We start from the raw sequence: 57,671 nt of genomic DNA, 5'->3' as shown, positions 1-57,671 counted from the left end.
AGTTCACACTGCCGCACATGGGCCTCATGCAGTTGTCGCTGCCGCTCGTCGGCCGTGTCGCTGCAGGCAGCCCGATCCTGGCGCAGGAACATATCGAACGCAACTTCCAGTGCGATCCGAACATGTTTGCGCGTCAGCCCGATTACCTGCTGAAGGTGCGCGGAATGTCGATGCGCGACGCGGGCATTCTCGACGGCGACCTGCTTGCCGTGCAGAAGGCGGCCGACGCGCGCGAAGGTCAGATCGTCGTCGCACGCATCGGCGACGACGTGACCGTCAAGCGTTTTCACCGCGTGAAGGGCGGCGTCGAACTGATTGCCGAGAACCCCGATTTCGAAAACATCAATGTCGACGAAGGCAGCGGTGATTTCGCGCTGGAAGGGATTGCGGTCGGTCTGATTCGCAACAACGATCTATGAACGATCAATGAGCGGCCGCTGACGGTCGCTCATCGCGAACCGGGGTAGCGCGACACTGCGGCTCGCCCCACTCCCTGAAGATTTGCATTTGATTGCGCCGGGCTGGGTCCGGCGCCCGTGCCCTGCTGCGCCTACGATTCGTGAGACGAGCGCCATTCGCAGCGAGACACGTCCCTCTGACCCGCTTTGAAAGAAGGATCGCATCATGGCTCGACTCTTTGGTTTGCTGCGTACGTCTCTCGGTCAATCGCCTGTGCGCGTGTCGTCGCAAACGCGACTCTCTGCGGTGTACGGTCTCTCCGCGCTGTCCGGACCGTTTGCGTCGGCGCCTGCCATCGCCCGCTCCTATACCGTACCCACGCGCACGCGCACCACCACGCTGCCGCGCACCATTGCCGCCGCCGTCGCGTCGGCCACCCGCCGGGGTTGCCCCGCCGGGAAAGCCGTGAAGGCATTGCGCAATGTTCGGGAACAGCAGGCGCGTCGTGAGGTGCAAGACACGCAGGAAGGTCACGATGTGCGCGTTTATCGGGACAGGTCGCACATCGTGATGGTCGGCACGTTCGCCGACATCTGTCGCAAACTCGATCAGGCCGTTGGCGAACAGTTCTGCCAGGCGGCGGTTTGACGATTTGCACCGGCCCTTCAGCTCATTGGCTCGTTAGCTCGTTAGCGCGTTGCGCGAAGACGAGTTGAAGCCAGCACGGCACTCCGGTGCGTGCGGCTTATTCGCGACGACTCGCAGTCAAGCTCGCTTGCGTTGTGAAACGCACTTACCGGGGTCACTGCCCCAGCGTAAGCAACGGATGATCGGCACCGCAGCGCTCGCCGTCGAAGAATCGCGCGACGTCTTCCGGCGTCACCGCTTCGATGCTCGCGTGTTGCCAACGCGGCTTGTGGTCCTTGTCGATCACCATCGCGCGAATGCCCTCGACGCCTTCGGCCCCGGTGCGGCCGTCGAGATTGAAGACGCTGCGCATCATCAACCACTCTTCACGCAGTTCGTCCGCGAGCGACAACTTGCGGGCACGACGCACCTGCTCAAGCGCCACGCACGTCATCAACGGCGAACGCCTGGTGCGCAGCAGGTCTTCCGTCTCCTCCGCCCAGCCCGAGTATTCGCAACGTGCTTCGAGTTTGAGGCCCTTCAGAATCGCAGGCATGTCTGCCAGACCGAAGTGCTCGTCGATCACGCTGCGTAACGGCGCGAGCTTACCGGGTGCGAGACCGGCAGGTGGCAGACTTTCGCGCGCGAACGTGCGCGCCGCGTCCAGCACTGCATCGCTATCCTGCCAGTCGCCATTGGCCAGCCGGTCGCACAACTCGGGCAGCGACGCGCGCGGCACGACCACGTCCGCCAAACCGATTTCACACGCATCGACTGCGCCGAACACGATCCCTGTGGTGCCAAGGTACTCACCGAGGTGCCCCGCGAGATTCGCAAGGAAGAACCCGCCGCCGACATCCGGGAACAGACCGATGGCGGTCTCGGGCATCGCCATGCGCGTCGCCTCCGTGACGATGCGCAACGTCGCCCCTTGCGAGATGCCCATGCCACCGCCCATGACCACGCCGTCCATCAGCGCGATGTACGGCTTCGGATACGACGCGATCGTATAGTTGAGCCGATACTCGTCGGTGAAGAAATCCATGATGTCGGTGCGACCCGCGCTGATAGCCTCATGGAAGTAGCGAATGTCACCGCCCGCGCACAACCCCTTCTCGCCCTCGCCTCGCAGTACGACACCCAGCACCGTGGGATCGTCGCGCCACTGATCGAGCGCGAGAGCCATCGCACGAATCATGTCATGCGACAACGCATTGAGTGCCTTCGGGCGCGTCAGCGTGACGAAGCCGATACGGCCACGGATTTCGGTTCGAACAAAATCGGTCATGTCAGACAAGGACTCCGGAAACGTCAACGGATGGGGGGATGAAAGTTCTGGGCCAACAAAAGCAAAAAAGCCGGCGCATGGCACCGGCTTTTCTTCCAACGGACGGATCCCGCAGCGCGACGGACTTGCCATCCGTTGCACCGCGCTGCCATCGCCGGCTTTACTTCTCTTCGCGCGAGGCGCGCTTGCGCTCGTGTTCGATCAGGTGACGCTTGCGCAGGCGAATCGTCTGCGGCGTGACTTCGACCAGTTCGTCGTCGTCGATGAATTCCACGGCGTATTCGAGGCTCATCGCGATCGGCGGCACCAAGCGCACAGCTTCGTCGGTACCCGACGCACGCACGTTCGTGAGCTGCTTGCCCTTGATCGGGTTGACCACGAGGTCGTTATCGCGGCTGTGAATACCGATGATCATGCCTTCGTAGAGGGCGTCACCCGGCTTCACGAACATGCGACCACGATCCTGCAACTTCCACAGTGCGTAGGCCACGGCATCGCCGTTGTCCTGCGAGATCAACACGCCGTTACGACGCTCGCCCAGCGAACCATCCTTGACCGGTGCGTAGGCATCGAAGATGTGGCTCATCAGGCCCGTACCACGCGTCATCGACAGGAAATCGCCCTGGAAGCCAATCAGGCCACGCGCGGGAATGCGGTACTCAAGACGCGTACGGCCACGACCGTCCGACACCATGTCCAGCATTTCACCCTTGCGACGACCGATTTCCTCCATGACGCCGCCCTGGTGTTCGTCTTCCAGGTCGATGGTCAGCATTTCGTACGGCTCGTGCCTCACGCCGTCGATTTCCTTGATCACCACGCGCGGACGCGACACGGCCAGTTCATAGCCTTCGCGACGCATGTTCTCGATCAGAATCGTCAGGTGCAGTTCGCCACGGCCCGACACTTCAAAGACCGAGTCGCTGTCGGTGTCCTTCACACGCAGCGCCACGTTGTGATTGAGTTCCTTGTCCAGACGGTCGCGGATCTGACGGCTCGTCACGAACTTGCCTTCACGGCCGGCGAGCGGCGACGTGTTCACGCAGAAGTTCATCGTGAGCGTCGGCTCGTCGACGGTCAGCAGCGGCAGCGCTTCCGGCGTATCCACGTCGCAGATGGTCACGCCGATACCCACGTCTTCAATACCGTTGATCAGCACGATGTCGCCGGCTTCGGCGCCTTCGTCCGACATCACGCGCTCCAGACCCTTGAAGGTCAGCACCTGATTGATCTTGCGCTTGAGAATTTCACCGTCCGGGCCCGAACGCATCACCACTTGCTGGCCCGGCTTGACGCGGCCACGCGTGATACGGCCAATACCGATACGGCCGACGAACGTCGAGTAGTCGAGCGAGCTGATTTGCAACTGGAGCGGCGCGTCCGGATCGGCATCGCGAACCGGCACGTGTTCGAGGATCGCGTCGAACAGCGGCTTCATGGTGCCTTCGCGAACGTTCGAATCGAGGCTTGCGAAGCCGTTCAGGGCCGAAGCGTAGACGACCGGGAAGTCGAGCTGTTCGTTGGTGGCGCCGAGCTTGTCCATCAGATCGAACGTCTGGTCGATGACCCAGTCCGGACGTGCGCCCGGGCGATCGATCTTGTTGACCACGACGATCGGCTTCAGACCGAGGCCCAGGGCCTTGCGGGTCACGAAGCGCGTTTGCGGCATCGGGCCTTCGACGGCGTCGACGACCAGCAGCACGCTGTCGACCATCGAGAGCACACGCTCCACTTCACCGCCGAAGTCCGCGTGTCCCGGGGTATCGACGATGTTGATGTGCGTGCCTTCGTACTCGACGGCGCAGTTTTTGGCGAGGATCGTGATGCCGCGCTCTTTTTCGATGTCGTTCGAGTCCATCACGCGTTCAGCGACTTGCTGGTTTTCGCGGAAGGTGCCCGACTGGCGCAGCAACTGGTCGACGAGCGTGGTTTTGCCGTGGTCGACGTGCGCGATGATGGCGATATTACGGAGAGCGCGGGTCATGAAAGGGGTGCTCGAAAAAGCCTTTGAGGAATCCGCGATTCTACCACTTGCGCATGTCTCGCGTCATGGCCTTTCTGCATTGCAACAACGGCATGCACCATCGATGCACCGATTGCCTCACATTCGTCACGAAACCTACCGAGGATTCGTCTCCCTCCGCGTGCCCGCATTCTCGATGCAACGCATCCATTTAGAGCGTTCCATCTAATTTCGACCGCAATATTTGCCTAGACAACTATTGCATCGACTTGAAATTAATTAAGTAACCGCTATAATCGTGACAAGTCAACTATTGCAGCTGCACGAAAATGTCCGACCCTTCCGTCACTTTCTCCGCGACCGCGCCGACGTCTCAGCCGGACGCACCGCAAGCCGATCCCCCGCGTAACGGTTACGACATCGACGATTCCCTCGGGTATCTCGTGGCACGTGTGCGTCAGTTGATCATGGCGGAACTGACGAAGGAAACCTCGCAGTACGGCCTCACCAGCACGCAGGCGACCATGCTTTACAAGGTGGCGTCCGGCAAGAGCAAGACGGCAGCGGATCTCGCCCGTGACTACTGCATCGATGCAAGCGCGGTCACCCGCCTGCTCGACCGGCTCGAAGCGCACGGATTGCTCGTTCGCGAGCGCAGCAAGACGGACCGCCGCACCGTGAACCTGAGTGCAACGGAGGCGGGCAATGCGATGGCCGACCGGATGCCCGACATCTTCACGCGTGCGGCCGACCATCTGATGCGCGGTTTCAGCATCGAGGAAATCGGGTTTCTGAAGAGTCTGCTGCGACGGGTGATCGCCAACGGCGAGAGTGGATGACGGCGCGAACGCCTGCCCTCCGAATTGCCCCGATTCCCGTTCAGAAAAGTTTGCCGAGTCCACTATTGCAAGTCCTCGTCAGCCCCTGATTCCCGATTACTGTCAATACAAGACTTCACTCGTAAAGGTTTTGCGATGAAAGCGGCCTCACCGTTCCTCCCGCATCTGCGGGCCCGCTCAGCGATTTCCGCCCTCTGTCTGGCGGCTATGACGCTGGGTTTTGCCGGTTGTGCGAACTTCGCCGGCATTCATAGCGACAAGCAGATCACCACGCCTGAGCACTATCAGACCAAACGCAGCCTGCCCTCCGAGGGTGGCCAGTGGCCGGGCACCGATTGGGCCCAACGCTTCGGCGACCCGCAACTGGTCTCCCTGATCGACGAAGCCCTCGCGGGCAACCCCGATCTCGCCATGGCCGCCGCCCGTCTGAAGGCGGCGCAGGCGCAGACGGAAGGCGCCGCAGCCGCGCTCCTGCCGTCGGTCAATTTCAATGGCGACGTGTATCGCGAGAAGTTCACCGAAAACACCATCTACCCGCCGGGCTATGGCGGCACGTGGTTCACGCAGGGCGATCTGAATGCGTCGCTGTCGTGGGAACTCGATCTGTGGGGCAAGAACCGTTCGGCACGGGCGCAAGCCACGTCGGCCGAGCGCGCCGAAGAAGCCGAAGACCAGGAAGTGCGTCTCGCGCTGTCGACGGCCGTCGCCCGCTCCTATAACCAGCTCGCGCAGCAATACGCCCTGCACGACGTGCTTGAGCGCATCAGCAAGCAGCGCCAGAACCTTGGCAAGCTCACGGCCGATCGCGTGCGCGCCGGTCTCGACACGCAAGTCGAACAGAAGCAGGCCGACAGCAACAGCGCCGACATCCAGACGCAAATCGCACAGCTCGACGGCCAGATTCTGCTCACGCGTCACCAACTCGGCGTGCTGCTGGGCAAAGGCCCGGATCGCGGTCTGGAGATCGCGCCGCCGAAGCTCGCGCAGCTCGCCACGCCGGCCCTGCCGGACAACCTGCCGCTCGCCCTGCTCGGTCGCCGACCGGACATCGTCTCGGCCCGCTGGAGCGTGGAATCGCAACTGCAAGGCGTGGACGTTGCAAAGGCCCGGTTCTATCCGGACGTCAACCTGAACGCCGCGTTCGGCTTCTCCACCTTCGGGCTGGGCAAGCTGATCGATCCGAGCAGCCAGACCATTCAGGCCGGTCCGGTGATTACGCTGCCGATCTTCGACGGCGGACGCCTTCGTGCCAACCTCAAGGGTCAGTACGCCGCATACGAAAGCGCCGTGGCGAACTACGACTCGACGCTCAACAAGGCGCTCGGCGACATCGCCGACCGCATGTCGTCGATCCGTTCGGCCGACAAGCAGATGGTGTCGCAACGCGTAGCACAGGAAGCCGCACAACGCGCCTACGACCTCGCCGTCGACCGCTACAAGGCGGGGCTGACACCGCAACTGACCGTGCTGACGGCCGAATCGTCGCTGCTGGCGCAGGAACAGGCGCGCGTGAACATCGACAGCGCACGTCGCGACCAGCAAATCGGCCTGATCAAGGCACTGGGCGGCGGTTTCGAGGCGCAGTCGGCGGGACTCGTCCTGGGGCAGGAGCGCCCGACAAAGTCCGGCGGTACAGAAGCAGATGCGGCCAACGCACAAACGCACTGAACGTCACGCAAAACAAGACAAACGTCAAAAGCACATTGAGAGATTAGTACGGAGCAAATGATGAGCGAGAACCAACAACAAGCGCCTGCCCAACCGGCACAGAACAATGGCAAGCGCCGCCGCATGATGCTGACGCTCACGGCCGTGATCGCGATTGCGGCCATCGGCTACGGCGCTTATTACGGGCTGTATGCCCGTTACTACGAAGACACCGACGACGCGTATGTCGCAGGCAACGTCGTGCAGATCACGCCGCAGGTGGCCGGCACCGTCACCGGCGTGAAGGTCGACGACACCCAGATGGTCAAGGCTGGCCAGCCGCTGGTCACGCTGGATCAGACGGATGCCCGCGTCGCCCTGCTGCAAGCCGAAGCCAACCTCGCGCAGACCGTACGTCAGGTCCGTACGTACTTCGTGAACAACGATGCATACGCCGCCACGGTCGCCATGCGCCAGTCGGAACTCGCGAAGGCGCAGGCCGACGTGAAGCGCCGTGAAATGGCCATCGCCACCGGCGCCGTGTCGCGCGAAGAACTGGCCCACGCGCAAGACGCCGTGAAGTCGGCACAAGCCGCGCTCGAACAGGCACGCGCACAACTCGTATCGAATAAGGCGCTCACCGACAAGACATCGGTGACCACCCATCCGAACGTGCAACAGGCGGCCGCGAAGGTGCGCGCGTCGTATCTCGACTACGCCCGTACGTCCATCCCTGCCCCGGTCGACGGCTACGTCGCCAAGCGCTCGGTGCAGGTCGGCCAGCGTGTCGCCACGGGCGCACCGCTCATGGCGCTCGTGCCGCTCAACGAAGTGTGGGTCGACGCCAACTTCAAGGAAGTGCAGATCTCGCACATGCGCGTTGGCCAGCCGGTCACGCTCACGGCAGACGTGTATGGCTCGTCGGTGGAGTACAAGGGCACGGTCGCCGGCTTCTCGGCCGGTACAGGCAGCGCCTTCTCGCTGCTGCCGGCACAGAACGCCACGGGCAACTGGATCAAGGTGGTGCAACGTCTGCCGGTGCGTATCGCGCTCGACCCGAAGCAGTTGCAGCAGCATCCGCTGCGCGTGGGTCTGTCGATGCAGGTCAAGGTGAACGTGCGTAATACCGACGGCAAGGAACTGGGCGAAGCGCCGACCCTGCCGGTGTATTCGACCGACGTGTACGACAAAGTCGGCCACGACGCCGACGACATCGTCGCCAAGATCATCACCGAGAACGCCGGTGCTGCGGCTGCCAATGCAGGCGCGAGCGCAGGCGATGCCAACAACACGCGTAACCAGCCGGCCCGGGCTCGTCCCCTGTAAATCGGAGGGGGGTGCCCCCCACCCCCTTTGACAACTCATGGCAACTCAAAACGCTCCTGCCCCGCTCTCGGGAGGGCAGCTGGTACTCGGCACCATCGCGTTGTCGCTCGCCACGTTCATGAACGTGCTCGACACTTCGATTGCCAACGTATCGATTCCCGCCATCTCCGGCGACCTCGGTGTCTCGTCGAGCCAGGGAACGTGGGTGATTACGTCGTTCGCCGTCGCCAACGCCATTTCGGTGCCGCTCACGGGCTGGCTCACCGAGCGTTTCGGTGCAGTGCGACTGTTCATCACATCGATCCTGCTCTTCGTGCTGGCCTCGTGGCTGTGCGGCATGGCGCCCACGCTCGAAATTCTGCTGGCCGCCCGCGTGCTGCAAGGTGCCGTGGCCGGGCCGATGATTCCACTGTCTCAGTCGCTGCTGCTCTCGAGCTATCCGCCCGCGAAGAGTTCGATGGCCCTCGCCTTATGGGGGATGACGACACTCGTCGCCCCGGTGATGGGCCCGATTCTCGGCGGCTGGATCTCGGACAACTACCACTGGCCGTGGATCTTCTACATCAATATTCCGGTGGGTATCGCGGCCGCTTACGTCACGTGGATGATCTACAAAAAGCGTGAGACGCCGACACAGCGCAAGCCTATCGACACCGTCGGCCTGGCCTTGCTCGTGTTGTGGGTCGGCTCGCTCCAGGTGATGCTCGACAAGGGCAAGGAACTCGACTGGTTCAATTCGTCGACGATCGTCGTCCTCGCGCTCGTTGCGCTGGTGTCGTTCTGCTTCTTCGTCGTCTGGGAAATCACCGAGAAGCACCCGGTGGTCGATCTCACGCTGTTCAAGCGGGTCAACTTCACCGGCGGCGTGGTCGCTATCTCGGTCGGTTACGGGTTGTTCTTCGGCAACCTCGTGATCCTGCCGCAGTGGTTGCAAATCTATCTCGGCTACACGGCAACGGAAGCGGGTCTGGTGATGGCGCCCGTGGGGTTGTTCGCGATCATCCTGTCGCCGATCATCGGCAAATTCCTGCCCAAGCTCGATGCGCGCTGGGTCGTGACCGTCTCGTTCCTGTTGTTCGCGCTCGTGTTCCTGATGCGCTCGCACTTCAACACGCTCGTCGACACGCGCACGCTGATGATCCCGACGTTCCTGCAAGGCGTGCCGATGTCGATGTTCTTCATCCCGCTGACAGCGATCATTCTGTCGGGCCTGCCGGGGCATCGCATTCCGGCGGCGGCGGGGTTGTCGAACTTCGTGCGGATTACATGCGGTGCGGTCGGTACCTCGATTGCGACGACCGTGTGGGACAACCGCATTTCGCTGCACCACGCGCAGCTGACGGAGAATCTGACGCCCTACGACGCCACGTTCAACGGCTCGGTCGAGTCGCTCAATCAGCTCGGCATGTCGACGCCGCAGGCCCACGGTTACATCGACCGACTGGTCACGCAACAGTCGGCGATGCTCGGTGCGAACGATATTTTCTGGATCTCGGCGGTGCTGTTCGTGCTGATGATCGCGATGGTGTGGATTACACGACCGATTCGAGGTGGCGGTGGTGGCGGCGCAGATGCCGCCGCCGGTGCCCACTGAAGCCAAGGCTTCCCCCCGAGTGCCCGGCCCTGCTCTGTACTACCGGGCACTTCTTGAACCCCGCTGAAGTTGGCGGGGTTTTTTTATTCGCGCTGAAAAATGAGCAAGTGTGCAGTTCACACGGGAGAAGGCAGATTGACGCCTAGCCGACGAGATAGCGCAATGCCCCCGTCGCCACAATGCTGATGACCACCGTAGGCAATAGCGAAAAGCGCAACGCGACGAGCAGCGTCACAGCCAGCGCCAGCAGATCCGCTGGCCGGTCCGATACGAAGGACGGCGCAATGACCGAGATCAGCACGCAACCCGGCAGGCATTCCATCACCGAACGGGTACGCGGACTCAGCACGCGATCGCGCAACAACAGGAAGCCGACGATACGCGTGGCATACGTCGTGGCCGCCATCAGCGCCACCGTCGCAATGGGCAGAAACACTGCGGCGTCAACCATGGCGCGGCTCCATCAGTACGGCGGCCAGCAAACCCGCGAGCGCACCGGCGGCCACGTACCACGCCCCCGGCACATACAGATACGTCAGCACGGCGGCGACGAGACTCACCAGCCACGGCAGACTCTTGCGCATGCCGCGCCACATCCCACGAAGCAGCACGAGGAAGATGGCGCGGCGTTTGGGTTCGTCACTGATCGGGGAGATCAGGTGCGACGACGTGGACACTCTGAAGCGCCGCCGGGTCGATCTCGTCACCGTTGCCCGCGTCTACGTCGTCACCACCGCTGGCCTCTGCCTGCCCAGACTTCACGAGCGACTCGGCGCTGGCCGCTGCCAGTTTCGTCGCCGCCCCTGCCTTCTCCAGCCACGTGTAGAAGTCCAGCAACCCGGCAGGCAGCGACGCCGTGTCGTCGCTGAAGGGCAAACGCGCAATCAGAATCACGAATGCCGCAGCAGACGCCTGGCGAATTTGGCTGGCGACAGCCTTCTGCCACGCCGGATCGTCGTGATGTGCCAGCGTGTTGCGAAGCTTATCGAAAAGCCCCGATACCGCGCGTTTGGGTAACGAGCCCTTGACGGGCGAATCGTCGCCCGTGCTTTCATGTGGCCCCTGCCCCAACACATCCAGCACCTTCGCAAACCCGCCGCGCGAATTGATCCACGCGATCAGATTCGCCAGACTGTCGCCCTGGAACGGCTGACTGCCGGGGTTCCGGAATTCCTTCCCCCAACAGACCAGGTCGCCCAACGCGAGCACAGCAAAGTATGGCGCCACCATCATCCCCGGGGTGAAAACCGCGTTACCGACGAGCAGCACTTTGCAACTCGCCGCCCGGGTCACGCGCGGCTTTCCCGGTCGCACCAGTTCACACACCATGACGTTCGCCCATCGGGCGAAGAGATCGGGGGCAATATACGGTGACAGGCAACTCAGCAGTTGACTCGCCAGATTGGCAACGTGGGTCGCCACCACCGTGATTCCGAGCAGCGTGGGATAGCGGGTCGGCGTTGCAACGGCAGCGGGTTCCGATGGCTCGGCGGGTGCGAGAGCGTCTGTGGGCGGTGACAGCGACTGCAGGGACGCGCCCGGTGCCGTCAATGAATGAGATGCGCCAGAACCCGCGTCTTCGACTTTCGAATTGTTGAGGCTGTCCTTGGAATGCAAGGCGTTCGCGGCGAATTGCCGCGACATCACGTCGCGCAGCATTACCTCCATCCCCGCTTCGATCTCTGCCATCGAACAATTGTCGCCAAACCGCGCATTTGACGGCGCGGGCACGCTCGTATTGCGTGCATGATCGAAGTCCTTGAGCAGGGGAACCGTCGACGCTTCGTGCTCGTGCGTCTGAGCCTCGCGCAGCGCTGCCTGCCGACACTCGATCGGAATGCAAACGTGTGGCGAACCACCTGAAGTTTGGATCATGACACACCGCCCTGCTCGTCGGATTCGGCCCTGACGAGCTTCGCCACGACCGAGGCCCGCGCTGGCACAACCGTGTCACTGTGCGCCGCGCGCCGCACCGCACGCTTGCGGAATTCGCTCCCAGGCGCCGGGGCGGGAAAAGGTGGATCGGGCCGGGCATCGGCAGGTGTCACGCAATCGCAGTATCATTGCGCATCCCCCGGCCCGACGCCCCCACGGTCAGACACCGTTCGACGGTCGGGCAAGTACTATCCGTCAGCAAAAACACAACACCATGAATACCCCGCAGAACCCGATCGAACGCTCCGAAGTCACTTTCCGCTTTCTGGCCGAACCGGCTGCCGTCAACTTCGGCGGCAAGGTGCACGGGGGCTCACTGATGAAGTGGATCGACGAAGTGGCCTACGCTTGCGCTGCGACGTGGTCGGGCCGCTATTGCGTGACGGTCAGCGTCGGCAATATCCGCTTCCGTCGTCCGATTCTGGTGGGTAATCTGGTGGAACTGCGCGCACGTATCGTGGCCACGGGCCGCACGAGCATGCACATCCATGTGTCGGTGCATGCGGGCGATCCCAAGTGGGGCGAACTGCGTCAGACGACCGACTGCCTGATGGTGTTCGTCGCGGTCGACGAGAGCAACCACCCCGTCGGTGTGCCGTCCTTCGAGCCGAAAACCGACGAGCAGAAGGCATTGGCCAAGTACGCCATGGATGTGAAAGCCGCGCTCGACGCCATCGTCGAACTTAAACCGGAAAACGTCGCGAGCTGACGCGTCCGATCGGGTTATGCGGACGCCCTTCGTCCGCACAGCAGGTAGGCCGCCGGTGGTGCGGCCATGGCAGATTCAGGCATCGGGTTTCGATTTGTCGTTTCGAAGGAGAGCAAATCATGCCGCGCGGAACCGTCAAGGATTACTACCCGGAAAAGGGGTACGGGTTCATCACGCCGCATGGGGGCGGTGAAATCGTTTTCGTCCATGAAAGCGAGATTTGCACGCCGGGCTGCCCCCTGCTTCAGACGGGTCAGGTCGTCGAGTATGAGACCACCCGTGGAGACGCCTACTTGCTTGCGACGAACGTTCGCAACGCGCCGGACTAAAGTCTCCGAATCGCCTCCCTGTCAACGTTGACAGTGACCACCAGCATTCTCCAGTGATCGAATACCGGTGAGCGTACGGCTCACCCGGCACACGGCATTTCCCCGCACGGCGACGATACGCGCCGCCCCTTTCGGAAGATCCATTTCGCGCTTTCCAATGTCGGGCTACCTTGCGCATGCCCAGCGGCGGCGGTACCTGTCAACGTTGACAGTTACCGGCGCTTCGATGAGGTGCTGGAATGGCGGCGTGCAACCGATTCGTTTCCCCCACCCGTCTTACGCGCTGAAGCGTTCGGCAAATCCCGGTCGATCCGCAATTCCGCCAGGGAGATCACTCTGTCAGGCGGAGCAATTGAGTCGTTCAACAAGGAAAGGGCTCGGGCCACATCACACCGGGAGGCGGAGGCGGAGGCGGAAGCGGTGCCGCCCAAAGCATCGACGCACTTCCGTGATCGAGGGGTGCCAATCCCCGCGAGCCGACCGTCGACCATACGGCCGACTACCAAACGGTGAAGAACAAGAGAAGACGCGTGATCGCGTCCAATGGTCGTGTGGTGGAGAGTGACTGCCCGGATGCTTCTGTGAAGCAACCATCCTGATGGGAGCCGAATCATGCAAGCGATCAAGCACTTCAGCAGCAATGACCAGTTGGCTTTTGAAACCTATGCCGCGTTGAAGCGGAATGTCCTCATCAGCCCCCAAAGCGGTGAAGGCATGCTGCGAATTCCGATTGCGGGGCTGTTTGCGGATGCCGGCGCTTCTCCGTCGTTCAATCTCAGTTTCTCGTGCAAGTTGCATACCGGCGATTTGAATATCATTCGTTGCGGGTTCATTACGCCAAGTGAACTGGTCCCAGTTCCAAAGGCAAAGGATCGCTTTGAGCGCCTTCCGCTTTGCGACGGACGTTCCCTCGATTTCGAAATGAACCCGGGAGCGACCTTCAACGGCGGGGACTTCCTGGTAAAGCGCGACGGCATTAATGTCGTCGTGTATCACAAGAACGGTGCGTGCGAGACATTTGGCACGACCACGATTTACCGTGAGCTGCCTCTTCAGAACACGGGCTGGATTTATCCCATACGCTATGTTTCACCTTCCGGCAGGTCGCTCACATTTGAGTGGCAGGAATTCGGAAGCGGTCCGCGCATCACTGCCATCAACGACGACGACGGGCGGATATTGGACGTTGAATGGATCGAGACGGAGCGCAGAAATATGGTTTTTGGCACTTCCTCTCCGGCCTTGCAGAAAGCCGTCTTATTCCCTAAAAGCGACCAGGAAGTCACCTATGCGGCGACAGGCGACGCCAAAGACCTCGGGGTCGTCCAAACGATTGAAATGGCAGGCGTCACCGGATCCGCCAAAACGATTTACCGCGTTTTCCATGACTATCGAAGCGTCGTTAAATTCGAAGTTTGCCGGGAATCATCGGTTCCCGCAGACAAGCCCGACGATCCGAATGTCGTAGAAACTTCTACGCACACCGAATCCATGGAATTCAATGGCAACCGAATCGTAAAACACACCATATCGCCGGGCGGCGGCATCACCCCTCTTATCGAAAGCTACAAGTTCGAAACAAGCAAAACCACGGTAACCTGCACGCAGAGGGACAAGACTGCGCTCACACGCGTGTACACCTTCGCAGACAATTGTCAGACCGAGGCCGTCACCGCCGCCGATGTCACCGTACTCACGGAACAGAGCGTCAGCATCGACGAGAAACTCGGCATCGCGACACAGAAGACCACCAGGAAGATTGGTAACGTGGTCGTCGACGAGCTTGCGCTCGAATACGACGCGGCTGGCAACCTCGTCAGGTCGACCAAAGATGACACCGTGACGGAATGGACATACTTCAACAACTACAACGCCTACACCGTTGAAGAGAAAGCAAGCGTTTATCAGGACACGAGTTTCTTCGGTCTTCTGCTGAAACTGGTCGATTACGTCAATCCTGTTGGCCTGGGATTCGTGGCGTTTGGTTCAGGCGGCATCACGTGGGGCACCAAAATCGACACGATCGTCGAGATGGCCGTCACCGACAATGACTATGCGCAGGCCGCCTTTCAACTCCCCTACGCAATGAATTATCCCGGTGACCCCAGTGGGTTTACGTCGCACGTGGAGTCGGAAATTGTCTACCGGAAGGACGGCGACAAGCGATACGCGCGGCGCCTCGCCTATTTCAGCTACCTCAAGTTCATCCCAAAAGCAGTCCCCAATGTCGACCGCCCGCATGTCCCGCTTCCTCATAGAAAGCTAACAGTATTCCAACCGTCTTATGAAGAAGTCGACGTCAGCGCGGAACAATTGATCGTCGCCAAAAACGCAGCAAAAGCGCTCCTGGACAGCTTCACGAAGCAGTACAACAGCACCAAAGACAAAGATGAAAAAGCAAAGGTTCAATCCCTGATCGACGATCTGAACAAGAGCCTCAGCGTGCAGAGCAAGACCAACGCCCGCGGGTTCCGGCTCAACAATACAACCGGCAAGTGGCCCGAAGGGTCGATGCACCTCGAGGAAAACGAGTATCAGACAAAGATTGACGACCCCGGTTTCGGTCAACTCAGCGCCAACACTACCTGGCTGCTCGGTGAGTTTGGCAACAAGTTACCCGGCTCGGAAATCAGAGCCACATTCGTCTATGAAAAGGATGCGAAAGACAAACGCAAAGTCACCGTCCGAACCACGACCACAGCCGCGCAGGGAATTACGGTCACCACGAGTCGGACCCGCTCTGCGCTGACGAGCCGCGTGTATGAAACCATCGATGGCGAAAATCTCAGGACCCAATTCACCTATGACACATCCGGCTTGCTCACGAGTGCGAAATCCATGCGGGGCGACGTCACACTTGGACAGCGCGATTACTCGCTAACGCCCCTCAAGGGCCAGCTATGGCAGTATCAAACAACCGAATCCGCTTGCAAACAATATGCCCGCGTCATCAGGGACGAACTCTCGCGCGAGCGCGAAGCGTGGATAAGTCCGGATGGAAAAAGATGGCTGCAAATGCTCAGGAGCGACTACGACCCGCAAGGCCGTCTGTCGCGCACCGATGAATTCGACTACGACCCTACGAACACGAAATGCAGCACGCTGACGACGACGTGGACTTTTGACGATGACGCCAACAAGTGCGCCGTCACAAAGACGCTCAAGGATGCAAGCGACAAGGTTTTGGATACCAAGACGCTGACCCTCACCAGCAAAGCCATGAGCGAGACCATGCTCATGGGGACCGCCGAGACGGTGCGCAGCTACGATGCCGCCAAGCGAATGCTTATCGAAACCTCCGGCGCACCGAACGCCCCCGCGTTCCGAAAACGCAGCACATTCGACGTTGGCGGCAATCTGACGTCCGTCAGCATCGAAACCATTGATGCCAACGGGGAAGTCTTCGCTGGCGACAAGACGACGTTGTCTTATGACAACTACGGTCGTCTTGAGACGCTAACGCCGAAAATCGGCGCGGCCACAGCCTTTACTTATGACCGGTTCGACCGTCTGATCACGTCGACAACCAATGACATCGAAATCGGCAACGCCTATTCCGCTGCAAGCCTGGCGAACGTTGCGACCCGCAGTTACGTAAAGGACAGTTTTGCAGACCTCACATCGGCAAAAATCCTGGGCACGCAAACGATTGACGGACTTGGTCGTCCCACAACGGAAACGGTCAACGGCAACACCGTCAAGTTCAGTTACGAAGGGTCATCGCGCTGGAGCCGACGCGACGATCTGGGCGCTCGTCCCGAAACGCTTAAGGGTTACAAGAGCGAATTGGACAGCAGCAGACTCCAATACACCGAAACCATTACCGACGATTCCGCCACACGCATTTCGAAAACCACGTCCGGTCGGCGAGGCCTGATGCTCGAATTCGATGACGTGACGGGCACCAATACGAAGTATCAATACGACGCCTTCGGCCGCCTGATCGGCATGAAAAGCGACGTTTGCGAAAGCAAATTCTTCTATTACGACAACGGTCTGCTAAAGCAAGAAAACATCAAGGCCGTGAAGAGCGGCCTCACCATCAGGGTGCTCTACACCTATAACCGATCAGGTATCGAAACTTGCCGGGACTTCCTGTGCACGGAACTGAAGACGCACTCCATCGAAAGTCGACGCATGGACGACGGTCGAATCGACCGCGTTTTGCTCAAGGTCGACGACACGATTGTGAGCGGCGACTATTTCGAGTATGACGATTCGCATCGCCTGTCCGCCTGGTATTGCTCACATGAAGGTGCGGAGGGCGATAGCGGCAAGAAGTTCGTCAAACAGGTTTTCAGCTACGACAGGTTCGGCAACGTACGTTCGAGCGCCAACGAGTTCTACACCGGCAATAGCCGTCCACAAACACTGTCGACATCGACGACCCGGCGGGACTACGACTCGGCGAAACCCGGCGTACTCACCGCTCTCGACGGCGTAACGATGGGAAACGACGCCGCAGGCCGACTGACCAAACGCGCCAACAGGAGCCTCACCTACCACGCAAACGGTCAATTGAAGAGCTGCTCTGCGACCGCCGACAGCAAAGACGGGGACTACGTCTTCAGCTACGACGATTTGGGGCGTGTGCGCGGTGGTTCCGCCGGAAAGGGAAAATGGACGGACACCTACCACTATCGTGGAGCAAAGGCGTATGCCGTCGTGCAGCAGGACGACGAAAAGAAGCAGGGCTTTCAGCACCGCATCCTGGCATTGAAAAACGACAGTCCATCGTGCCTTCTGCAACAGGCGTTGACGAGCGTCGGCGACACGACCACCGAGTCGTATTCGTTCGAGCTGCGCGATCAGGCGGGCACGGTATTCGCGAGCGTCGATGTGGCAACCAAGGCCATCACCTACTATCGCTATTCGCCCTATGGCTATCGGAACGTCAAACCCAGCGCCGTGACGTGGCTGGGTTTCAAAGGCGAAGCCTTGAATTACGTCGGCTTCTACCATCTTGGGAACGGCTACCGACATTACGATCCGGAAGCTTGCCGCTTCCAGACACCGGACAACATGAGTCCATTCGATGTGGGCGGTTATGCGGCCTATGCCTATTGCGGCGGCGACCCCGTGAACTATCACGATCCGAGTGGGCATCAACCCGTGGCGCAATACAGCCGTCTGGACACGATGCCCGCCATGTACACGAAGGAGTTCCGTATCGTCGCAGGCGTTGTCGAAATATTGGCAGCGCCCTTCACTGCCGGTGCCTCCCTCGCGATGGCCATTGCCTTGACTGGCTTAGCCATCGTTTCCGGTGCGTTCAGCATTGCATCGACGCTGTTGGAGGACAGCGATCCGAAGCTGTCCGACATTCTGGGCTATCTTGGGATGGGGCTCGGCGTAGTCGCTCCCAATGCGCTGCAGTCGCGACTTATGAGCCGTGCGGCGAGGTTGGCGGCGCGCAGGAGTTCAGGTTTTGGCAGCAATGTTTTGCGTGGACGCGTCGCAGCACTGGCGAGTGAGTGCACGACCCGGATACGGCTCGGCAAGAACATATTGGCCCTGGACTCGATCTCCGACCCATTCCAGCTGCAGGCAGTCGGACCGCACCTGGAAAGGCTCGGCGTTTTCTCGCCCGGGTCTGCCGAGGATGCCTTCGACATGGGCGGCGCCCCGGTACCGGAGTACTTTTCGGCCAGCGTCATGCAAAGGGCTGGCATCTCCACTGAACAGATGTTCAATGTCAGCACAACGGGGCGCGGCGATGGAGATCTGATCGGCAGCGGAGGTTCCCCCAAGAACTACTACGAGTCCTCGACGAATGTGACGAACCACTTGCGATCCCAACCCGAGGCAGTCAGCTACCTCAAGGACATCCCCGCCCTTGCCAAGCTTCCCGCATTCGATGCTGCTGAAGTGTTCACCCGGCTGTCCCACCAATATGGCGTGGACGTTTCACGATCATTGAACCCCATGTCGCTTGAGCAGGCGATGAACATCTTGCGCAACGCCAACTACGTGTACAAGGATGTCGACGGCGGGTTCTGTCGCCCCACTCTGAGCACCACCGCCCCCGGTTTTGCCAAGGCCGGGATCAACAACCTACTTGACGGTATCGACTGGTGGCAAGGCGCACGCATGCTGCCGTGATTTTTCGGTGGCGTGGCGCCGTGTTTCAACGCTCGTCAGGCAATCAACGAAGGAGAAAGAAATGGCTCAAGGCAAAGTCAAATGGTTCGATAGCGGCAAGGGCTACGGCTATATCATCCTGGAGAATAGCGGTGAGGACGTCTTCTTTCACTTTTCCGCAGTGACGGACGGTGGTGAGGGAACGCTTTCACCAGACACGCCCGTCGAATTCGACGTGACGAAAAGTCCGAAGGGATTACAGGCGATGAACGTCAAAGCGCTTCGCTCGTCGTGACACCTGTCGGGTCGTGTCGAGCCGGGAGGGAGCGTCAGTGGCACGCTGTGTAGCGCCCACTGACGCTTCCGAAGCGGCACCCATTACTGAGTCTTCAGCAACCGTTGCGGGGTGAGCAGCGCTTCGCCATCGAGACGAGCGACACCGAGCAGACGCGCGGTGACATCGCCAGACGCTTCCGCATAGACCTTGACCTCAATACCGTCATGCGTCGACGCACAGGTGCGCAGCGATTGCGGACAACGCACCTCATCGAGACGTAACCGCTGACCGTGGTTGAAGCGCTTGGCCAGCGTGTCGTCGAGCCAGATCGTCGGGAGTGTCTTGAGCAACGCATCGACCGGCGCGAGTTTCTCCACGCGCTGCGCGTGATCGAGCGCGTTCAGATCTTCGAGCGTCACCGCGCCATCGAGCGTCAGCGGGCCGACCGCCGTGCGACGCAACGCGCGCAAATGCGCGCCACATCCCAACGCTTCGCCGATGTCTTCTGCCAACGTGCGCACGTAAGTGCCCTTGCTGCACGTCACCCGGAAGGTGAATTCGTTTTCGTCGGGCAATGCGCACGCCGTCATCTCCAGCAGATGGATGGTGACGTTGCGGGCTTCACGTTCGAGTGTCTGCCCTGCACGCGCATATTCATACAGCGGCTTGCCGTCGCGCTTGAGCGCGGAATACATCGGCGGGACCTGCGAAATCGGACCCGTGAAGCGCGGCAGTACGGCGCGAATCGCCGCTTCGTCCACCGTCACCGGACGCGTTTGCAGCACCTCCCCTTCCGCGTCTCCCGTCGTCGTCGTCTCGCCGAGACGCACGCGTGCCTCGTAGGTCTTGTCGGCTTCGAGCAAGTCCTGCGAGAACTTCGTCGCCTCGCCGAAACACAACGGCAGCAAGCCCGTCGCGAGCGGGTCGAGCGTGCCGGTATGACCGGCCTTCAATGCCTGAAGCAGACGTTTGGCCTTGATCAGGGCATCGTTGGACGACAGGCCCAGCGGCTTGTCGAGCAACAACACGCCGTCGAGCGGGAAACGAGGGAGTTTTTGGCGGGGTGCCTGCGAACGCGGGTCCGTCATGTGCGGGATTACGTGAGAAATTCTGGTGGGATGTTGCCAGGCCTGCGTCGCGCAGGCACAGGCATCGCAAGACTACCGGGCGCGCTTCGCGTTGGCCCGGTCGGTCCGGCAGGCGACATCGTCGACGAGCGGCTTATTTGCCTTCGTCCTTGTTGACGCTGCCATCGTCGCTGTCGACGTCGTCACCGTCTTCGCCCTCGGCCGCTTCCGAATCTTCCTTCGCGCGGGTAGCGTTGGCCGTGTCGATCAGACGCGACATCTCGATCGCACGCTCGATCGACTGATCGAAGTGGAAGTGCAACGTCGGCACCGTATGGATGTGCAACCGCTTGAACAGCAGATTGCGCAGATAGCCCGCCGCTTCGTTGAGCGCTTCGCCGGTCGCCTTCGGATCGCCGGTGAGCGTCGTGTAAAACACTTTCGCATGCGCGTAGTCGGGCGTCACTTCCACGCTTTGCAGCGTGACCAGACCAATGCGCGGGTCCTTCACTTCGCGCTGAATCAACTCCGAGAGATCCCGCTGGATCTGATCGTTGATGCGAAGGTTTCGACCGGGAACGCCACGTTTCTTTGCCATAACAAACTCGCTAGTAATGCAATGGCCCACGCCACCGGTTTCCCGGCTTGGTGGGCCATTCCACTTCTGTTGTGCAAATCGCGTTACAGCGAGCGCGCAACTTCCGTGATTTCAAACGCTTCCAGTTGGTCGCCTTCCGTAATGTCGTTGAAGTTCTTCACCGACAGACCGCACTCGAAGCCTGACTTGACTTCCTTGACGTCATCCTTGAAGCGCTTGAGCGAATCGAGTTCACCCGTGAAGATGACCACGTTGTCGCGCAGCACGCGCACGTGCGACGAACGCTTGACGAAGCCGTCGAGCACCATACAGCCGGCCACCGTACCGACCTTCGGCACCTTGAACGTCTGACGCACTTCGACCATACCCGTGATTTGTTCCTTCTTCTCCGGCGCCAGCATGCCCGACATTGCCGCCTTCACCTCATCCACTGCGTCATAGATGATGTTGTAGTAGCGAATGTCGATACCGTTCGACTCGGCCAGCTTGCGGGCCAGTGCATCGGCACGCGTGTTGAAGCCGATGATGACCGCCTTCGAAGCCGTTGCCAGGTTGACGTCGCTTTCGCTGATGCCGCCGACCGCAGCGTGCACGATCTGCACACGCACTTCCGGCGTCGAGAGCTTGTTGAGCGACTGAGCCAGTGCTTCCTGCGAACCCTGAACGTCTGCCTTGATGATGAGGGGCAGCGTCTTGACTTCGCCTTCGGCCATCTGCTCGAACATGTTCTCGAGCTTCGCGGCCTGTTGCTTGGCCAGCTTCACGTCACGGAACTTGCCCTGACGGAACAGCGCGATTTCACGTGCCTTGCGTTCGTCCTGCACCACCAGCACTTCTTCACCGGCGCCCGGCACTTCCGACAGACCCTGGATTTCCACCGGGATCGACGGACCTGCGTCCTTCGTGTTCTTGCCGGTCTCATCGAGCATGGCGCGAACGCGACCGTAAGCCTGACCTGCCAGCACCATGTCGCCGCGCTTGAGCGTGCCCGACTGCACCAGAATGGTCGCGACCGGGCCCTTACCCTTGTCCAGCTTCGCTTCGATCACGATACCCTTGGCCGGCGCATCCACCGGCGCCTTCAACTCCAGCACTTCGGCTTGCAGCAACACGTTCTCGAGCAGATCGTCGATCCCCGTACCCGTCTTGGCCGAAACCTCGACGAACGGCGAATCGCCACCGTACTCTTCCGGCACCACGCTCTCGGCCACGAGTTCCTGCTTCACGCGGTCCGGGTTCGCATCCGGCTTATCGATCTTGTTGATCGCCACCACGATCGGCACACCTGCCGACTTCGCGTGAGCAATCGCTTCCTTCGTCTGCGGCATCACACCGTCGTCCGCCGCGACCACGAGAATCACGATGTCCGTTGCCTGTGCACCGCGAGCACGCATGGCCGTAAAGGCCTCGTGACCCGGCGTGTCGAGGAACGTCACCGTACCGCGCGGCGTGTCGACGTGATATGCACCGATGTGCTGCGTAATGCCACCGGCTTCGCCCGACGCCACCTTGGCGCGACGGATGTAGTCCAGCAGCGAGGTCTTGCCGTGATCGACGTGACCCATCACCGTCACCACCGGCGGACGCGGCAGCGCTTCGGCTTCCGTCACGTCGTTGCCGAGGTCGAGCAGCGTTTCCGGATCGTCCAGCTTGGCGGCGATTGCGCGGTGGCCGAGTTCCTCCACCACGATCATCGCCGTTTCCTGATCGAGCACCTGGTTGATGGTCACCATCTGGCCCATCTTCATCATCAGCTTGATGACTTCAGCGGCCTTGACCGACATCTTGTGTGCCAGATCGGCAACACTGACCGTTTCCGGCACGTGCACGTCGCGCACCACCGGTTCGGTCGGTGCCTGGAATGCATTGCGATCGTCCTGCGAATGACGGTCGCCACGACGGCCGCCACGGCCACCGCCACGCCAGCCATCCGAACCGCCGCTCGCGTCGCCGCGGGTCTTCATGCCGCCACGCTTGTTACGGTTGTCCGTATCCTTCTGCCACGCGCCCGGCTTCTTGTCCTTCTTGTCCGCTGCGCCAGCCGTCGTCGACGCCGGTGCGGCGGCCGGCTTCTTGTCTGCCGGCTTGGCCGCGGCACCTTCCGGCTTGGCCGGCTTGTGCAGCGTGCCCTTGGCGGCGTCCGCCTTGGCCGGTGCGGCCGCAGCAGGCGCCGGCTCCGGTGCCTTGAGCACGCGGCGCGGGGCGTTCATCATTTCGCGAATGGCGCGCGCTTCGGCTTCCGCCGCCGCACGACGCTTGCGAATCGCTTCCTCTTCGGCACGGGCCTTGTCGGCAGCAGCGCTCGCCTTTTCAGCGGCAGCGCGGGCTTCTTCGCTGGCCTTGCGGGCTTGCTCGCGCTCAGCGTCAGCCTTGGCAGCCGCAGCCTTCTCTGCTTCTGCTGCCTTTTCGGCGTCGGCCTTGGCAACCTTGTCGGCTTCCTCGCGGGATTGCTGCGCCTGCTTTTCGGCGTCGGCGTCGGCCTTGGCTTCCGCCTTGGCCTTCTGCTCTTCGGCCGCCTTCGCAGCGGCAGCAACGCGCTCAGCTTCCTCACGCACACGGCGCTCGGCAGCTTCCTTCTCTTCGCGCTCGCGACGCTCGGCTTCTTCGCGTTCCAGTTGTTCCTGGCGACGCTTCAGCTCGGCCGCTTCTGCAGCCAGACGCTCCGCTTCGCGGCGTGCATCTTCTTCACGCAAACGAAGCGCCTCGTCTTCCGCAGCAGCGGCCGCGTTGTCCACGCCTTCGGCGACGTCGTCACGCTTGACGAAGGTGCGCTTCTTGCGCACTTCGACCTGGATCGTACGCGCCTTACCGGTCGCGTCGGCCTGCTTGATTTCCGAGGTCTGGCGACGCGTCAGAGTAATCTTCTTTTTGTCGCCGTCGCCAGCGCCGTGCGAACGGCGCAGGTGCTCCAGCAGACGGGCCTTGTCGGCTTCCGTCACGGAATCGTCGGCGCTGAGTTTGTCCACGCCGGCGGCTTTGAGTTGCTCCAGCAACACGCCGGCCGGCATTTTCAGTTCTTCAGCAAATTGGGCTACGTTGATGCTCGCCATTCAAACCTCTTCAAGCAAGGCCAGGCGCCTTGCGGTTAACTTCAAAGTTCACTGTTCCATATGCATGCCGGGGCAGGTCATCATTGGAACCAGTGCTCTCGCGCTTTCATGATCAGGGCCTTTGCGGCTTCCTCGTCGACGCCGGTCATCTCGGTCAGTTCGTCGACGGCCAGCTCGGCCAGATCATCGCGCGTCTGAATTTCATGCTCGGCCAGCTTGGCCAGCAACTCGGGCGTCATGCCGTCGAGGCTCTTCAGATCGAGCGCAACGCCCTCAACCTTCTCCTCGGTGGCAATTGCCTGTGTCAGCAGGGCGTCGCGTGCACGATTGCGCAGCTCATGGACCGTGTCCTCGTCGAACGCTTCGATTTCAAGCATTTCGTTCAGGGGCACGTAGGCGATCTCTTCCAGGCTCGAGAAACCTTCCTCGATCAGGATGTCCGCCACTTCTTCGTCCACATCGAGACGCTGCATGAACAACGTGCGCAGCGTGCCGCGCTCTTCGTTCTGCTTCTCGGCCGATTCGTCCGGCGTCATGATGTTGATCTGCCAGCCGGTCAGTTCCGACGCCAGACGCACGTTCTGACCGCTGCGACCGATCGCCACCGCCAGTTCGTTCTCGTCGACGACGACGTCCATGCTGTGCTTCTCTTCGTCCACGACGATCGACTGCACCGCCGCAGGCGCCAGCGCACCGATCACGAACTGCGCGGGGTCTTCCGACCACAGCACGATGTCCACGTTCTCACCGCCGAGTTCGTTACGCACAGCCTGCACGCGCGTGCCGCGAATGCCCACGCACGTGCCGATCGGATCGATACGCTTGTCGTAAGCCACCACGGCAATCTTGGCGCGCATGCCCGGGTCACGAGCCGCAGACTTGATCTCCAGCAGGCCCTGCTCGATTTCCGGCACTTCCATGCCGAACAACTCGATCAGGAATTCCGGCGCCGTGCGCGAGAGTTCGATCTGCGGGCCACGTGCAGTGCGGTCCACCTTCACGATGTACGCACGAACGCGGTCACCGATACGCAGGTTTTCCTTCGGGATGAGTTGATCGCGACGCAGCAGTGCTTCCACACGGCCGGACTCGACGATCAGGTTGCCCTTGTCGAGACGCTTGACCGTGCCGGTCATGATCTTCTCGCCGCGCTCCAGGAAGTCGGAGAGGATCTGCTCGCGCTCGGCATCGCGAATGCGTTGCAGAATCACTTGCTTGGCCGCCTGCGCGCCGATACGGCCGAATTCGACCGATTCCACCGCCTCTTCGACGAAGTCGCCGACTTCGAGAGACGGATCGTCTTCCTTGGCTTCGAACGACAGAATCTGCTTGTCCGGATCCTGCAGACCCGCTTCGTCCGGCACTACCAACCAGCGACGAAAGCTCTCGTGCTCGCCCGACTCGCGGTCGATGTGCACGCGAATGTCGACGTCTTCGCTGTAGCGCTTCTTCGTGGCCGAAGCCAATGCTGCTTCAAGCGCGCCGAACACGACATCCTTGTCGACGTTCTTTTCGCGCGCGAGCGCATCGACCAACAGCAATACTTCGCGACTCATCGTTTGCGACTCCTAAAATCAATCTGCGGCACAAGGCGCGCACGGTCAATATCCGCGAGGGTGAATTCGAGCAGCGCCGGGCCGCCCTTGCCTTCGAACTCAAGGCTCAAGTTTTCGCCTTGCGTTGCCTGCAAAATGCCGCGGAACTGCTTGCGGCCTTCGAGCGGCACACGCAACGTGAGACTTATTTCGACGCCGGCAAAACGCTCGAAGTCACGCAGCTTGCGCAGCGGACGGTCCAGCCCCGGCGACGACACTTCAAGTCGGTCGTAATTGACGTTCTCGACCATCAGGACGTGCGAGAGCTGACGGCTCACCGTCTCGCAGTCATCGATAGAGATGCCTTCCGGCTTATCGATATATACGCGCAGCAGTCCGCCGCCCGCGCGCTCAAGATCGACCAGCTCGTAACCCAGGCCTTCGACCGTGGTCTCGATCAGTTCTGGCAATTGCAACTTTGCTCACCCTAGAAAAACTCGCGCGCATCAGCAGCGCCCGACATGTCTGCGCGCCCCGCATGGGACGTCGCACGATACCTGCCTCGACCGTCCGGGCCGGTGTGCCTGAGTCGACACACCCACTCCCCGACGTGGCGGCATCGGCCGCGCTAAACGCTCGCGGCAAAAAAAAAATGGGCGAAACGCCCATTTCTTACAGCCTCATTGCGCATGAGGTGCGCATCGCAGCAGAACGCCCGACACGCAAACCAGCTTATTCTTTGATTTTATATGGTTTTGGGCCGATTTGCAACGCTTGACGCCCGAAATGCCCGAGGAACAGGCCACAGTGTCACATTGCCGCAATGCAAGATCGGCGCCCTTCAGCGCGACCGGTTGCCGCCGCGATTGCCACGGTTGCCCTGGCCTCCGCCGCCGCCCGTCCGGTTGCCGCCACGGCTGCGATTGCCGTTGGCGTTGCCGCCGCCATAGCCACCGTTTCCTCCATTACCGCCGTTGCCGCTGCCGTTACCGCTGCGCGACTGCCCGCCGAAGCCACCCGCGCTGTTGCCACCGCCGAAGCGGCGACCTTCGCCGCGCGGCGAAGACGTCTGCCCCGGATAGCCACCGCTCGGACCGACAAACGCGGTCAACGGATTGGCGCGCGGGCGACGCGACTGCCCCGGCTCACGAGCAAAGACGCCCAGCGCCGTTTGCATCGGATCGGGCTGACGGCGTGGCTCCTTCGCGGCGCCGGGCTTTCCGCCGCGGCCACCGTTTGCACCATTGCGCGCGCCCTTTTCGTCCGAGGCTGCCCCGGGCATCTTCATACCGACGGCGGCGAACAGCGAACGCACCTGCGCTTCGTCCATCTCTTCATAGCGACCGCGCTTGAGACCGCGAGGCAACGTCAACGGGCCGTAACGCGTACGGATCAGCCGGCTCACCATCAACCCGGCCGCATCGAACATACGACGCACTTCGCGGTTGCGCCCTTCGGCCAGCGCGACGTGATACCAGTGGTTCGAGCCTTCGCCGCCGCCATCTTTCAGGCGCAGAAAGTTGGCTTCACCGTCGTCCAGCTTGATGCCGTGCAACAGTTGCTGACGCGACGCTTCGTTCAGTTGCCCCACGGTGCGCACGGCGTATTCACGCTCGATTTCGTAACGCGGGTGCATGAAACGGTTGGCCAGATCGCCCGACGTCGTCAGGATCAGCAGACCTTCCGTATTGAAGTCCAGACGCCCGACCGCGAGCCACTTGGCTGTCTTCATCGGCGGCAGACGGTCGAACACCGAGGTGCGGCCTTCCGGATCGGCATGGCTGACGATTTCGCCAGCAGGCTTGTGATACAGCAGCACGCGCGGCGGCTTGCTGGTGATACGACGCTTGACGAGCTTGCCGTTGATGCGGACCTGGTCGGTCGGCAAAATGCGCTGCCCGATGTGCGCCGGCTCTGAATTCACCGACACGCGACCGGCGAGAATCAGCTCCTCCATCTCGCGACGCGAGCCCATACCGGCCTCGGCCAACACCTTGTGCAGCTTCGGCGCTTCGTCGTCGGGCGAGAGCACGCGACGATCGGCCGGACGGCGACCGCGCTTGGCGGCTGCGTTGTCGCCCTCGGCGTCATCACCATCGAAACCGCCGGACGTCACGAAGGCGAACAGATCGCTGTCGCCAGCATGGCCTGCACCGCCCTTACCACCTGCACCGCTGCGCGGCCCGCCCGCCGAGCCCTTGCGGCCACGGCCCTGCGTCTTGCTTGCGGCACCCTGGCCGCCCTGGCCACCTTGAGCACCTTGACTTTGAGCCCCCTGAGCGCCGCGCTTCTGACGGCCACCCGCCGCTACACCGCCAGCCTGTGCCGGTTGCGTAGCTTGCTGGGCGTCGTCACGCCTGCCGCCACGCGGCTTGCGCGTGTTGGCGCGGCCTCGCGTCTGCGCAGCAGACGGCGTACCTTCAGCGCCGGACGCCGGGCCTTGCTGAGCCTCGGGAGAGGGTTGGCCTGACGTGGCGTCCGAACCGGCGAATTCGCCGGCATCGTCGCCTTCGCGCTTGGCTTGCTGAGCCGCACGGCGGCGAGCGATCAGACTGCGCGGGCCACGGCGCAAACCACGGCGCGCCTTTTCATCGCCACCCTCGCCTTCCGGCGAACGCGCTTCGGCACCGGCATCGCGTGCGTGCAGGTCCTGGGATTCTTCGTTTTGTTTCAACACAACCTCATTGGAAAACGGGATCGTCGTGGGCAGGCTTGGGTCGCTGTCCTGATCCGTGTTCGCACCATGAATGCGCGGCAAAAGCCTGCCGCGACTTCGTTCTTATCGCTAAACGGCCCTGAAGGTATGCGCGGCGCAGAGCGCCGCCGCCTCAGGTACCGGTGACGAGATTCTTGTCGTCCCCGTCGTTCTCGTCGTCTATCGCACCGGGCATGGGCTGCCCGGCGGCGGCTTCGTTCGCTGCCGGGTCGACAGCGTGCGGGGAAACCTCTTGCGCCAACGACGCCGCGGGATCTTCCGCCTGCGTCGCACCTTCTTGCGCGCCTTCTTCTATATCGACGCTCTGCACATCTTGCGGCGAATCGTCGCCGACAGGAACCGCAGATTCCGATACTTCGGAAAATTCCTCGTGTTGCGCATCAGATGCCAATACCGATCCGCTGTCGATGTCGTCGTCGCCCGGCACTTCGGCAGTCCCGGCATCAAGGGCGGCCAACGACGTATCGTCCTTCCCGTCTGCCCCGTCTGCCCTTTTGCCAGCCGCCTCATCGGCATCGTCCTGCTCACTGACGTGTGCTGCGTCCGCGAGTTCCGCCACATCGGACGAAATCTCTGCCGATGTATCGACGTCGAGCACCGCGACATCGGCAGGTGCCTGCGCTTCGCCTTCGGCCATCATGGCGTCGAGTAGTGCCTCATCCGACAGCGCCTCGTCGCCGACCGCTGGCGGGCGCTGACCTTCCGGCACCCCCTGTGCGAGCGGCAGATCGTCGGCACGCGTTTGCGCCAGACGGGCCAGCGCCTCGGCATCGGCCACCGGCGCGTCGTCCGTGGCTTCCGCCTCGCCTTCTTCGCCCTCGGCACGCTCACCGAATTCGATGTTCTGTTGCGCCAGCAGATCGATCTGCGCCTGCGCGGCCGGGTCTTCCAACGGCGGCAACGCATCGAGCGCACGCAGGCCGAGGTCGTCCAGGAAGTCCTTGGTCGTCGCATACAGACCGGGGCGTCCCGGCACGTCGCGATGTCCGATCACTTCGATCCAGCCACGATCTTCGAGCTGCTTGATGATCTGCGTATTGACCGTCACGCCGCGAATCTCTTCGATATCGCCGCGCGTAACCGGTTGCCGGTAAGCAATGATCGCCAGCGTCTCCATCACAGCGCGCGAGTACTTCGGCGGCTTCTCCGGATTGAGGCGGTCAAGGTATTCACGCATGCGCGGACGGCTTTGGAAACGCCAGCCGGTGGCCAGCGCCACCAATTCCACACCTCGGCCGTCCCATTGCACGCGGATTTCCTCGAGCAGCGCGCGCACCGTGTCACCGGACACGGCGTCATTGAAGAGCTTACGCAGATCGCCGACCTTGAGCGGCTCCTGCGCGCAAATCAACGCGGTCTCGAGGACGAGTTTCGCCTCTTGGGTATTCATGTGCGACTAAGCAGACCGGGGGCTTGGCAACCCGGTATCAGGAATAAATGGATGCTTGGAACCAGAAAACGGTCGTCGATGGAAGACTACCGTTTCGCATAAGCGCGCGCCCTATTGTGTTCGGTCGTAGTGACGGCGGCGCGACCAGAATGCTTCGAAACGACCTGCCGGGAAAACGCCCAAGCCGATAGTGCGGCAAGACGGACGTCCGGTATGTGCGCAATTATTACTGAAACATCCACGCCCGTAAAGCGTCGTCACAAACCTTGGCGTGCCGAGCGCCGAAACGACGGGTCGACGCCTCATGGTAAACTCGCAAAATAACTTCAGGGGCCTCCATGACCACCGACATCGGTCGCACTCCCGGCAACCCCATTCCGGTTGCCCAGCCTCGTTGTTCCACGTGCTCGCTGGGGCAGTTCTGCCTGCCCGTCGGCATCCCTGAGCCGGAGCTGGAACGACTGGACGCACTCGTGAGCGAACGCCGCCGCCTCAAGAAGGGCGAAGTGCTCTATCACGCCAACGATGACCTCACCGCCGTCTACGGCATTCGTTTCGGGTCGCTCAAAAGCTGCGTCACCGCCCCCGACGGCCGTGAGCAGGTCGTCGGCTTCCACCTTCAGGGTGAGCTGATCGGCCTCGATGCCGTGGCCGACAACCATCACCCGAGCACCGCCGTGGCGCTCGAAGACAGCGAACTGTGCATCGCGCGCTTCGGCGAGCTTGAGACGCTTTCGCGTCAGGTACCGTCGTTGCAACGCCAGTTGCATCGTCTGATGAGCCAGGAAATCCGCAACGAGCACCAGCAACTGCTCGCCCTGGGGACGATGCGCGCCGAGGAGCGCCTGGCCGTCTTCCTGCTCAATCTCTCCGAGCGCCTGTCTGCGCGGGGTTACGCTGCCAACGAGTTCGTGCTGCGCATGAGCCGTGAGGAAATCGGCAGCTTCCTGGGCCTCAAACTGGAGACGGTCAGCCGCCTGTTCTCGCGTTTCGCACAGAATGGGATGATCGAAATCCGTCAACGCCACGTCAAGATCATAGACGGTGTTGCCCTGCGCGAACTCGCCGGCGTCGGCGTGCATCACTGCTGATGCGGCTGCCGGGGGCGCGGAGCGCCCCCGCTCACACGCCCCCGCGCCGACTCGCTCGCACTTCCCCACAGAACCCTGCCGCTGCCCACCGCGACTCTCTCGCGTTGCCGATCAGTCGCCAATCCGCGACTAACCCGTTACCGATACGCTAACGGCCTGACCATCCCGGCGCTTTGCGCCAGATCAAAAGGACCGATGTTCGACAAGCCTCGGCAAACGCTCCATAATCGGCGCGTTCGCCGCCCCGACTGTGGGTCGAGGGCGACCACGCTTACGACACGCATGCGACACGCGTTTGTCTCCGACGGAGGACGCCGTTATGCCCGCTGCCATATTTCTGAGTCCGGAAGACGCCGAACACGCCTTCTACGAAGCGCTGCGCGCCGGTGATACGGACTTGCTGATGGAGGTCTGGTCCGAAGACGAGGAAGTGGTATGCATTCACCCTGCGGGGCCACGGCACGTCGGCCCGGCGGCGGTCAGAGCGAGCTGGCATGAGGTCCTCGCCAAGGGCGGCATGCAGGTCATCGCGAATCAACTTCAAGTAGCCCACAACCCGTTGTGCGCCGTTCACAATGTCCTTGAGCAGATTCAGGTCGAGCGGCAGCCGGAAGCGCGCTTCGCTTTCGTGCTCGCCACGAACGTCTATCTGAAAGAAGCCGACGGCTGGCGTCTGGTGCTGCATCACGCCAGCCCGGCCATCGGCCACGAGGACACCGGCTCGCAGTTGCCGAGGAAGCACCGTCTGCATTGAGCAAGTACGTGCAGCCCTGAACGCCGCTCGCACTTTCCCGCTTTCGCTCACTCGTTCACTGGCTCGTGCGCCCTCTCGCTGTTACCCGCGCCGCACAGCGTTCCGGGCCAACGTTGCGCCGAGCCTCCTGACGCGTCCTATTCGTCGCGCCCGACGGCTTTCGTCGGCCACTGCGCCTCCCAGTACGGCACCGGGCCGAAGCGCGCCTGCAGAAACTCGATCATCGCCTGCGTCTTGGGCGGCACGAACACCCGGCTCGGATAGACGGCCCAGATGGCGACCTCCTCCGCGAGCGGATACGCCGGTAATACCGGCACGAGTTCTCCCCGCTGCAAGTAAGCCGCGACGTCCCACGTCGACTTCAGCGCAATGCCTAACCCCGCCAGCACCGCGTCACGCAGCACCTCACCGTTATCCGACACCAGTCGCCCGGATACGCGCACGCTCATCGGGCCGCCCGGGGTCACAAAGCGCCAGTCGCGCTGGTCGCCGAGCGTCAGGCACTCATGCTGCGCGAGATCGCCGGGATGCTTCGGCGCGCCATGCGCCGCGAGATACGCGGGCGACGCACACAGCGTGCGCCGATTGGCCGCGAGCTTCCGGGCGATCAGGGTGGAATCGCGCAATGCCCCGACCCGAATCGCCATGTCGACGCCCTCTTCCAGCAGATCGACGACACGGTCCGTCAACCGGAAATCCAGCGAAATACCGGGATAGCGGGCGAGAAACTCGGGCAATGTGGGCGAAATATGCTGACGTGCGAACGACGACGAACACGACACCCGCAACAGGCCCTGCGGCGCGGCGAACCCCTGCCCGACGCTCGCCAGCGCCTGCGCCTCCGCCGCGAGCAACGTCTGCGCCTGCGTGAGGAACACCTCTCCCTCCTGCGTCAACGCCACGCGCCGTGTCGTACGGTGCAACAGCCGGGCCCCCAGCACGCCTTCGAGTTGCACGAGCCGTGTGCTTGCCGTCGCCGGGGACAGCCCCCGCTCGCGCCCCGCCGCCGACACATTGCCCAGCGCGGCGACCCGAACGAACAACGCTACGGTATCGAGGTCCAATGCCATTTGATGGATTTCCCAAAAAATCTTTTCCGCATTATCCGAATTATCAAAGCAATCGACTAGCCGTAGTCTTTCGCTATCGCATCCGGTGCGCCGCCAAAACACCCCACGCAGGCGTTGCACCCCACTTTCAGGAGAAAACGATGAAAGCCATTGCACTGACCCGATATCTGCCGATCGACGACCCGAAGTCGCTCGAAGACGTTGAACTGCCCACGCCGACCCCGGCCGGGCGCGATCTGCTGATCAAAGTCGAAGCTATTTCCGTGAATCCGGTCGACACCAAGGTGCGCGCCCCGAAGGACAAGGTCGAAGCAAGTCCGCGCGTGCTCGGCTGGGACGCCGCAGGCACCGTCGCGGCCGTCGGCCCCGACGTCACGCTCTTCAAGGTGGGCGACCCCGTGTACTACGCGGGTAGCATCACGCGCCCCGGTGCGAACAGCGAGTTCCATCTGGTGGACGAACGGATCACCGGCCATATGCCCGTGTCGCTTGACTTCGCGAACGCCGCTGCCCTGCCGCTCACGACGATCACGGCGTGGGAAGCCCTGTTCGACCGCCTCGGCGTGGCCCCCGATGGCGGCGATGAAGGCAAGTCGATCCTGATCGTCGGCGGCGCAGGCGGCGTGGGGTCCATCGCGATTCAGCTCGCGCGACGTCTGGCCAAGCTCACCGTCGTCGCCACGGCCTCGCGTCCGGAGTCGGCTGACTGGTGCCGTCAGCTCGGCGCGCAACACGTCATCGACCACTATCAGGACATGCCGACGCAGCTCAAAGCGATCGGCCTGCCGCAAGTCGAGTTCGTACTGTGCCTGAACGACACCGACACGCACTTCCCGGCGATGGCCGAAGCCGTCGCACCGCAAGGAAAGATCTGCTCGATTGTGGAGAACGCCGGGCCGCTGGAAATCGGTTTGCTCAAGAGCAAGAGCGCCACGTTCGTCTGGGAGTTCATGTTCACGCGCGCCATGTACGAGACGCCGGACATGATTGCGCAGCACAAGCTGCTGACCGAAGTGGCCCGTCTGGTGGACGCAGGCACGCTGCGCACGACGGTCGGTCAGGTCATTGGCCCGATCAACGCCACGAATCTGCGTCGCGCCCACGCGCAACTCGAAGGCGGACGCACCATCGGCAAGCTGGTGCTCGCCGGATTCTGACGCGAGCGCCGGGCGTCAGGTCACGCGACGGACCGCGCAGCTTCCGCGCCTGCCCCTTCCCGTCGCGACACCCCGCAAACGAAAACGGCGCTTGCCCGCGAAGGCAAGCGCCGTTTTGGCGTTTATGAGACGCTTTTCCTACGTCGGTCAGACGGCCTCAGCGCACGCCATCACTCTGCTGGCGGCACCGTGCCCTCCGGCAACGCCACTGCCTCGGCGGGGTGGACGATCTCGCCACCGAGCGCCTCCACGCCGGCGATCAGACGCTCGAAAGCCGCACCGACCAGCGACGGATCGCCCTTCACCCCGAGATCGATGTGGCGACGCGCATAGACCGCGCCGCGCTCGGCATCGCCCACGCTCGGCAGGCTGAACACCTTGATGCCGTCGTACTCGGCCTCGATGGCTTCCATGAGCGGCGTGAGCGTCGATTCGGCCAGACCGAAGACCAGCACCGAACGCTCGGTGTGTTTCGTCAGATGATGCAGATCAGCGTAGTACGTGTCGAGCGCCCATGCCATCATCGGCCACGCCATCACCGGAAACCCGGGCATGAAGTGGTGTTGCTCGACGGAGAACCCCGGAATCTTGTTATACGGATTGGGCAGCACGCGCGCGCCGACCGGAAATTCGCCCATCTTCAGACGATGGCGATTGTCGGCCTGCGTCATGTCTGCGCGGCCGTCCGGGCTCGTGTCGGCGATGCGCTCCATGATCAGCGCCTCGGCTTCCGGCGTGAGCACCAGCGGCACATTGAGCGCCGCCGCGGCGCATTGGCGCGTGTGATCGTCCGGCGTGGCGCCGATGCCGCCCGTCACGAAGACGATGTCGTCGCTCGCGAACGTACGGCGCAGCGTGGCGGTGATACGCGCCGGATCGTCGCCCACATACTCCGCCCAGCCGAGCTGCATGCCGCGCTCGGCAAGCAATTCGATGAACTTGGGCAGATGCTTGTCGTGACGGCGTCCCGAGAGAATCTCGTCGCCGATGATGATGATGCCGACCGCCATGATGCTTCCTTTTCTCTTGTCGTCAGACCGTGGGCGCCCCGGGTGCCCCGGGTGATATTGCGGCGCTGCCCGGCGGCAGCGCGCAGTGTGACGATTGTGCCACTTTCAGGGAGAACCGTTCGGCGAACCCGACGACTCGGAGGGCCCCGGCAGCAGCGGCGGCAAATCCTCGCTCTCCGGCTGCGGCACACCCGCCTCGGGCAGCACCGTCGCGGCGAAGGTCGGCTCCCGATGCGCGTCCTCGGCGCGCATGCGCGACAGCGCGCGCAGGCAATAGTGGGCGAACCACAGCGCGGAGAACACGAAGATCACCACGTACAGCCAGATCGCGAGCAGCGCAATGACCGGGAACAGCACGATCATGACGACGGACGAGACCCACAGCAGGGTCGGCAACGAGCCGAGCAATCCGGTCGCCACCCCGATCACAAGCAATGGCAGCCGCTTCTCGCGAACCAGTCGACGGCGCTCCTCCGGACTCGCGTGATACGCCAGCGCGTCGTACGTCATCACGCGGTACGTCAGCCAGCCCCACAGCAGTGGCGGCACGATGGCGAAGAACGGCGGCACGAGCCACAGCGGCAGCGTAACGAGGGCCGCAATCAGAAACACGAGCGTCGCGCCGAGCGATTGCCCGAGGCTGCCCCAGAACGAGCCGCCCTGACGCGCCTCGAGATGAATGAAATGCCGCCGCGAGAGATGGCGTAACACCGCGGGCATCGACCACCCCGCAATGAGCAGCAATGCGGTGACGACAATCAGCGGGACGAGCAGCGCCACGAGAATGAACGGTGCGAGCGCCATGCGCACGCTGTCGACGCCGAAATAGCCGAAAAACCGGTAAATCCACTGCGTGAATTCCCACTGTTCGAGCCAGACGCGAAGGAAATCGGTGAACGGTTCCCATCCGAACCAGATCACAGCGCCCCAGAGAAGACCGGAGACGATGAAGGGCATTGCGGTGAGCCACAGCATGCGGGGATGCAGCAGACTCACGAGCGCGCGGCCAAGCGCGCGAAGTATATCGTTCATGCAGGTGCGGTACGACCGGTCCGGGTGTCTGCGCGACGCCCGGACGGTCAGGCCTTGGAAAGTAAGGCCTCGATGTTACAGCACCGGCGCGCGGTCGTAGAAATAGATCCCGTGAGGGGAGCGACCGACCGGAATGGTGTTGATCAGCTTGCGCGACGCCAGATCGATGATGCCGACCTTGCGCGCCCAGCGGAACGTCACCCACAGTTGCTTCTTGTCGGCGGTCAGTTCCATGTCGTCCGGTCCCGGCAGCAGCCCGGTGATGTTGCCGACGTTGGTCAGCGCGTCCTGATCGATGATGCTGATCGTGCTCGACACGCGGTTCGAGATCAGCACGTGCTTGCCGTCGGCGAGCGACCGGAAGTTGTGCGCGCCCTTGCCCGTCGGAATCGTCTTCACGACCTTCTGGTTGCGCCAGTCGACCACGGCGGCGTAGTCCGCACCGGTCATGCCAACGAGCAGGTACTTGTCGTTCGGCGTGAGCCACACACCGGCCGGACTGTCGCCGACCTTCATCTTCCAGATCACCTTCTGGGTCGCCAGATCGATGGCGGCGACTTCGTTCGATTCCTGCAACGAAATGAAGACGAGCTTGCTGTCCTGCGTGAACACCAGGTGGCTCGGCATCTTCTTGATGGGAATGCGCTGCGCCACGCTCAGGTTCTTGCCGTCGAAGCGATAGACGTCCACGCGGTCCAGACGCAACGCGTTCGCCACGAACCACTTCTTGTCCGGCGAGAAGCCGATCTGATACGGATCTTCGATGTTCTCGATCTTGCGCTGAATCTGCCCCGTCTTCGGATCGAGGAAGACGAGATTGTTGCCAACCGAGTTGGCGACGATGAGCGACTGGTTGTCCGGCGTGGCCATCAGGTGATGCGGCTCTTTGCCGACCGGAAACGTCTGAATGACCTTCTGCGTGGCCTTGTCGATCAGGCTGACGCTCGCGTCGGCCGAATTGAGCACGACCACGACGCTGTCGGGCGTCGGCGTTGCAGCCCGCACGGGGCCGACCAGCGCCGCCAGACCGAAGGAAGCCGCCAGACTGGCGGCGATCAGAAGTTTGCGCATTACGGAGTCTCTCGAAAATCGCTCGGAAAAAGTCCCGCTATTGTAGGCCGGGAACGCTCTGCCAACCCGCATCCTGCGGACTTTTTTGATCAGACGAAACACAATTCCAACACTTCATGACACAACGCAAACTACCGCAAAACTCAGAGACGAATCGGATACAAAAATAGCGTCCGGCAAGACTGCCGGACGCCATCGAACGACTCGTCACACCGCCCTTAGCGCTGCAACGCCTCCCAGACCTTGTGCAGACGTTTGACCGACACCGGCATGGGCGTGCGCAACTCCTGCGCGAAGAGCGACACCCGCAGCTCTTCGAGCAGCCAGCGGAACTCGTCGAGCCGCGCGTCGTGCGAGTCACGACGTTGCGACGTCGCCCGTTGCCAGTTCTGAAGCAGCGGCCCAAGTTCGCTCATGGCGCGGGCGTCGCGCGCCGGATCGGCCTTGAGCTTGTCGATGCGCCCCGCCATCGCCTTCAGATAACGCGGGAAGTGCGCCAACTGTGCATACGGCGTGTCGATGAGAAAACGCTTGCCGATCAGACGTTGCAGCTGCGCTGTCATATCGGCGTGCGCTTGCGCGAACGGCTTGGCCTGCGTCAGTTTCTTCTGGAGCGCGGCGTACTCGGTAAGGATCTGCCCCGCGAGCCGGGCGATTTCCTGGGCGAGCAACGTCAGACGACCCCGCCCTTCGTCCTTGCGCGCGACGAACGACGCGTTATCGCCCGGCCAAGGCAGTTGCAGGCACGCCCGCTCGAGCGACAGATCGACGATCTGGTCGCGCAGTTCTTCCTGCGTACCGAGCCCCATGTACTGCATCGCCATCTGCTGCAAGCCGGGGATGTTTTTCTCGAGATACTTCACCTGCTCGCGCAACTGAATGGCGAACAGACGTCGCAGCCCGGCGCGATGCTGGCGTTGTGCCTCGTCCGGATCGTCGAACACTTCGAGATCGCAATGATCGCCACGGTCGACCAGCGCCGGGTAGCCGAACAGCGTCTGCCCGCCCCGACGAATCTCCAGCATCTCCGGCAACTCGCCGAAGCTCCAGGTCGTGAGATTGTCGTAGCGCCCGGGTTCGACGGCGGCGGCCGGTGCAGCACCTGGCACCGGCGATTTGCCACCGACCTTGCCGGTCTTGCCCGCATCGGACACCTGCCCGCCCTTCGACACCCCGCCCGCTTGCGGCTCGGCGGCGACGCTGCCCGTGGGCGTCGCGCCGCTCCTGGCTGCGATTTGCTGAAACGTGCGCTGCGCCTGCTGTCCGAGTTCGGCTCGCAGTTGCGCCAGATTGCGTCCCATGCCGAGCTGACGGCCGTGCTCGTCGATCACCTTGAAGTTCATCGACAAGTGCGCCGGGAGCATTTCAAGCTTGAAGTCGCTCGACTTGAGCATGACGCCGGTCAGCTCGCGCGCGTCGGCCATCAGCGCATCGAGCAGCGCCCCCTGACCGAACGTCGCCCGGTCGAGGAAGCCCGCCGCGTACTCCGGCAACGGTACGAAGTGCCGACGCAGCTTCTGCGGCAGCGACTTCATCAGCAGATGCGCCTTCTCCTTGAGCATGCCCGGCACGAGCCACTCGCAGCGGCGCGCATCGACCTGATTGAGCGCGTAGAGCGGCACGGCGAGCGTCACGCCGTCACGCGGCGAGCCGGGCTCGAAGTGGTACGTGAGCGCCATTTCAACGCCCGCGATGACGGTCTTCTTCGGGAACAGGTCGGTCGTGACCCCCGCAGCCTCGTGGCGCATGAGATCGTCGCGCACGAGGTAGAGCAGCCTGGGCGAACCCTTGGCCGTCTCCCGATACCAATGCTCGAAGCTCGCGCCGTCGTACAAGTCGGCGGGCACGTGAGCGTCGTAGAACGCGTAGATCAGTTCGTCGTCGACGAGTACGTCCTGCCGACGCGACTTGTGTTCGAGCTGCTCGATATCCGCGATGAGCTTGCGGTTGTGGGCGAAGAACGGGAGTTTCGTCTCCCATTCGCCTTCCACCAGCGCGCTTCGCAGGAAGATTTCCCGCGCGCGACGCGGATCGCGTGGACCGAAGTTCATGCGTCGGCGCGCGTAAATCGTCAGGCCGTACAACGTGCCGCGCTCATAGGCGGTGACCTGCGCGGGCTTCTTCTCCCAGTGTGCGTCGGACAGCGACGTTTTCACCAGATGCTTGCCCACGCGCTCGATCCACTCGGGCTCGATGCGGGCAATGCAGCGCGCGTAGAGACGACTCGTCTCCACCAGTTCACCCGCCATCACCCACCGTCCGGCCTTCTTCACCAGCGACGAACCCGGCCAGATGTGGAACTTGATGCCGTGCGCGCCGAGGAAATGCGGATCGTCGTCGGCCTTGCAGCCGATGTTGCCGAGCAGACCTGCGAGCAGCGCCAGATGCACCTGCTCATAGGTCGCTTCCGATTCGTTCAGACGCCAGCCCTGCTCGCGCACCACGGTGAGCAACTGGCTATGGACGTCGCGCCATTCGCGCAGACGCAACTGCGACAGGAAGTTCTCCCGGCAGGCTTGCGCCAGCAGCCGGTTGGACTTCTTGTGCGCAATGGCCTCTTCGAACCACTTCCAGATCTTGATCCACGACAGGAATTCGGACTTTTCGTCGGCGAACTTCTTGTGCGCGTTGTCGGCGGCGTCCTGCGCTTCGATGGGGCGCTCGCGCGGATCCTGCACCGCCAGACCGCTGGCGATGATCAGCACCTCGCGCAGCGACTGCTGATCGCGCGCGGCAAGGATCATGCGCCCCACGCGCGGGTCGAGCGGCAAACGCGCCAGTTCGCGCCCGAGCGGCGTCAACTGATTGGTGTCGTCGACGGCGCCCAGCTCGCCCAGCAGTTGGTAGCCGTCGGCAATGGCGCGCCCCGGCGGCGGTTCGATGAACGGGAATTCCTCGACCTTGGCCAGTCGCAGCGACTGCATGCGCAGAATGACGGCAGCCAGCGACGAGCGCAGGATTTCCGGGTCGGTGAAGCGCGCGCGCGACTGGAAGTCGGTTTCGTCGTAGAGACGAATGCAGATACCGTCGGCGACACGACCGCATCGTCCGGCCCGCTGGTTGGCCGCCGCCTGCGAGATCGACTCGATCTGCAGTTGCTCGACCTTGTTGCGGTACGAGTAGCGCTTCACGCGCGCCGTACCGGCATCGACTACATAACGGATGCCGGGCACGGTCAGCGACGTTTCCGCAACGTTGGTCGCGAGCACGATGCGTCGCGCGTTGGACGGCTTGAACACGCGTTCCTGATCGGCCGCGGACAGGCGCGCGAACAGCGGCAGGATTTCGGTGTGCGGCGGATGGTGCTTGCGCAGCGACTCGGCCGCTTCGCGAATCTCGCGCTCGCCGGGCAGGAAGACGAGCACGTCGCCCGAGCCCTCGCGGCAAAGCTCGTCGACCGCGTCGACGATGCCGTCCATCAGATCGCGCTCACGGTCCCGCGCGCTGGCACGGCTGCCCTCACGGCCTTCGGCATTGGCAATGCGCGCATCGTCCTGAATCGGGCGGTAACGCACTTCCACCGGATACAGACGTCCACTCACTTCGATGACCGGTGCGGGACGCAGCGTCTCGCCCTCGCCCGTGCCGAAGTGCCGGGCAAAGCGGTCCGCGTCAATGGTCGCCGAGGTAATGATGACCTTCAGATCCGGGCGACGCGGCAGCAGTTGCTTGAGGTAGCCGAGCAGGAAGTCGATGTTCAGACTGCGTTCGTGCGCCTCGTCGATGATGAGGGTGTCGTACGCACGCAACAGCGGGTCGGTCTGCGTCTCCGCGAGCAGAATCCCGTCCGTCATCAATTTGACGGATGCGCCATTGGAGAGCGTGTCGTTGAACCGCACCTTGAAGCCGACGATTTCGCCCAGCGGCGTGTTCAATTCGTCGGCAATGCGACGCGCGGTGGCCGACGCGGCAATCCGTCGCGGCTGGGTATGACCGATGAGGCCAGTGCCGCCTGCGCCCAGACCGCGCCCGAGTTCGAGGCAGATCTTGGGCAACTGGGTCGTTTTCCCCGAGCCGGTTTCGCCGCTGACGATCACGACCTGATGGCCAGCGATGGCGCGCGCGATTTCCTCGCGTCGGCCGGAGACCGGCAGCGCTTCGGGAAACTGGATCTCGGGCACGCGGTTGGCGGCGGCCTGACGGGCTGCGAGCCGCTCGGCTTCACGCGCCGCGCGCTCTGGTGGCGACACGCGCGGCCCGGCCGTTTTGCCCGAATTTTTGGGGTTATGAGTTTGCGTGGTGCCCGTTGTTTGGGCACGCGTCTGCCCCGGCGCCGTCACTTTCGGCTTCGGGGGCTTAGATTGTCGATTTCGTTCATCACTTGCCATGGGCGCGCATTATATAATCTGCGCATGTTTGCGCACGTACACCCATGCTGACCGAACCCGACCCCGCCCTCCAAGACGAAGAGACCGCCCATCAAGCCCAGTTCGTGGACTGGCTGCGCTCGGTCGCTCCTTATATCCATGCCTTCCGTGACAAGACCTTTGTGGTCGCCTTTGGCGGCGAACTGGTCGCGGCCGGTGGACTCGACTCCCTGATTCAGGACGTCGCGCTGCTGTGCGCCATGGGCATGCACATCGTGCTGGTGCACGGCTCGCGACCCCAGGTCGAGGAGCAGATGCGCTTGCGACATATCGAATCGCACTTCGCTCAGCAGTTGCGCATCACGGATGCCGCCGCGCTCGAGGCCGTGAAGGAAGCGGCTGGCGAACTGCGTCTGGATATCGAGGCATCGATCAGCCAGGGGCTGCCGAACACGCCGATGGGCAACGCGCGCATCAGCGTCGTATCGGGCAACTTCGTGACCGGTCGCCCGGTCGGCATCGTCGACGGTGTGGACTTCCAGCACACGGGCGTGGTCCGCAAGGTCGACGCCGAGTCGATCCGCCTGTCGCTCGCGAACGGCAAGATCGTGCTGCTCTCGCCGCTCGGCTTCTCGCCGACCGGCCAGTCGTTCAATCTGACGATGGAAGACGTGGCGTCGTCCGCCGCCATCGCATTGCGCGCGGACAAGCTGATCTTCATCACCGAGACGCCTGGCGTTCTCAACGAATACAACGAGTTGCAGCGTGAACTGACGTTGGAAGACGCCCAGCGCATGCAGTCTCAGGGCACCATCGACCGTGACTCGGCCTTCTACCTGAAGTACGCCACGCGCGCCTGCCGCGCCGGCGTAGGCCGTGCGCACATCGTGCCGTTCTCGCTCGACGGCAGCATGCTGCTCGAACTCTTCTCGCACGATGGCGTGGGCACGATGATCTCGTACGAGAATCTGGAAAGCCTGCGCGAAGCGACCATCGACGACGTCGGCGGTATTCTGCAACTCATCGAACCGCTGGAATCGGACGGCACGCTGGTCCGCCGCGGCCGCCACCAGCTCGAACGCGACATCGACCACTTCTCGGTCATCGAGCACGATGGACGCCTCTTCGGTTGCGCAGCGCTCTATCCGTACCCCTCCGAGCGCATCGGCGAGATGGCCTGCCTGACGGTCGATCCGGAAGCGCAGGGCTCAGGCGACGGCGAACGTCTGCTCAAACACATCGAGCAACGCGCCCGCGCCCGAGGTCTGGAGCGCCTGTTCGTGCTCACGACCCGCACGGAACACTGGTTCCTCAAACGCGGCTTCGTCAAAGCAGGCGTCGACGATCTGCCCGCCGACCGCCGCCGCCTCTACAACTGGCAGCGCCGCTCGTTGGTGCTCATCAAGAAACTGTAAGCAGGGCGGGCAGGTCCCGCGTGACGCTCGGTCCCATCCCTTGCATCCCGCGCCCCTGCCCCCATATCCGATCATCGGCCGCCGCAGTTGGCCCTCGGGACGTGACTTTTGCGAGCTTCCCCTCGCGCCCCTCCCGTCACCAACGCGCGGCCCCCATTCACACTACACTCGACGATCACGAAGGAGTTCCCTCATGGCCCGCATGGTTCAATGCATCAAACTCGGCACCGAAGCCGAAGGTCTCGATTTTCCGCCCATGCCCGGTGAACTCGGCAAACGCCTCTGGGAAAGCGTCTCGAAAGAAGCCTGGGCCGGATGGCTCAAGCAACAAACTATGCTCATCAACGAGAACCGCCTGAACATGGCCGATCCCCGCGCCCGACAGTACCTCGTGAAGCAAACCGAGAAGTACTTCTTCGGCGACGGTGCCGACGTCGCACAAGGCTACGTGCCGCCGCCTTCCGAGTGAGCTTTTTTTAGGTTTTTTGTTGACCTGAACCTAAAACCTTGAAACCTCCCTCCGGGCAGATCGGCACCCTATTCCGGCGCTCAGACATAAACCCAACTCGCTCCAGAACAGGGCGCCGATCCGCCCCGCATACGCTCTCAGTGCTTCCCCTCGGGACGTATGCTCGACGATTAAGGGCACATGCCATCAACCAGCATGTGCCCTTTTTCTATTTCGGATCCCCGGATGGCGTCGTTGCCAGACGCATCACTACCGGTGCGCACAACACATACATCCCCGCCCCCATTAGCCACGCACATCCCGGCCACGACGTTCTCGCCCCAGTAAAACCAAACCACCGCGTGCGCTCGGCAGGCGCCATCAAGTCGGCTACCGTCGATGCCGCCACCGCCCCGGTCACGCCGGGGATGCTTCGCCCCACGTAGAGCATCCACAGGACCGGTGCTGCGGCCATGATCGCGTAATCGAGCGTCGCGCCCGCCAACGACGACATCAACACGGGTCGTCGACCATACCCGTCCGATAACCGCCCCAATATCGGCGCGAAGAACACCTGCATCAACGCAGGCACCCGCCCGTCAGCCCCTCAGTTCGCGAAGGTCGAGGCGCAAATCCGCTTGCTCTGCACAGCCGGATTTGCGCCGGCCGACGCTGCACGCGCGCTGATCGCCATCAGCCATTACACAGTGGGCAGCGCGATGGAGCAACAAGGTAGCGAAGCCGAAGCCGATGTGCGTCGGGAAGCGGCGTCCATCGATGCGAAATGCCCGTCGGCATTCCTTGCGCAGATCTTCGATGAAGTGCAGACGGAAGGTCCGGACGTCGCGTTCGAATTCGGTCTGAACGCGCTTATCGAGGGATTGGCCGCCCGGCTCGCAGGTTAAGCGAAGGCCGCAACGGCCGGACGCGTAGGTTCGCGCGATTCACGTGAGCAGAGAACCGGCGAACGAACGCTTTGGACTACGCAGGGTTGGCCTGCGATTGGGGATCGGCATTCACGCCGGTAGACCGCGCACCGCAGTGATGGCAGAAATGCGCAAACGCATTTTTCCGCGTCTTGCATGTGCCGCAATGATCGAACAGACAGATGCCGCAGTGCACGCAATAGTCCCGCGTCGGATCGTCCAGCTTCACCGCTCGCTCACACCCCGGACACACCGACTTCGCCAGTCTTGCCTGCGCCAGATCGTATGACAGTGTCTTGCGCCGCTGCTCGTCCGGCAATTGCTCTTCCGCTTTTTGTCGCGCGAGATAACGCTGCAACGACACGATCGCGTACCGGCCAATCAGCACCGTCAACACAATGCCGACGAGATACCGCACATAGCCGCCGTAATCCGGCAGGTACGGCACCAACTCGACGAAGAACGCGAACAGCGCGAAGAAGATGAAGCCCCAGACGAACGGCCACCATGTACTCTTGCGCTGACGCACAAACAACCAGCCGCCAATCGCCAGCAATGGCAGCGTCAGCGCCAACCGGATGCCGAAGACTTTTAGCTCCTGCGAGCGCTGGATCGCCGCCAGTTGCTCCCCCGCCGTGACGTCGAGTGCGACGCGCGCTGTACGGGCCGCCTGCACGGCACGCTGGGCATCCAACTGCTTCGTTTCAAGCGTGTCGACCTGCGTTTGCGCATCGCGCTCCGCAGCCTTTAGCGTGTCGAGGGCACGGGTGCGGGAGACGAGTTCGGCGTCCTGACTGGCCTGCGCCGTCGCGGTTCGCGTCGCCACCCAGTCGTTGAACGACTCGCGCGCATTGCGGTATGCCGTACTGCGCGCCTTGAGCTGCAAACGCGCGGTCTCCAACTGGGCACCGACGTCTTCCTCCTGCGTCTGCGCCTGCTTGATCGCGGCGTCGGCACGCTCAGCCTGCGCCCGGTCAAGGAAGGCGTCGAGCGTCGGCGCGGGTGCTACGCCCGGCAATCTGTCGACGACAAGACCGCCCAGCCCGATGAGGAACGCCGCGAACAACACGGCGATCAGCCACAGGCCACGACGGAACCAGGTTTCGGGGAGACGACGCGATCCAGCCATCCTGCCCTCCCGGGATCAGTTTTTATAGTCGATGGCGCGTACGCCTTCGGACGTACCCATGAGCGTAATGTCCGCGCCGCGCTGTGCAAACAGGCCCACTGTCACCACACCGGGAATCTGGTTGATCCTGGTCTCGAACGCCACCGGGTCGAGAATCTGCAATCCATGCACATCCAGAATAGCGCAACCGTTGTCGGTCATGTACGGGCTGCCGTCGGCACGCACGCGCGCCTGCGGCTTGCCACCCAACGCTTCGAGCGCGCGAGCGACACTTGCCTGTGCCATCGGGATCACTTCGACCGGCAGCGGGAAGACGCCCAGCACGGCCACTTCCTTGGAGGCATCCACCACGCAGACGAATTCCTTTGCCACCGACGCGACGATCTTCTCGCGCGTGAGCGCCCCGCCGCCGCCCTTGACCATGTGGCCTAGCGCATTGATTTCGTCCGCACCGTCTACGTACACGGGCAGGCTGTCGATCTGGTTGAGATCGAACACTTCGATGCCGTGCTTGCGCAGACGCTCGGTGCTCGCTTCGGAACTGGAGACCGCGCCGCGATACCGGCCCTTGTGGGCGGCGAGCGCATCGATGAAGCAGTTGGCGGTGGACCCGGTGCCCACGCCGATCACGCTGCCCTCGGGCACGTGTTGGTTCACATAGTCGGCAGCAGCCTGGCCGACCAGGCGTTTGAGTTCGTCCTGGGTCATGGGGAATTCCGGCAAAGTTTGGTAAAGTCGGAAGTTTACCGGAGTCGGGCGTGACGCGCCGTTTTTCGTCATCCCGTCGCCGTCCTGCTGTTCCGGCGCCGCGCCGGATGTCATGTCACGCAGTGCTTCTCTCGCAAGGCCGCTCTCATGAATCTGCTCGATCAACTCAAGCGTCACACCATCGTCGTTGCCGACACCGGCGACTTTCAGGCGATGGATGCCTACAAGCCGCAAGACGCCACCACCAATCCCTCGCTGATCCTCGGCGCCGTCCAGAAAGACGCCTACCGCCCGATCCTCGCGCGTGTGGTCGGCGAGCATCGCGCCGCGTCGACGGACGAGATCATCGACCGTCTGCTGATCGCCTTCGGTAAAGAGATTCTGGATATCGTGCCGGGCCGCGTTTCCACGGAAGTGGACGCCCGCCTGTCGTTCGATACGGCAGGCACGGTCGCGCGCGCCCGCAAGCTCATCGCCATGTACGAAGCCGAAGGCATCGAGCGCGATCGCGTGCTGATCAAGATCGCCTCGACGTGGGAAGGCATTCGCGCCGCCGAAATTCTGGAGCGCGACAAGATTCGCTGCAATATGACGCTGCTGTTTTCGCTGGTGCAGGCTGCTGCCTGCGCTGAAGCGGGCGCCCGGCTGATTTCACCGTTCGTCGGACGCATTTACGACTGGTACAAGAAGTCGGCCGGTGCCAACTGGGACGAAGCGGCGAACGCTGGCGTCAACGATCCGGGGGTTCGCTCGGTATCGGCCATCTACCGCTACTACAAGCACTTCGGCCACGACACGGAAGTGATGGGCGCGAGCTTCCGCTCCACCGGCCAGATTCTGGCGCTCTCCGGCTGCGATCTGCTGACGATCAGTCCCGTCCTGCTCGAACAACTACGCACGACCGAAGGCGAGGTCAAACGCCAGCTCGACGTGAAGGACGCGCGCTCGGCCGACATCGCACGCGTCAAAACGGACGAACCGTCGTTCCGGTTCGCCCTCAACGACGACGCGATGGCCACCGAGAAACTCGCGGAAGGCATTCGCGCATTTGCGGCCGATGCCATCAAGCTCGAAGGGCTGATCGACGCCGCACGCTAAGGTCCGGCGGGCCACGGCCGACAAACGACCGAGGCCCGTCATCAGCGACGGTTCACGTCAGGGGGCAAGTAGACGCGTGCGTCCCGATGACGTGGCAGAACTGCCGGGTTGCGGGGCGCGTAAATTCGCAAATCTGTCCTTAAGTTCGCTGCTCGTCGGCAACCCTCTTAGTGCATCCAGTCTTTCCTGCAACGCCACATCTCTCGGATCTGCCCTCAAGGCTTCCAGCCGGGCGTGCAGGCTTTTGATGTCTCTATCGCGCTCAGCGGCGGCCTCCTTCTTGAAGTATTTTCTCGCAAACTCCTGGGCAGATTGCTTCGTTTGCTTCGCCGCCGAATGTCGGGCGTAGGCCGCTGCGTCGATTCGAACCTGCGCCGCCACTTGCTGCTTCGACGCTTTACTCGCTTCGTTATAAGCCTGAAGCGATGCCACTCTTGCTGCGTCCAGCGCCATGTATTTTGCCTCCCGTTGGGCAGCGATTTTCGCCGCGTTGCCCGATGCCTGTTCGGCCTGAGATTTGGCGCTTGCGGCTGCCTCGCTTCGCGCCGCTTGCGCCGCATCCTCGACGTGTTGTCGAACCTTCTGTTTGGCCAGGGTGGTTTTCACGCTTTGCACCGCCTGACTTGCCGACGTCGTGAAGTTTTCCGACGCGGTATCGCTTGCGCCGGAAAGCACCGCCCGATACTCCTTGCGTGCCTCCCTGATCTGCGCATCGAACACATCCTGAAGCGCTTTCTGACTGGCAGAAGGATTACGCTGCTGGAATTCGGCATAAGCCGCAGTTCGCCGCGCGATGATCTCGTCAACGGCGGCTTTACGACCACCCACGAGGGCACGGCCATACGACGGCCCCAGGTCCTCGATCAGGGTTGTGGCGATGTGCGACGGTGGCTCGGTGTCGGGGATGACCTTGTGCCACTCTTCCTTCAGCGTGTCGTGAATCATCGCGCGAAACGCCCGCTGTTCCTCGATCGTTATCGTGGGCATGGCCTCTCGCAGTCGATTGGCCAGTCGCTGGTTGTCTGCGGCGTCAAGTGCGGATAGGGAGAGCACTTCGCGCGCCTGGCTGAGGACCTCCTTGAGCGTGACATGGTTGAACTCAAGACATTGCGCCGACTGAATCTGAACGAACAGACGCGTTGCCAATGTCAGCGTCCGGCGCAAGCTGACATAGTGTGGCAACTCCCTGATGCCGGGCACCAATTCGGCCTCTTCGAGCCACGCGACCAGCGAGTCGCGCCCATCGCGCGGAAAATGCGGGGCGCGCAGCAGTTCAACATAGAAGCAGCGTGCACTGCCGCTCGGCTTGCTTAACAAGACTTCGAGCAGCGTGTCGCGAGGCATCCCGGCTTCCTTGAGCTCATGCAAGAGACTTGCCCATGCTCGGGCAAGCATGGGATGGGCAGCCACGCACCTTCCGAGCATCGACACGTAGGCGCGGCCTTCGGGGGACAGCAGCGCATCGGCGACGTTCTCAGAGCGCACCACTTCCGTGCGAGTCAAAACCCCTAACAAGCGCAGGTAGTAACTGTTGCCGAAGATCCCCAATTGCGCAGTGTTCGTGTAGCTGCCATTGGCCTCAAGAAGACTATCCGTCAATGCACCCAGCATCTCCGGTGTCGGCAGGCGACGGCCGATCTTGTACATCTGCGCAAAATTCCCCGTGATGAGATGTCCATGAAGCTCGTTGATGGCGGCACTGAATTCCTGCAGGGCGCGTACTGCCGGATTCCGACTGTTTGCCGTCGTGACACCATAATCGCGGTGATAAACGACGCCGACCGGTTGCTTCGTCTGCGTTTGCAACATCCCCAGCGCACCGGCGCACGAATCGCAGGTATCGAGCAGCGTGTTGAAGTGGATGCTACCGGTGACAGGATGCTCGCGCGCCTCGTAAGCGATGACCGCAGCGAGAATCTGTTCGGCGTCGTATCGGCGGTCGATGTTCGTGTTGCATTCGGGGTCCAGCACCGGCAAGTTCATCTGCACACCGGATCGATTCAATGCGTGCTGGGCTTCACGTGTGTACTTTGCCAAACGCCGCTTGGCATCGACAAACGTGAGATGGTCGATACCGATCTCGTCGCCATCGCCCATCGAATCGTGTATCGCAAGCTTCAGACCGTCTGCGCGAGCGCCTCCGGATAGTGAGAAATAGACTTTGCGCCCTGCGGTGGTATCGACTGCAGCAAATGCAAAGTTGCTCTCGCGCAAACTCGCTTTCAGATCCGCAACCCCTGCGGGGTTCCCAATATTCCACTCGCCGTCGGTTTCAAACACGAGGTCCGATCCGAGCACCGTTCGATAAACGGCCAGATCGAATTCGTCGCGCTCGGCGTTGAATATGTCACGGCGCGACATGCTGGCCTTGCTGCCCTCGACGAATTTTCGCTGTGCGTGCTCCGAGGTAAAAATCCGGTAGGCTGCGTCGCTGGCAGCAGGTGACGGCTTCGTTTTGCCTGAGCGAATTTGTTCAGCCTCAAGCTGATGAACCAGGTTGCAAAAGCTCTCTGTGCGATGAAGTTCGGTGGTATCGGTTTTGATTTGATGCTTGATCTCCCGAAACTGGGTGATCAGACGGCCGTCTTCCGGGACGCGAGGATCCAGCCATTCGAAGGTCACCTGCCCGCAATGGTCATGCCGCATGCGTGAGGCGTGAAAGCGATTCGGCTCCACCTGGACGACCACTGTCGACGCCGTGCCGGGAATACGCGCCCCAAAAATTTCTTTTTCGAACGGCACGCCTTGCACGATGTCGGAAAGCACCAGCGGCACCAACGAGGGTACAGGGCGCGACGCGCCCTCCTCTCCCATCGGGCCGACACCGGGGGAACCCGGCGCGGGTAATTCGCCTGAAATCCTCCCCTTGATCGAATCGTTGAAAGCCGGTGTCGGCGGCAGCCCCTGCGCTTGGGCATCCACCGCAGAGAACGCACTCACGCGAGAGCCTGCGGGATTCACTCTGACGTACTGCTGATTGTGGACGAACAGACCTATCGAATTCACATGCCTGTCGCCGCTCACTGCCACGCCATGCGACGTGCCCGGCGCTATCTCCGATGCTGGCGACGGGACAGATGCCGGGCAGACGCGGAAACTCGACAATGCCGACGTGATGTTGGTCGAGGCAGGCGGCGCAAAGCACTGACGCGTTGCTTTGGAGAGATGGGGCTCTTTGGGTGCCTTGGGCGGGAGGCCAAAATCGCTGATCTTTCGCGGAGACTTACTCGTGATCAGTTTCGGCCACTCGGGCAGGCGGTTGGGCGACGCTGCATCGGTGGGTGGACGGACAAACTCTCTCCGATCCCGGGTCCCGGCCGACGGCCGTGCGGCGGCTTCTCGGGGGAGATTGTCGAGCGTGTCGGTTGTCGCGTGCTGCGCCGAGGGTGAGGCCACTGCGGAAGTTCGATTGATGGAAAGCAAAATGTCAGCGCCGCTTTTCGGCTCGTCGGTGGAGGGACTTGTGACACTAGTGTCGCGCCGGGCCGGAGCCTTCCATAAATCGCTGTGCGAACTGGAACGAGCGAAGATTTGAAGCCTTCCGGTGCGCACTCTCCAGCCGCTAGCGCTGATCGTGAGCCAATCGCAGCGAGGCGTCCGGACAAATTTTGGAAGTCACCGCTCGGACCGGGCCACACATTGGCGTTGTTCTCAACTCATCGAGCGCCTCGGAACTGCCCGATGGCAGCAAGTGGCTTTCGAGCAAGACTCGAAGTCAGCCTATCGCGGGCGCTACGCGCTAAGCCATTCATGCGACCAGGTTCTATCAACAACCCGCCGCCGGTACCCTTGCGCGGATCGCCTTCCAATGAAGTTGCCGCCACTCGGACTCGCCCGAGCAGCGACTTCATTGCCTCCGGTGAGACGCGGGACAGCGTATCCGCCTCAACACGAACCTGGCCGCGCTTGACGGCAAGTAACTCGCACCCTCGTCTCACCGACCTTCTCCACGCTTGCGAAGCCCCCGATGAGCCCGATGTGGCCACCAGCACCGACGATCTTCCCGAGCGACTTTTCCGTACGCGCTCGTCGATCTCGGAAGTCAGTGTTGTCCCGGTCTCGTTACCCGGGCGCAGACGTCAGGTGTCGGAGAGCGCGATTGGGACAAACAAAAGTCACACGGCGCGCGCCTTCTTTGCCATCGAGGGACTGTTCGCCACGGTATCCGAGGAGGACTTACAGCCGAGCGCCTTATCCGCACGCAGTGCGCGACGTTTCGGATTGCCCCCCAAACCCCATTACCGCCCCTACATCACCGGTGTGGTCCCGGCGAGAAACGCCGCCTCGTGCGAGGGGCAAGACGACGCCGCGCTTGTTCGCGTGGATCTGTCGGATATCGTCGATGGCGTACCGTTTGAAAAGTCTGTGGTGGGGGTGCAGCTCACGGACACCGGACACATCGTTGTCTGTGCCGATGCAGACGCCTTTTACGCCACGAGCACCGTTCCCTCGGGCGCCAATCGGGTGCGCCTTCGGCGACTAGATCCGAACAACCGGGACGACCAACAAAAAATCGATGAGTATCTGGCGCATAAGCGTCAGCTCAAAGCCGACGCCATGGTGAACAACCCACCGCTCACGGCAATGAACGTGGCCCGCACGTTGACGCGACGCGCCGGCCCTCCCGACATCGATACCGTCCGCACGGCGCTAAACACACTTATTTCCCCCGTCGAACTGACGAGCTACGTCGAGAACTGCCGTGCACAGCTGCGTAGCCGTCAACGCTTCGACGCCTACTTCCACAAACGCGATCTGGAGATTTACAGGACCTTGTTGGGCGACGATCTGGTATTCAAGGAGAACGGTCAGTGGAACCTTTCGCACGATGCGGGCATTGCCGACTTACGCATGCATTTAATGTCCGGCAACCTCGCGTTTGCGGCACTCGGCGCCGAGTCCGGCGTCAATGTCTACTTCGCCACTTCCGACAGTGAACGCCTCGAAGGCTTGCGGCTGCATATCCACGAGGCCATGGGCGACGAGGATTCCGTCACGATTGGAGACATCACTTTCATCGATGCAAAACGGCGGCTCGAACGGATCGCGACCATCTCCAAGGCGCCGAAAGCATCGCGGGCACGTGTCAATCTGCCCACCCTGACCCCGCCCGGCGCGCGGCAACCCGAGCGATTTCGCGACGCCGAGCAGATACTCGCGGCGGTCATCGAACACGATATGCGAGAGGACCCGATCATCACCGGTATTCACGTGAACAGTCTTCTCGATACTTGCGACTCTTGCGCCGTGGCACTCCCCTTACTGGGACAGATCACCGGCCAGGACATCACCTTTGTCTATCACCGCGACTACGGTGTGACGAGTCCGAACAGCGAAGATCGTCGAATTCGTATGCTCAAGATGCTGGCCACATCGGCTAACCGGCTGCGCGATGCGCTCTTGAACGACGATTACACGACGCTGCGCGAAGTATCGAAGACCCTCCTGGTGCCGGAAATGCTCGGCGTGATTGCGAGCACACTTCGTATCTCGGCAACGTCAGCGACATTTCCGAGGATCTACCCCATCGCCAACGCGCTGTACCTGCATTTATTAGCGTCGCTCATCCGTGCGAATGGCAGCTTCGGCAACGATACCGTTGCCATGCTCCGTTCCGACGAAGGCAAAATCTACGTCGCGCTGATCGGCTATCGAATACGTAACGATGCGTACCTGGCACGCGCCTGGTGCACTTTGATGCGCGAACTAACGCTTTCGGGCGTCTCGGCCGAAACGTTGCAAGCGATTCTCCTCGCCAGGGCAAACCAACACCTTCGCAGCTTCTGGCTGGAGCTGTTGAGTGCACGCTCGACCACGCGTGAGAATCATTTGGATCAGGTGTATCACCTTTTGAAGCAAGACGACCTGAACCCGTCGCTCACGAACGCGCACCGCGAGCGTGGCTTTGTGGAGGCCATGCGCATTCGGGTGCTGCGTTATCTCAAAATCTCACGCCGGGCCCCCGCCACGGCGGATCGATTCGCCAGCGCCGGGAAATCAATCCCCGACGTTCTCGAGGCGATCCGAACGGTGATTTCGGAAAGTAACGTGATCAAGCTGGAGCAGGAGCGTCTGCGAAACGAGCTGCGCGAGACGATGCCCACGATGACACTCGGCGAACAGCGCAAGTTGAGAGACATGGTCACGACAATGGTCGACGAGGCCTGGCGAGCGGAGCTTCCCGGAGAATCACCACCGTCCGATATTACGCAAAGCGTGCTTGCAAGCGTTGGGCCGAGACTCGGCAGACACCTCGCCGAACTCAGAGGCCCCGCCATTCGTGAAATCATCGAGGCGACGATTGAGCGCTACGGAAAGCATCTATACCGATACGCCGATGCGACGGAAGAACAGATGGCGGCGGCGTACCGCGAGCACCTGAGATCGGCTGGCACCCGATATGCAGCGTTGCTCGCCGACGACGTGACTTCCGACACATCGGGCTCCGGTGGCGTACGGCCTGAGATTCAGACTCAGGTCGGCGTGGAGGCCCGTATCCTCAAGGAAAGGCAGGCCCGCAAAGCAGCGCGAACCGCCGAATATGCGGCCGCCAAAGCGCGTGCAGAGGCGCAGCGGGAGATGTCTTCCACGTCGAATCGCGCCAGAGCACAGGCCCAGGCTCGCGTGAAAGAGGAAATCCACCGAGCCGCGATATGGGCGACGAAAGACGCAACTCGCAGGGTGATGGAGAATGCCAAAAAGGAGGCGCTCATCAAAAGTCAGCGCGAGGCCCGGGAGGCCACGGCAAAAATTGCAGCAGACAAAATCCGTGCAGCAACGGCCGCAGCCAAACGAGAGGCCCGCATGCGCGCGGAGACGGTGGTCAAACAGCGAATCGCCGAACGGCGAACGGCTTACACCCAAGCCAGGGAGAACCGAAGTCGGCCTCTGGACGACAAGTACGCCGAGGCGCGCTTTCAAGTCAGGCTTGACGTGTTGCGATACGGCGAGTTGGGTGCGATTGAGCGACTCTCCGTCGAATCCAGCCCCGTCGGTGACGCGAACAAGGCTGGCGAGACTTCCGAAGCGCGCTCAAGAGTGGCGCTGACGTCGACACAGTGATTCACGGCCCACTTTCGACGCGAAATCGCCCTCCTTGCAGCCTCGACGTCGGTTGGGGGCGATGCAACGATTACTTGCCCTTCACCGCGACCTTGCGCTGACGCACAGCCTCATAGAGGCACACGGCGCTTGCCACCGACACATTGAGGCTTTCGCAGCCGCCCGCCATCGGAATACTCATCAGTTCGTCGCACGTCTCGCCCACGAGGCGGCGCATGCCCTCGCCTTCCGCGCCCATGACGATGGCCATCGGACCGGTGAGCTTTGTGCCGTAGATATCGGCGGGCGCGTCGTCGGAGGTGCCGACCACCCAAATGCCACGGTCCTTGAGTTCGCGCAACGTGCGGGCGAGGTTCGTCACCATGATGTACGGGACCGTTTCGGCGGCGCCGCTGGCGACCTTGGCCACAGTCGCATTGAGACCGACTGCGCGGTCCTTCGGGGCGATCACTGCGTGCGCGCCTGCACCGTCGGCCACGCGCAGGCAAGCGCCGAGGTTGTGCGGATCGGTCACGCCGTCGAGGATCAGCAGCAGCGGGTCGCCCGAGATGCCGTCGAGCAGTTCGTCGAGATTGAGCGCGAGCGAGATTTCCTCGGCCTGTGCCACGACGCCCTGGTGGCGCGACGTTCCGGTCATGCCATCGAGACGCTTGCCGTCCGCCTGAACCAGCTTGATCTTGACGCCCGGTGCGTTCTTGTACGACTCCACGGCCTTGAGGAAATCCGTCATGCGACGGTCGCGCCGGGTGGGGTCGTAGTAGATCTCTTTGACGCTGGTGGCGTCGTGACGCAGGCGTGCGGTCACGGCATGGAAGCCGAACAGCATTTTCAATTTACTCATTTCATTTCCTCAAAATAGCGTGTGCCGTGCCGTCGGTTGCCATGACGGCAGCCGATGCTGTCGCTCACTCGCGCACAACTGTCGTCGCCTAAAGCACGACGGCGGCGGGAGCCACATGGGCCGCCGCCGCCGCAATCCATCGCGGGTACCGGATGCCGGTGATTTCCGGCAAAGGCGCCCATCTTACTGCAAACCGCTCACTGCGCCGCCGTTCGACGCATCGTGCCGCGCGCAGCGCAGGGGCTGTGCACGGCACACGTATCGATTAACGGCGCGGCTTCTTCGTCTGTCCACCGGGGCCGCCATGACCGCCATGACCACCTTGCCCCCCCTGTCGCTTTGCCGGTGCCTTGCCGCTGCCGCTGTGCTTCGCCGGGGCTGCGCCGCGATCGGCACGCGCGGCTTTCACCTTCGCGGACTTGGGTTTGGCGGGCCGTTTGCCGGCCGGTGCAGGTTGCACGCCGTTGAGCAGCGCGCCGCCCTTGGGCAGTTGACGGATCGTCGGGCCGGCGCTGGCAGAGCCTGCGACGCCGGGTGTGCCGGCGGCGGGCGTCGGCACCGGGGCACCGCCGCGCTCGCTACGGCCGGACGTCTTCGCGAGCGAACGGGCGTTCGGTTCGCGCACGAGGCGGAAGTCGATCTTGCGGGCGTCCAGATCCACGCGACTGACTTGCACGCGCACGCGGTCGGTGAGTCGATAGCGGATACCGGTGCGTTCGCCGCGCAGTTCGTGGCGGACTTCGTCGAACTGGAAATAATCGCTGCCCAGTTCCGTGACGTGCACGAGGCCCTCGATGAAGAGATCGTCGAGTTGCACGAAGATGCCGAACGACGTGACGGCGCTGACCGTGCCGCCGTACTCCTCGCCGAGCTTGTCGCGCATGAAGTAGCACTTGAGCCAGGCTTCGACGTCGCGAGACGCTTCGTCTGCGCGGCGTTCGTTGGCGGAGCAATGCAGGCCGAGTTCGTCCCATATCGCGTCGCGCTTTTTCGCGCTCGGCGACTTCTTGTTCTTGTCGTCGTCCTTTTGCAACTTGCGCGCGTGGGGCGAGAGGCCCGTCGTCAGCTCGACACCGGCAGGAATTTCCGGCTCGTACTTCTCGCCCGCGAGAATGGCCTTGATGGCACGGTGCGTGAGCAGGTCCGGATAGCGGCGAATCGGGCTGGTGAAGTGCGTATAGGCCGGGTAAGCGAGACCGAAGTGGCCGATGTTGTCCGGGCTGTAGACGGCCTGTTGCATCGAGCGCAGGAGCATCGTCTGGAGCATGGGCGCATCGGGCCGGGACTCGATCTGCGTCATCAGTTCCGAGTAATCGGACGTGGCCGGTTCGTCCCCGCCGCCGAGCGTGAGCCCGAGGGTTTTGAGGAACGTGCGCAGCACCTGAAGGCGTTCGCCCGAGGGTCCGGCGTGAATACGATACAGACCGGGTTGTTTGTGACGCTTGAGGAAGTCGGCTGCACAGACGTTGGCTGTGAGCATGCATTCCTCGATGAGGCGGTGGGCGTCGTTGCGAGTACGCGGAAGGATCTGTTCGATCTTGCCCTGGGCGTTGCAGACGATGTACGTCTCCGTCGAATCGAACTCGATGGCACCGCGCGACTTGCGTGCCTTGGCGAGGATCTTGTAGAGGTCGTACAGGTTCTGCAGGTGCGGCAGCAGCGTTGCGCGGCGTTGTGCTTCGGCACCCTTCGTGTTGCCGAGGACGGCGGCGACTTCCGTGTAGGTCAGGCGTGCGGCGGAGTGGATAACGGCCGGATAAAACTGATAGGCCTTCACTTCGCCGTTCGGTGCGACGAGTGCGTCGCACACGAGTACGCAGCGGTCGACATCCGGGTTGAGGGAGCACAGGCCGTTCGAGAGCTTTTCCGGGAGCATCGGGATGACGCGTCGCGGGAAGTAGACGGAGGTGCTGCGCGTGAGGGCGTCGGCATCGAGCGGGCCACCGGCGGCGACGTAATGCGAGACGTCGGCGATGGCCACGAGCAGGCGGAAGCCGTTGGTGCGGCCGACCTTGGCGGGTTCGCAGTAGACGGCATCATCGAAATCGCGGGCGTCTTCGCCGTCGATGGTCACGAGGGGGACATCGCGCAGGTCGATGCGGTGGCGCAGATCGGGCGCGCGGACCTCGTCGGGGAGCGCACCGGCGGCGGCGAGGGCTTCGGCGGAGAACTGGTGGGGCACGCCGTACTTACGCACGGCGATTTCGATTTCCATGCCGGGGTCGTCGATATCGCCGAGGACTTCCGAGACGCGGCCGATGGGCTGGCTGTAACGGCTGGGGTAATCGGTGAGTTCGACGGAGACGACCTGTCCGACCTTCGCTTTGCCTTGGGCGCGGGGCGGGATCAGGATGTCATGGCTGATGCGTTTGTCTTCGGGGGCGACGACCATGACGCCGTTCTCGTTGAGGAGGCGGCCGATAACATGGGTGTTGGCGCGGCTGACGACTTCGACGATATGGCCTTCGGGGCGACCGCGGCGGTCACAGCCGGCGACGCGCAGGAGGACACGGTCGTTGTGCATGACCTTCTTCATTTCCTCGGTGGGGAGGAAGAGGTCGTCGCCGTCATCGTCGCGCACGGCGAAGCCGTAGCCATCGCGGTGGCCGATGACACGGCCTGCGATGAAGTTGGACGGGTGGGTCAATTGATAGTAGCCGCGGCGGTCGAGACGAATTTGATCGTCGCGTTCCATGGCGGCGAGGCGCTTGAAGAAGCCTTCGCGTTCTTGCTTCTTGATAGCGAGGGCTTCGGCGATATCGTTGGCGGACAGCGCGGAGTCTGCGGTGCGCAGGACACCGAGGATCTCTTCGCGACTCGGGATCGGATAGGGATATTTGCTCAAAGGTCGGTAGCGTTACTGTGCCGGTTGAGTCCGGCCGAGTGGCGCACCATGCGCCCGACGGTCCGTGGGGTTGTAAGGATGCGCGCATAGCGGCGTCTTACAGTCAGGGACAATCATACGGCAAACCTCACGAAAACTGCCACCTGTGCGGAATTTGAGCGTGATGGTGGAGGTGGGTGAGAGAAACGAAAACTTTTTGTCCGAAAGTGTTGACACTCCCGCGTCGCATCCGCATAATCTCACTTCTTCGCAGCGAGCAAGTAATAAGCGAGCTGACGGGGCCCAGATGGCGGAATTGGTAGACGCACTAGTTTCAGGTACTAGCGGGTAACACCGT

At 62.3% G+C, this 57,671-nt stretch carries 40 protein-coding genes, 1 tRNA gene and 2 pseudogenes (2 of these 43 running past the window's edge); 20 read left to right on the top strand and 23 right to left on the bottom strand.

Features of this window, described 5'->3' with window-relative positions:
• Nucleotides 1-419, top strand: the 3' portion of a protein-coding gene (gene lexA / locus MB84_RS10375; RefSeq protein WP_039398858.1) for a transcriptional repressor LexA. Its footprint begins 235 nt before the window's first position; only the last 419 of its 654 coding nucleotides appear in the window; its start codon lies off the left edge, out of view; its stop codon occupies nt 417-419.
• Nucleotides 420-624: 205 nt separating this feature from the next.
• Nucleotides 625-1,047 (top strand): hypothetical protein, encoded by a 423-nt coding sequence (locus MB84_RS10370; RefSeq protein ID WP_046291718.1) that lies wholly within the window; start codon nt 625-627, stop codon nt 1,045-1,047.
• 154 nt (nt 1,048-1,201) lie between these two features.
• Here MB84_RS10370 and MB84_RS10365 read toward each other — a convergent pair whose 3' ends face one another.
• Nucleotides 1,202-2,314 carry an enoyl-CoA hydratase/isomerase family protein gene (locus MB84_RS10365; protein ID WP_046291717.1) on the bottom strand — a complete coding sequence of 371 codons (1,113 nt, stop codon included), beginning with the start codon at nt 2,312-2,314 and terminating at the stop codon, nt 1,202-1,204.
• Nucleotides 2,315-2,474: 160 nt separating this feature from the next.
• Complete coding sequence (typA, locus tag MB84_RS10360) at nt 2,475-4,298, bottom strand: translational GTPase TypA (protein WP_046291716.1); 1,824 nt, start codon at nt 4,296-4,298, stop codon at nt 2,475-2,477.
• Here typA and MB84_RS29850 point away from each other — a divergent pair.
• From MB84_RS29850 to MB84_RS10340, 5 genes are all read left to right on the top strand, one after another.
• Nucleotides 4,297-4,506, top strand: a complete 210-nt coding sequence (locus MB84_RS29850; RefSeq protein WP_157122684.1) for a hypothetical protein — start codon at nt 4,297-4,299, stop codon at nt 4,504-4,506. The two genes, typA and MB84_RS29850, sit on opposite strands and share 2 nt — an antisense overlap.
• A gap of 100 nt (nt 4,507-4,606) precedes the next feature.
• Nucleotides 4,607-5,116 (top strand): MarR family winged helix-turn-helix transcriptional regulator, encoded by a 510-nt coding sequence (locus MB84_RS10355; protein ID WP_052653138.1) that lies wholly within the window; start codon nt 4,607-4,609, stop codon nt 5,114-5,116.
• A gap of 135 nt (nt 5,117-5,251) precedes the next feature.
• Complete coding sequence (locus MB84_RS10350) at nt 5,252-6,784, top strand: efflux transporter outer membrane subunit (RefSeq protein WP_046291715.1); 1,533 nt, start codon at nt 5,252-5,254, stop codon at nt 6,782-6,784.
• A 60-nt stretch (nt 6,785-6,844) separates the two neighbouring features.
• Nucleotides 6,845-8,089 carry an HlyD/EmrA/EmrK family protein gene (locus MB84_RS10345; protein WP_046293638.1) on the top strand — a complete coding sequence of 415 codons (1,245 nt, stop codon included), beginning with the start codon at nt 6,845-6,847 and terminating at the stop codon, nt 8,087-8,089.
• Nucleotides 8,090-8,126: 37 nt separating this feature from the next.
• On the top strand, nt 8,127-9,683 hold the full coding sequence (locus MB84_RS10340; protein ID WP_046291714.1) for a DHA2 family efflux MFS transporter permease subunit: 1,557 nt from the start codon (nt 8,127-8,129) through the stop codon (nt 9,681-9,683).
• Between the two features lie 142 nt (nt 9,684-9,825).
• Here MB84_RS10340 and MB84_RS10335 read toward each other — a convergent pair whose 3' ends face one another.
• The 3 genes and pseudogenes from MB84_RS10335 to MB84_RS10325 form a co-directional block, all read right to left on the bottom strand.
• On the bottom strand, nt 9,826-10,134 hold the full coding sequence (locus MB84_RS10335; protein ID WP_046291713.1) for an AzlD family protein: 309 nt from the start codon (nt 10,132-10,134) through the stop codon (nt 9,826-9,828).
• Nucleotides 10,127-10,306 (bottom strand): annotated as a pseudogene (locus tag MB84_RS10330) (AzlC family ABC transporter permease); the annotation flags it as partial. The pseudogene MB84_RS10330 and the gene MB84_RS10335, both read right to left, overlap by 8 nt.
• 16 nt (nt 10,307-10,322) lie before the next feature.
• Nucleotides 10,323-11,558 (bottom strand): hypothetical protein, encoded by a 1,236-nt coding sequence (locus MB84_RS10325; protein ID WP_046291711.1) that lies wholly within the window; start codon nt 11,556-11,558, stop codon nt 10,323-10,325.
• 274 nt (nt 11,559-11,832) lie between these two features.
• On the opposite strand from MB84_RS10325, the gene MB84_RS10320 reads away from it, so the two are divergent.
• The 4 genes from MB84_RS10320 (at nt 11,833) to MB84_RS10305 (ending at nt 19,032) form a co-directional block, all read left to right on the top strand.
• Nucleotides 11,833-12,327, top strand: a complete 495-nt coding sequence (locus MB84_RS10320) for an acyl-CoA thioesterase (protein WP_039398880.1) — start codon at nt 11,833-11,835, stop codon at nt 12,325-12,327.
• Nucleotides 12,328-12,446: 119 nt separating this feature from the next.
• Nucleotides 12,447-12,656, top strand: a complete 210-nt coding sequence (locus MB84_RS10315; RefSeq protein WP_046291710.1) for a cold-shock protein — start codon at nt 12,447-12,449, stop codon at nt 12,654-12,656.
• A gap of 612 nt (nt 12,657-13,268) precedes the next feature.
• Nucleotides 13,269-18,758 carry an RHS repeat domain-containing protein gene (locus MB84_RS10310; RefSeq protein WP_046291709.1) on the top strand — a complete coding sequence of 1,830 codons (5,490 nt, stop codon included), beginning with the start codon at nt 13,269-13,271 and terminating at the stop codon, nt 18,756-18,758.
• Nucleotides 18,759-18,819: 61 nt separating this feature from the next.
• Nucleotides 18,820-19,032: a cold-shock protein gene (locus tag MB84_RS10305; RefSeq protein ID WP_046291708.1), complete on the top strand. Its 213-nt coding sequence runs from the start codon at nt 18,820-18,822 to the stop codon at nt 19,030-19,032.
• Between the two features lie 83 nt (nt 19,033-19,115).
• On the opposite strand, the gene truB is transcribed toward MB84_RS10305, so the two are convergent.
• The 7 genes from truB to scpB form a co-directional block, all read right to left on the bottom strand.
• Nucleotides 19,116-20,102 (bottom strand): tRNA pseudouridine(55) synthase TruB, encoded by a 987-nt coding sequence (truB, locus tag MB84_RS10300; RefSeq protein WP_046291707.1) that lies wholly within the window; start codon nt 20,100-20,102, stop codon nt 19,116-19,118.
• Nucleotides 20,103-20,235: 133 nt separating this feature from the next.
• A complete protein-coding gene (gene rbfA / locus MB84_RS10295; protein WP_046291706.1) occupies nt 20,236-20,679 on the bottom strand; it encodes a 30S ribosome-binding factor RbfA in 444 nt (147 codons plus the stop codon).
• 83 nt (nt 20,680-20,762) lie between these two features.
• The gene (gene infB / locus MB84_RS10290) at nt 20,763-23,729 is read right to left on the bottom strand and encodes a translation initiation factor IF-2 (protein WP_046291705.1); all 2,967 of its coding nucleotides are present in this window, start codon (nt 23,727-23,729) and stop codon (nt 20,763-20,765) included.
• An 80-nt stretch (nt 23,730-23,809) separates the two neighbouring features.
• Entirely contained in the window at nt 23,810-25,285 is a 1,476-nt protein-coding gene (gene nusA / locus MB84_RS10285; RefSeq protein ID WP_046291704.1) for a transcription termination factor NusA, read from the bottom strand.
• On the bottom strand, nt 25,282-25,740 hold the full coding sequence (gene rimP / locus MB84_RS10280; RefSeq protein ID WP_046291703.1) for a ribosome maturation factor RimP: 459 nt from the start codon (nt 25,738-25,740) through the stop codon (nt 25,282-25,284). The genes nusA and rimP overlap by 4 nt, the downstream gene beginning before the upstream one ends.
• A gap of 365 nt (nt 25,741-26,105) precedes the next feature.
• Nucleotides 26,106-27,938, bottom strand: a complete 1,833-nt coding sequence (locus tag MB84_RS10275; protein WP_425415893.1) for a pseudouridine synthase — start codon at nt 27,936-27,938, stop codon at nt 26,106-26,108.
• 154 nt (nt 27,939-28,092) lie between these two features.
• Complete coding sequence (gene scpB / locus MB84_RS10270; protein WP_046291702.1) at nt 28,093-29,370, bottom strand: SMC-Scp complex subunit ScpB; 1,278 nt, start codon at nt 29,368-29,370, stop codon at nt 28,093-28,095.
• A gap of 338 nt (nt 29,371-29,708) precedes the next feature.
• Here scpB and fnr point away from each other — a divergent pair, with 338 nt between their 5' ends.
• Together fnr and MB84_RS10260 are read left to right on the top strand one after the other, a co-directional pair.
• Nucleotides 29,709-30,461 (top strand): fumarate/nitrate reduction transcriptional regulator Fnr, encoded by a 753-nt coding sequence (fnr, locus tag MB84_RS10265; protein WP_046291701.1) that lies wholly within the window; start codon nt 29,709-29,711, stop codon nt 30,459-30,461.
• Between the two features lie 319 nt (nt 30,462-30,780).
• On the top strand, nt 30,781-31,215 hold the full coding sequence (locus MB84_RS10260) for a YybH family protein (RefSeq protein WP_046291700.1): 435 nt from the start codon (nt 30,781-30,783) through the stop codon (nt 31,213-31,215).
• 137 nt (nt 31,216-31,352) lie between these two features.
• On the opposite strand, the gene MB84_RS10255 is transcribed toward MB84_RS10260, so the two are convergent.
• On the bottom strand, nt 31,353-32,285 hold the full coding sequence (locus tag MB84_RS10255; protein WP_046291699.1) for a LysR family transcriptional regulator: 933 nt from the start codon (nt 32,283-32,285) through the stop codon (nt 31,353-31,355).
• Between the two features lie 140 nt (nt 32,286-32,425).
• Here MB84_RS10255 and MB84_RS10250 point away from each other — a divergent pair, with 140 nt between their 5' ends.
• Complete coding sequence (locus tag MB84_RS10250) at nt 32,426-33,442, top strand: zinc-binding alcohol dehydrogenase family protein (protein WP_046291698.1); 1,017 nt, start codon at nt 32,426-32,428, stop codon at nt 33,440-33,442.
• A gap of 170 nt (nt 33,443-33,612) precedes the next feature.
• Here MB84_RS10250 and MB84_RS10245 read toward each other — a convergent pair whose 3' ends face one another.
• The 4 genes from MB84_RS10245 to hrpA all read right to left on the bottom strand — a co-directional run bounded on the left by MB84_RS10245 (nt 33,613) and on the right by hrpA (nt 40,883).
• Nucleotides 33,613-34,452: a competence/damage-inducible protein A gene (locus MB84_RS10245; RefSeq protein WP_046291697.1), complete on the bottom strand. Its 840-nt coding sequence runs from the start codon at nt 34,450-34,452 to the stop codon at nt 33,613-33,615.
• Between the two features lie 105 nt (nt 34,453-34,557).
• Nucleotides 34,558-35,484 carry an EI24 domain-containing protein gene (locus MB84_RS10240; protein WP_046291696.1) on the bottom strand — a complete coding sequence of 309 codons (927 nt, stop codon included), beginning with the start codon at nt 35,482-35,484 and terminating at the stop codon, nt 34,558-34,560.
• 75 nt (nt 35,485-35,559) lie between these two features.
• Entirely contained in the window at nt 35,560-36,555 is a 996-nt protein-coding gene (locus MB84_RS10235) for a YVTN family beta-propeller repeat protein (protein ID WP_046291695.1), read from the bottom strand.
• A 218-nt stretch (nt 36,556-36,773) separates the two neighbouring features.
• Entirely contained in the window at nt 36,774-40,883 is a 4,110-nt protein-coding gene (gene hrpA, locus MB84_RS10230; RefSeq protein ID WP_084009710.1) for an ATP-dependent RNA helicase HrpA, read from the bottom strand.
• 44 nt (nt 40,884-40,927) lie between these two features.
• On the opposite strand from hrpA, the gene argA reads away from it, so the two are divergent.
• Both argA and MB84_RS10220 read left to right on the top strand, forming a co-directional pair.
• Nucleotides 40,928-42,277 carry an amino-acid N-acetyltransferase gene (gene argA / locus MB84_RS10225; protein ID WP_039398905.1) on the top strand — a complete coding sequence of 450 codons (1,350 nt, stop codon included), beginning with the start codon at nt 40,928-40,930 and terminating at the stop codon, nt 42,275-42,277.
• A gap of 193 nt (nt 42,278-42,470) precedes the next feature.
• Entirely contained in the window at nt 42,471-42,746 is a 276-nt protein-coding gene (locus MB84_RS10220) for an oxidative damage protection protein (protein WP_039398907.1), read from the top strand.
• 316 nt (nt 42,747-43,062) lie between these two features.
• On the opposite strand, the pseudogene MB84_RS30920 reads toward MB84_RS10220, so the two are convergent.
• A pseudogene (locus MB84_RS30920) lies at nt 43,063-43,311 on the bottom strand (MFS transporter); the annotation flags it as partial.
• 52 nt (nt 43,312-43,363) lie between these two features.
• On the opposite strand from MB84_RS30920, the gene MB84_RS10210 reads away from it, so the two are divergent.
• The gene (locus MB84_RS10210) at nt 43,364-43,630 is read left to right on the top strand and encodes a TetR/AcrR family transcriptional regulator C-terminal domain-containing protein (protein WP_052653136.1); all 267 of its coding nucleotides are present in this window, start codon (nt 43,364-43,366) and stop codon (nt 43,628-43,630) included.
• Nucleotides 43,631-43,706: 76 nt separating this feature from the next.
• Here the strand turns inward: MB84_RS10210 and MB84_RS10205 are convergent, their stop codons facing one another.
• Both MB84_RS10205 and rpiA read right to left on the bottom strand, forming a co-directional pair.
• Nucleotides 43,707-44,780 (bottom strand): serine endopeptidase, encoded by a 1,074-nt coding sequence (locus tag MB84_RS10205; protein ID WP_046291692.1) that lies wholly within the window; start codon nt 44,778-44,780, stop codon nt 43,707-43,709.
• A 15-nt stretch (nt 44,781-44,795) separates the two neighbouring features.
• Nucleotides 44,796-45,488 carry a ribose-5-phosphate isomerase RpiA gene (gene rpiA / locus MB84_RS10200; RefSeq protein ID WP_046291691.1) on the bottom strand — a complete coding sequence of 231 codons (693 nt, stop codon included), beginning with the start codon at nt 45,486-45,488 and terminating at the stop codon, nt 44,796-44,798.
• A gap of 147 nt (nt 45,489-45,635) precedes the next feature.
• Between rpiA and tal the strand changes: the two genes are divergently transcribed.
• A complete protein-coding gene (tal, locus tag MB84_RS10195; RefSeq protein WP_046291690.1) occupies nt 45,636-46,586 on the top strand; it encodes a transaldolase in 951 nt (316 codons plus the stop codon).
• A gap of 57 nt (nt 46,587-46,643) precedes the next feature.
• Here tal and MB84_RS10190 read toward each other — a convergent pair whose 3' ends face one another.
• Complete coding sequence (locus MB84_RS10190; protein ID WP_157122683.1) at nt 46,644-49,526, bottom strand: hypothetical protein; 2,883 nt, start codon at nt 49,524-49,526, stop codon at nt 46,644-46,646.
• A 1,038-nt stretch (nt 49,527-50,564) separates the two neighbouring features.
• Here MB84_RS10190 and MB84_RS10185 point away from each other — a divergent pair.
• The gene (locus tag MB84_RS10185; protein ID WP_052653134.1) at nt 50,565-53,648 is read left to right on the top strand and encodes a hypothetical protein; all 3,084 of its coding nucleotides are present in this window, start codon (nt 50,565-50,567) and stop codon (nt 53,646-53,648) included.
• Nucleotides 53,649-53,718: 70 nt separating this feature from the next.
• Here MB84_RS10185 and rlmB read toward each other — a convergent pair whose 3' ends face one another.
• A complete protein-coding gene (gene rlmB / locus MB84_RS10180; protein WP_046291687.1) occupies nt 53,719-54,489 on the bottom strand; it encodes a 23S rRNA (guanosine(2251)-2'-O)-methyltransferase RlmB in 771 nt (256 codons plus the stop codon).
• A 265-nt stretch (nt 54,490-54,754) separates the two neighbouring features.
• Nucleotides 54,755-57,334 carry a ribonuclease R gene (gene rnr, locus MB84_RS10175; protein ID WP_084009708.1) on the bottom strand — a complete coding sequence of 860 codons (2,580 nt, stop codon included), beginning with the start codon at nt 57,332-57,334 and terminating at the stop codon, nt 54,755-54,757.
• Nucleotides 57,335-57,614: 280 nt separating this feature from the next.
• On the opposite strand from rnr, the gene MB84_RS10170 reads away from it, so the two are divergent.
• Nucleotides 57,615-57,671: transfer RNA gene (locus MB84_RS10170), tRNA-Leu, on the top strand; it runs 28 nt beyond the window's last position.

The organism is Pandoraea oxalativorans (assembly GCF_000972785.3).
GTDB lineage: Bacteria > Pseudomonadota > Gammaproteobacteria > Burkholderiales > Burkholderiaceae > Pandoraea > Pandoraea oxalativorans.
This window is presented reverse-complemented; position numbering and strand designations above follow the sequence as displayed.

What these genes read in the sequence shown, in the direction of transcription:
- MB84_RS10240 (WP_046291696.1), bottom strand. Translation starts at nt 35,484, where the DNA reads ATGAACGATATACTTCGCGCGCTTGGCCGCGCGCTCGTGAGTCTGCTG.
- MB84_RS10260 (WP_046291700.1), top strand. Translation starts at nt 30,781, where the DNA reads ATGCCCGCTGCCATATTTCTGAGTCCGGAAGACGCCGAACACGCCTTC.
- argA (WP_039398905.1), top strand. Translation starts at nt 40,928, where the DNA reads ATGCTGACCGAACCCGACCCCGCCCTCCAAGACGAAGAGACCGCCCAT.
- MB84_RS10245 (WP_046291697.1), bottom strand. Translation starts at nt 34,452, where the DNA reads ATGGCGGTCGGCATCATCATCATCGGCGACGAGATTCTCTCGGGACGC.
- hrpA (WP_084009710.1), bottom strand. Translation starts at nt 40,883, where the DNA reads ATGGCAAGTGATGAACGAAATCGACAATCTAAGCCCCCGAAGCCGAAA.
- tal (WP_046291690.1), top strand. Translation starts at nt 45,636, where the DNA reads ATGAATCTGCTCGATCAACTCAAGCGTCACACCATCGTCGTTGCCGAC.
- MB84_RS10220 (WP_039398907.1), top strand. Translation starts at nt 42,471, where the DNA reads ATGGCCCGCATGGTTCAATGCATCAAACTCGGCACCGAAGCCGAAGGT.
- typA (WP_046291716.1), bottom strand. Translation starts at nt 4,298, where the DNA reads ATGACCCGCGCTCTCCGTAATATCGCCATCATCGCGCACGTCGACCAC.
- rlmB (WP_046291687.1), bottom strand. Translation starts at nt 54,489, where the DNA reads ATGAGTAAATTGAAAATGCTGTTCGGCTTCCATGCCGTGACCGCACGC.
- truB (WP_046291707.1), bottom strand. Translation starts at nt 20,102, where the DNA reads ATGACGGACCCGCGTTCGCAGGCACCCCGCCAAAAACTCCCTCGTTTC.
- MB84_RS10370 (WP_046291718.1), top strand. Translation starts at nt 625, where the DNA reads ATGGCTCGACTCTTTGGTTTGCTGCGTACGTCTCTCGGTCAATCGCCT.
- infB (WP_046291705.1), bottom strand. Translation starts at nt 23,729, where the DNA reads ATGGCGAGCATCAACGTAGCCCAATTTGCTGAAGAACTGAAAATGCCG.
- MB84_RS10335 (WP_046291713.1), bottom strand. Translation starts at nt 10,134, where the DNA reads ATGGTTGACGCCGCAGTGTTTCTGCCCATTGCGACGGTGGCGCTGATG.
- MB84_RS10340 (WP_046291714.1), top strand. Translation starts at nt 8,127, where the DNA reads ATGGCAACTCAAAACGCTCCTGCCCCGCTCTCGGGAGGGCAGCTGGTA.
- MB84_RS10365 (WP_046291717.1), bottom strand. Translation starts at nt 2,314, where the DNA reads ATGACCGATTTTGTTCGAACCGAAATCCGTGGCCGTATCGGCTTCGTC.
- MB84_RS10205 (WP_046291692.1), bottom strand. Translation starts at nt 44,780, where the DNA reads ATGGCTGGATCGCGTCGTCTCCCCGAAACCTGGTTCCGTCGTGGCCTG.
- MB84_RS10345 (WP_046293638.1), top strand. Translation starts at nt 6,845, where the DNA reads ATGAGCGAGAACCAACAACAAGCGCCTGCCCAACCGGCACAGAACAAT.
- MB84_RS10235 (WP_046291695.1), bottom strand. Translation starts at nt 36,555, where the DNA reads ATGCGCAAACTTCTGATCGCCGCCAGTCTGGCGGCTTCCTTCGGTCTG.
- MB84_RS10320 (WP_039398880.1), top strand. Translation starts at nt 11,833, where the DNA reads ATGAATACCCCGCAGAACCCGATCGAACGCTCCGAAGTCACTTTCCGC.
- MB84_RS10350 (WP_046291715.1), top strand. Translation starts at nt 5,252, where the DNA reads ATGAAAGCGGCCTCACCGTTCCTCCCGCATCTGCGGGCCCGCTCAGCG.
- MB84_RS10310 (WP_046291709.1), top strand. Translation starts at nt 13,269, where the DNA reads ATGCAAGCGATCAAGCACTTCAGCAGCAATGACCAGTTGGCTTTTGAA.
- scpB (WP_046291702.1), bottom strand. Translation starts at nt 29,370, where the DNA reads ATGAATACCCAAGAGGCGAAACTCGTCCTCGAGACCGCGTTGATTTGC.
- nusA (WP_046291704.1), bottom strand. Translation starts at nt 25,285, where the DNA reads ATGAGTCGCGAAGTATTGCTGTTGGTCGATGCGCTCGCGCGCGAAAAG.
- MB84_RS10250 (WP_046291698.1), top strand. Translation starts at nt 32,426, where the DNA reads ATGAAAGCCATTGCACTGACCCGATATCTGCCGATCGACGACCCGAAG.
- MB84_RS10305 (WP_046291708.1), top strand. Translation starts at nt 18,820, where the DNA reads ATGGCTCAAGGCAAAGTCAAATGGTTCGATAGCGGCAAGGGCTACGGC.
- MB84_RS29850 (WP_157122684.1), top strand. Translation starts at nt 4,297, where the DNA reads ATGAAAGGGGTGCTCGAAAAAGCCTTTGAGGAATCCGCGATTCTACCA.
- fnr (WP_046291701.1), top strand. Translation starts at nt 29,709, where the DNA reads ATGACCACCGACATCGGTCGCACTCCCGGCAACCCCATTCCGGTTGCC.
- rpiA (WP_046291691.1), bottom strand. Translation starts at nt 45,488, where the DNA reads ATGACCCAGGACGAACTCAAACGCCTGGTCGGCCAGGCTGCTGCCGAC.
- MB84_RS10325 (WP_046291711.1), bottom strand. Translation starts at nt 11,558, where the DNA reads ATGATCCAAACTTCAGGTGGTTCGCCACACGTTTGCATTCCGATCGAG.
- MB84_RS10255 (WP_046291699.1), bottom strand. Translation starts at nt 32,285, where the DNA reads ATGGCATTGGACCTCGATACCGTAGCGTTGTTCGTTCGGGTCGCCGCG.
- rbfA (WP_046291706.1), bottom strand. Translation starts at nt 20,679, where the DNA reads ATGGCAAAGAAACGTGGCGTTCCCGGTCGAAACCTTCGCATCAACGAT.
- MB84_RS10355 (WP_052653138.1), top strand. Translation starts at nt 4,607, where the DNA reads ATGTCCGACCCTTCCGTCACTTTCTCCGCGACCGCGCCGACGTCTCAG.
- MB84_RS10315 (WP_046291710.1), top strand. Translation starts at nt 12,447, where the DNA reads ATGCCGCGCGGAACCGTCAAGGATTACTACCCGGAAAAGGGGTACGGG.